This window comes from Sphingobacterium sp. ML3W, assembly GCF_000747525.1.
Classification (GTDB): Bacteria; Bacteroidota; Bacteroidia; order Sphingobacteriales; family Sphingobacteriaceae; genus Sphingobacterium.
The window spans coordinates 3,399,645-3,457,315 of the sequence record NZ_CP009278.1; the positions used below are offsets into that span (position 1 = coordinate 3,399,645).

At 34.8% G+C, this 57,671-nt stretch carries 48 protein-coding genes (2 of these 48 cut by a window edge); 25 read left to right on the top strand and 23 right to left on the bottom strand.

The genetic code is table 11. The annotated features are described in order from the left end of the window. The 3 genes from KO02_RS14625 to KO02_RS14635 all read right to left on the bottom strand — a co-directional run. On the bottom strand, positions 1-2,774 hold the 5' portion of the coding sequence (locus KO02_RS14625; RefSeq protein WP_038699426.1) for an RHS repeat-associated core domain-containing protein. It extends 1,222 nt beyond the left edge of the window; only the first 2,774 of its 3,996 coding nucleotides appear in the window; it begins with the start codon at positions 2,772-2,774; its stop codon lies beyond the left edge, outside the window. 527 nt (positions 2,775-3,301) lie between these two features. Continuing rightward, positions 3,302-3,853, bottom strand: coding sequence for a DUF6705 family protein (locus KO02_RS14630; protein ID WP_038699428.1), 552 nt, complete (start codon positions 3,851-3,853; stop codon positions 3,302-3,304). Positions 3,854-3,866: 13 nt separating this feature from the next. Beyond that, a complete protein-coding gene (locus tag KO02_RS14635; protein WP_038699430.1) occupies positions 3,867-5,240 on the bottom strand; it encodes a hypothetical protein in 1,374 nt (457 codons plus the stop codon). Between the two features lie 505 nt (positions 5,241-5,745). On the opposite strand from KO02_RS14635, the gene KO02_RS14640 reads away from it, so the two are divergent. From KO02_RS14640 to KO02_RS14665, 5 genes are all read left to right on the top strand, one after another. Further along, on the top strand, positions 5,746-6,513 hold the full coding sequence (locus tag KO02_RS14640) for a hypothetical protein (protein WP_038699432.1): 768 nt from the start codon (positions 5,746-5,748) through the stop codon (positions 6,511-6,513). An 8-nt stretch (positions 6,514-6,521) separates the two neighbouring features. Continuing rightward, the gene (locus tag KO02_RS14645) at positions 6,522-7,535 is read left to right on the top strand and encodes a hypothetical protein (RefSeq protein WP_038699434.1); all 1,014 of its coding nucleotides are present in this window, start codon (positions 6,522-6,524) and stop codon (positions 7,533-7,535) included. A gap of 134 nt (positions 7,536-7,669) precedes the next feature. Then, positions 7,670-8,668, top strand: a complete 999-nt coding sequence (locus KO02_RS22875) for a DUF2931 family protein (RefSeq protein WP_051959953.1) — start codon at positions 7,670-7,672, stop codon at positions 8,666-8,668. A 20-nt stretch (positions 8,669-8,688) separates the two neighbouring features. Then, on the top strand, positions 8,689-11,283 hold the full coding sequence (locus KO02_RS23355) for a serine hydrolase (protein WP_081918394.1): 2,595 nt from the start codon (positions 8,689-8,691) through the stop codon (positions 11,281-11,283). A 194-nt stretch (positions 11,284-11,477) separates the two neighbouring features. After that, positions 11,478-12,314, top strand: coding sequence for an RteC domain-containing protein (locus tag KO02_RS14665; protein WP_038699436.1), 837 nt, complete (start codon positions 11,478-11,480; stop codon positions 12,312-12,314). A gap of 12 nt (positions 12,315-12,326) precedes the next feature. On the opposite strand, the gene KO02_RS14670 is transcribed toward KO02_RS14665, so the two are convergent. The 6 genes from KO02_RS14670 to KO02_RS14695 form a co-directional block, all read right to left on the bottom strand. Next, positions 12,327-13,208 carry an ORF6N domain-containing protein gene (locus tag KO02_RS14670; RefSeq protein WP_038699438.1) on the bottom strand — a complete coding sequence of 294 codons (882 nt, stop codon included), beginning with the start codon at positions 13,206-13,208 and terminating at the stop codon, positions 12,327-12,329. Next, positions 13,208-15,292: a type IA DNA topoisomerase gene (locus KO02_RS14675; protein WP_038699441.1), complete on the bottom strand. Its 2,085-nt coding sequence runs from the start codon at positions 15,290-15,292 to the stop codon at positions 13,208-13,210. The genes KO02_RS14670 and KO02_RS14675 overlap by 1 nt, the downstream gene beginning before the upstream one ends. Positions 15,293-15,353: 61 nt before the next feature. Then, a complete protein-coding gene (locus tag KO02_RS14680) occupies positions 15,354-16,823 on the bottom strand; it encodes a DUF3945 domain-containing protein (RefSeq protein ID WP_038699443.1) in 1,470 nt (489 codons plus the stop codon). A gap of 97 nt (positions 16,824-16,920) precedes the next feature. After that, on the bottom strand, positions 16,921-17,217 hold the full coding sequence (locus KO02_RS14685) for a helix-turn-helix domain-containing protein (RefSeq protein WP_038699445.1): 297 nt from the start codon (positions 17,215-17,217) through the stop codon (positions 16,921-16,923). A 26-nt stretch (positions 17,218-17,243) separates the two neighbouring features. Beyond that, entirely contained in the window at positions 17,244-17,597 is a 354-nt protein-coding gene (locus tag KO02_RS14690; RefSeq protein ID WP_038699447.1) for a helix-turn-helix domain-containing protein, read from the bottom strand. A gap of 250 nt (positions 17,598-17,847) precedes the next feature. Continuing rightward, a complete protein-coding gene (locus KO02_RS14695; RefSeq protein WP_038699449.1) occupies positions 17,848-18,693 on the bottom strand; it encodes an RteC domain-containing protein in 846 nt (281 codons plus the stop codon). A 427-nt stretch (positions 18,694-19,120) separates the two neighbouring features. Here KO02_RS14695 and KO02_RS14700 point away from each other — a divergent pair, with 427 nt between their 5' ends. The 6 genes from KO02_RS14700 to rodA all read left to right on the top strand — a co-directional run bounded on the left by KO02_RS14700 (position 19,121) and on the right by rodA (position 26,684). Then, on the top strand, positions 19,121-20,779 hold the full coding sequence (locus KO02_RS14700) for a M1 family metallopeptidase (RefSeq protein WP_038702754.1): 1,659 nt from the start codon (positions 19,121-19,123) through the stop codon (positions 20,777-20,779). Positions 20,780-20,950: 171 nt separating this feature from the next. After that, entirely contained in the window at positions 20,951-21,976 is a 1,026-nt protein-coding gene (locus tag KO02_RS14705) for a rod shape-determining protein (RefSeq protein ID WP_021191193.1), read from the top strand. 89 nt (positions 21,977-22,065) lie between these two features. Next, a complete protein-coding gene (gene mreC, locus KO02_RS14710) occupies positions 22,066-22,905 on the top strand; it encodes a rod shape-determining protein MreC (RefSeq protein ID WP_038699451.1) in 840 nt (279 codons plus the stop codon). Further along, positions 22,898-23,413 carry a hypothetical protein gene (locus KO02_RS14715; RefSeq protein WP_038699453.1) on the top strand — a complete coding sequence of 172 codons (516 nt, stop codon included), beginning with the start codon at positions 22,898-22,900 and terminating at the stop codon, positions 23,411-23,413. The genes mreC and KO02_RS14715 overlap by 8 nt, the downstream gene beginning before the upstream one ends. Before the next feature lie 36 nt (positions 23,414-23,449). Next, a complete protein-coding gene (gene mrdA, locus KO02_RS14720; protein WP_038699455.1) occupies positions 23,450-25,426 on the top strand; it encodes a penicillin-binding protein 2 in 1,977 nt (658 codons plus the stop codon). After that, on the top strand, positions 25,419-26,684 hold the full coding sequence (gene rodA / locus KO02_RS14725) for a rod shape-determining protein RodA (RefSeq protein ID WP_038699457.1): 1,266 nt from the start codon (positions 25,419-25,421) through the stop codon (positions 26,682-26,684). Before mrdA ends, rodA begins: the two co-directional genes overlap by 8 nt. A 193-nt stretch (positions 26,685-26,877) precedes the next feature. On the opposite strand, the gene KO02_RS14730 is transcribed toward rodA, so the two are convergent. Next, positions 26,878-27,495: an IMPACT family protein gene (locus KO02_RS14730; protein ID WP_038699459.1), complete on the bottom strand. Its 618-nt coding sequence runs from the start codon at positions 27,493-27,495 to the stop codon at positions 26,878-26,880. Continuing rightward, positions 27,492-28,355: a transporter gene (locus KO02_RS14735; protein WP_038699461.1), complete on the bottom strand. Its 864-nt coding sequence runs from the start codon at positions 28,353-28,355 to the stop codon at positions 27,492-27,494. The genes KO02_RS14730 and KO02_RS14735 overlap by 4 nt, the downstream gene beginning before the upstream one ends. A gap of 940 nt (positions 28,356-29,295) precedes the next feature. Between KO02_RS14735 and KO02_RS14740 the strand changes: the two genes are divergently transcribed. The 5 genes from KO02_RS14740 to KO02_RS14760 all read left to right on the top strand — a co-directional run bounded on the left by KO02_RS14740 (position 29,296) and on the right by KO02_RS14760 (position 34,536). Continuing rightward, positions 29,296-30,120, top strand: coding sequence for a prephenate dehydratase (locus KO02_RS14740; RefSeq protein ID WP_038699463.1), 825 nt, complete (start codon positions 29,296-29,298; stop codon positions 30,118-30,120). 43 nt (positions 30,121-30,163) lie between these two features. Beyond that, positions 30,164-31,267 (top strand): chorismate mutase, encoded by a 1,104-nt coding sequence (locus KO02_RS14745; protein ID WP_038699465.1) that lies wholly within the window; start codon positions 30,164-30,166, stop codon positions 31,265-31,267. Beyond that, positions 31,267-32,514, top strand: a complete 1,248-nt coding sequence (aroA, locus tag KO02_RS14750; protein WP_038699469.1) for a 3-phosphoshikimate 1-carboxyvinyltransferase — start codon at positions 31,267-31,269, stop codon at positions 32,512-32,514. The genes KO02_RS14745 and aroA overlap by 1 nt, the downstream gene beginning before the upstream one ends. 68 nt (positions 32,515-32,582) lie before the next feature. Continuing rightward, positions 32,583-33,686, top strand: coding sequence for a chorismate synthase (gene aroC, locus KO02_RS14755; protein WP_038699471.1), 1,104 nt, complete (start codon positions 32,583-32,585; stop codon positions 33,684-33,686). Beyond that, positions 33,676-34,536, top strand: a complete 861-nt coding sequence (locus KO02_RS14760; protein ID WP_038699473.1) for an ROK family protein — start codon at positions 33,676-33,678, stop codon at positions 34,534-34,536. The genes aroC and KO02_RS14760 overlap by 11 nt, the downstream gene beginning before the upstream one ends. A 19-nt stretch (positions 34,537-34,555) precedes the next feature. Here the strand turns inward: KO02_RS14760 and KO02_RS14765 are convergent, their stop codons facing one another. Beyond that, positions 34,556-36,970, bottom strand: a complete 2,415-nt coding sequence (locus tag KO02_RS14765; RefSeq protein WP_038699475.1) for a thiamine pyrophosphate-dependent enzyme — start codon at positions 36,968-36,970, stop codon at positions 34,556-34,558. A 211-nt stretch (positions 36,971-37,181) separates the two neighbouring features. Here KO02_RS14765 and KO02_RS14770 point away from each other — a divergent pair, with 211 nt between their 5' ends. From KO02_RS14770 to KO02_RS14785, 4 genes are all read left to right on the top strand, one after another. Continuing rightward, a complete protein-coding gene (locus KO02_RS14770; RefSeq protein ID WP_051959954.1) occupies positions 37,182-38,360 on the top strand; it encodes a DEAD/DEAH box helicase in 1,179 nt (392 codons plus the stop codon). 84 nt (positions 38,361-38,444) lie between these two features. Then, on the top strand, positions 38,445-39,191 hold the full coding sequence (locus KO02_RS14775; RefSeq protein ID WP_038699477.1) for a hypothetical protein: 747 nt from the start codon (positions 38,445-38,447) through the stop codon (positions 39,189-39,191). Positions 39,192-39,193: 2 nt separating this feature from the next. Then, positions 39,194-39,994 (top strand): DUF1080 domain-containing protein, encoded by an 801-nt coding sequence (locus KO02_RS14780; RefSeq protein WP_038699479.1) that lies wholly within the window; start codon positions 39,194-39,196, stop codon positions 39,992-39,994. 11 nt (positions 39,995-40,005) lie between these two features. Further along, positions 40,006-40,458, top strand: coding sequence for an NUDIX domain-containing protein (locus tag KO02_RS14785; protein ID WP_038699481.1), 453 nt, complete (start codon positions 40,006-40,008; stop codon positions 40,456-40,458). A gap of 579 nt (positions 40,459-41,037) precedes the next feature. Here KO02_RS14785 and rlmH read toward each other — a convergent pair. After that, positions 41,038-41,511 carry a 23S rRNA (pseudouridine(1915)-N(3))-methyltransferase RlmH gene (gene rlmH, locus KO02_RS14790; protein WP_038699483.1) on the bottom strand — a complete coding sequence of 158 codons (474 nt, stop codon included), beginning with the start codon at positions 41,509-41,511 and terminating at the stop codon, positions 41,038-41,040. A 122-nt stretch (positions 41,512-41,633) separates the two neighbouring features. Between rlmH and KO02_RS14795 the strand changes: the two genes are divergently transcribed. Continuing rightward, positions 41,634-42,524: a DUF3078 domain-containing protein gene (locus tag KO02_RS14795; protein WP_038699485.1), complete on the top strand. Its 891-nt coding sequence runs from the start codon at positions 41,634-41,636 to the stop codon at positions 42,522-42,524. A 90-nt stretch (positions 42,525-42,614) separates the two neighbouring features. On the opposite strand, the gene KO02_RS14800 is transcribed toward KO02_RS14795, so the two are convergent. From KO02_RS14800 to pheT, 5 genes are all read right to left on the bottom strand, one after another. After that, positions 42,615-43,139, bottom strand: coding sequence for a hypothetical protein (locus KO02_RS14800; protein WP_038699487.1), 525 nt, complete (start codon positions 43,137-43,139; stop codon positions 42,615-42,617). Positions 43,140-43,281: 142 nt separating this feature from the next. Beyond that, positions 43,282-44,835, bottom strand: coding sequence for a ribonuclease Y (gene rny, locus KO02_RS14805; protein ID WP_038699489.1), 1,554 nt, complete (start codon positions 44,833-44,835; stop codon positions 43,282-43,284). Positions 44,836-45,083: 248 nt separating this feature from the next. Then, positions 45,084-45,374 (bottom strand): cell division protein ZapA, encoded by a 291-nt coding sequence (locus KO02_RS14810; RefSeq protein ID WP_021191210.1) that lies wholly within the window; start codon positions 45,372-45,374, stop codon positions 45,084-45,086. A 50-nt stretch (positions 45,375-45,424) separates the two neighbouring features. Beyond that, positions 45,425-45,733, bottom strand: a complete 309-nt coding sequence (locus KO02_RS14815) for a hypothetical protein (RefSeq protein WP_038699491.1) — start codon at positions 45,731-45,733, stop codon at positions 45,425-45,427. A gap of 37 nt (positions 45,734-45,770) precedes the next feature. Further along, the gene (gene pheT, locus KO02_RS14820; protein ID WP_038699493.1) at positions 45,771-48,167 is read right to left on the bottom strand and encodes a phenylalanine--tRNA ligase subunit beta; all 2,397 of its coding nucleotides are present in this window, start codon (positions 48,165-48,167) and stop codon (positions 45,771-45,773) included. 405 nt (positions 48,168-48,572) lie between these two features. Between pheT and purL the strand changes: the two genes are divergently transcribed. Next, positions 48,573-52,247 (top strand): phosphoribosylformylglycinamidine synthase, encoded by a 3,675-nt coding sequence (purL, locus tag KO02_RS14825; protein ID WP_038699495.1) that lies wholly within the window; start codon positions 48,573-48,575, stop codon positions 52,245-52,247. 140 nt (positions 52,248-52,387) lie between these two features. Here the strand turns inward: purL and KO02_RS14830 are convergent, their stop codons facing one another. From KO02_RS14830 to KO02_RS14850, 5 genes are all read right to left on the bottom strand, one after another. Then, positions 52,388-52,834, bottom strand: coding sequence for a DoxX family protein (locus KO02_RS14830; protein ID WP_038699497.1), 447 nt, complete (start codon positions 52,832-52,834; stop codon positions 52,388-52,390). A gap of 347 nt (positions 52,835-53,181) precedes the next feature. After that, positions 53,182-54,324: a glutathionylspermidine synthase family protein gene (locus tag KO02_RS14835; protein ID WP_038699499.1), complete on the bottom strand. Its 1,143-nt coding sequence runs from the start codon at positions 54,322-54,324 to the stop codon at positions 53,182-53,184. Beyond that, positions 54,324-54,695 carry a hypothetical protein gene (locus KO02_RS14840; RefSeq protein ID WP_038699501.1) on the bottom strand — a complete coding sequence of 124 codons (372 nt, stop codon included), beginning with the start codon at positions 54,693-54,695 and terminating at the stop codon, positions 54,324-54,326. Before KO02_RS14840 ends, KO02_RS14835 begins: the two co-directional genes overlap by 1 nt. A gap of 2 nt (positions 54,696-54,697) precedes the next feature. Next, positions 54,698-54,991 carry a hypothetical protein gene (locus tag KO02_RS14845; protein ID WP_038699503.1) on the bottom strand — a complete coding sequence of 98 codons (294 nt, stop codon included), beginning with the start codon at positions 54,989-54,991 and terminating at the stop codon, positions 54,698-54,700. A gap of 136 nt (positions 54,992-55,127) precedes the next feature. Continuing rightward, positions 55,128-55,619 (bottom strand): hypothetical protein, encoded by a 492-nt coding sequence (locus KO02_RS14850; RefSeq protein ID WP_038699505.1) that lies wholly within the window; start codon positions 55,617-55,619, stop codon positions 55,128-55,130. Positions 55,620-55,705: 86 nt separating this feature from the next. Here KO02_RS14850 and KO02_RS14855 point away from each other — a divergent pair, with 86 nt between their 5' ends. The 3 genes from KO02_RS14855 to KO02_RS14865 all read left to right on the top strand — a co-directional run. Beyond that, complete coding sequence (locus tag KO02_RS14855; protein WP_038699507.1) at positions 55,706-56,350, top strand: YiiX/YebB-like N1pC/P60 family cysteine hydrolase; 645 nt, start codon at positions 55,706-55,708, stop codon at positions 56,348-56,350. Between the two features lie 70 nt (positions 56,351-56,420). Further along, positions 56,421-57,128 carry an FkbM family methyltransferase gene (locus KO02_RS14860; RefSeq protein ID WP_051959955.1) on the top strand — a complete coding sequence of 236 codons (708 nt, stop codon included), beginning with the start codon at positions 56,421-56,423 and terminating at the stop codon, positions 57,126-57,128. A gap of 25 nt (positions 57,129-57,153) precedes the next feature. Further along, positions 57,154-57,671 carry the 5' portion of a Crp/Fnr family transcriptional regulator gene (locus KO02_RS14865; protein ID WP_038699509.1) on the top strand. The gene runs 64 nt beyond the window's last position, so 518 of the gene's 582 nt are visible here — the first part of the coding sequence; its start codon is at positions 57,154-57,156; its stop codon lies off the right edge, out of view.

The window sequence follows — 57,671 nt, forward strand, 5'->3', positions numbered from 1 at the left end:
TAACGACGATGGCGCATAATTTGTTTTTCTGATTTTACCTGATGTACAATAGGGTGTCCGCCAGAATCATATTCCCAATTACTTTGTATTCCCCCACTCATAGTGCGACTTAACTCTTGTCCCATCACACTATATTGTCGCTGCATTTCCCATGAATTTTCTAAATCCTTCGTTCCTGCTTGCGTTTGAATCAGATTGCCTAACTTATCATATTCATGTTGGACATTAGCTCCTAAACTACTGGTTACTGCTATGCGTTGTCCATTACGATTAAAAATACTTTGTACACCATGTTCGCCTTGCTGATCCTCAATAATGCGTCCCATCGCATCACGCTGTAATTTCACAGTAATTTGCTCATTGACTGCTTCAATCATGAGACCTCGTTTATCATAACTATAGGCTTCCCAACTTCCATCATAATATTCGGAACGGATAATTTGCCCAATCAGATTATACTCATATTCCGTCCATCGATCTTCTGGTCGTTCAATGCGGACTACTTTACCTGCTCGATCTCTTCGGTACTCTCTTTTTAATCCGTCGAATCCAATTTCTTCTACAACATCTCCATTTCCATTTCTACGGAAACGGTATAATTCTTTATGTTCATTTTGAATGTTTACTAATTCTTCATTTTCATTATACGCAAACTTCACTTTTACTCCATTCTCTTCCCGCATGGTGAGATTGCCCATCGGTGTATATTCAAAGCGCACATCGTGATGATTGTCTCGGGCATGAATAACTTCATCGTAGGCATTATATTGTAATCGTACAGAACTATTATCGGGATGAATTACTTGTATCACTCTACCGAGTGCATCATAACTAAATTTTTGAGTTCCTCCCAATGGATTGGTTGATTTTTCAACTTCACCTCGATCATTATAAGTCCAAGTCGCTATGTCACCTTCTGGTAAATACATCTTAACCAGATTATGCTGCTTATCATATTCTAATCGGGTTCTACGTTTACTCACATCACGAATTTCACGAACTAATCCTTCTTCGTTATATTCAAATGCTGTTATTCCTTTATCGGGTGCTACTGTAGTTCGCAATACACCTGATTCATCATAATTCCATATTCGCCTATTTCCTTCGGGATCATTGGCTATAATTAATCGATCGTTTTCATCATATACATAGGTATATTGTGAACTATCAGGCTGAATAACTGATTTTAAATTGCCTTTATCATCATAGGTATAGCCAGTCAAATTTCCTTCTTCATCGATCTCACGGTACAATTCGAACATATCGGTGTATTCGAAAAATTTAGAATTCCCTAATGCATCTTGAATTTGAGTGCATAAAAAATCTTCATTATAATAGTATATACTTTCATTGCCCAAGGCATCGGTAATCACATTGTATCCTAATTCTGGGTAATAGGCCAAACGTCCTTCTAGAACGCCCCCATCTCCCCAAGTATGAACGCATCGTCCTTGTTTATCATATTTCCAATAGAATGTTTGTCCATTACGGTCTGTTTTGGAATCCATCAAATGATTGTGATAGGTAATTGTTGTTGCTTTTTCTAATGCATCCAAAATCGCAATCAAATCTCCTTCCTCACTATAACGGTATCCTACTAATAGTTCTTTTCCTTTTTTGGTTTGCAAATACACTGCCGTAATACGCTTTTGTTCATCAAGATCAAAAGTCAAAACTCTACCACAGCTGTCTGTTATTCCATGAAGTGCTGTTCCTGCATAATGCAATTGTATGGCCAATCCTGCTACATTACTGATGCTCACTGCTACGCATTTTGCATTCGTAACTGCTTCGTAGCTATACGTTAATAGCGAATTGTGGTTATAAACTGTATAATTATTCCCGATTCTTTTTAAGGTTAATCGTTCCATTCGATGGTAAAACTCTTGTTCTTCTTCTAAAAGAGGAAATCCTGCACTGCGTCCATCTGGAAGCATAACTCCAATAAATCCATCACTATGATGGATGGTTAAATCAAGGCTATAGCTAAAATGATATCCATGTCCTAATTGATGTTCATAGGAAGCATCTGAATTCCAAATACGCTCCCATACTAATGGGATAGGTCCCGGTAATTCAAAATCTATTACTTCAGAAAAGACTATTCCTTGTACTAAATCTACGGGTTCGAAACCATGCTTACATAAAAATTTACTCAATCGATTAGGTCCTTTTGCTGCTTTATTAGCTAACTTATTTAGTTTTTTAAGCATTGAACTGAATACTTTCCCAAGGCCTTTCATTAGAAAACCAAATCCTAATCCTGCTGCCAAATTGATGAGTATCCCCATTAAATCTGGAACATAAGGACCGGCAATATTCACAGGCTTACCCGTTGGAATAGGTAAACTCATACTTGTGGGTGCAAATAAGGATGGAATAGGTTTCCACCATTTTTTTCCAGGGGATAAACTCAATGGAATTCCAATATCATTGCACGTCATTTCCATATAACCTTTTGGACTAATACGACGTCCTTCCATATAAGCATCTTTACTTCCAAAAAAGTTCATTGATTCATGGCCAATTACGGGTATCATTGCAAACGGCCCCGTAAATAATGGAATGTGTATAAAGGTTATGATTCTTCCTCCCGTATCGGTAACACCTCTAGGTACACCATTTACATTGACCGAAGAACCAATAAAAGGAATATAGTCCATCGGGTCGATTACAATCCCAATGTAGGGATGTATCGGATTAAAAGGTGGTAATGTATTGAAATGCAAATCAATACCAATCACAGGGGTAAAATGATTATTTGTTAGCAACATAACCGTGTATTTTTAAGATTCACTTTCTTTTTTCTCCGGTAGGCTTTCTTTCAGCCTATATGCTGATTCTTATTTTTATTCTCATGTAATCCATGATGGTGTACGGTAAAACCGTAACCCATAATACCTAAGCTACTTTTAGCAAAGCTTGTAGCAATGAAAATGATGGTATGTATTTAATTTTGGTTAATAACCAATTTTGATGACCGAGACGATATTTACCTAAAAAACTCAGTCACAGGATATTAAACTTAGTGTTTTTTTAAATAACTTTATGTTATTGGTTGCTAATATTACTAATATTTTTAGTTCGCAGACCAAGTGTTACAGATAACAAGATACATACAGTAATATAATAAAGGCATCCCATTGACCTTACAAAGGTCTTTAATCAACCCATATCCAGTTAACATTTTTAGTATGTATATTTTGGATGTCCCAATTAGAATAGGTTTATAAAAGAAAAAGCCTTTCTTACTCTAAATGAATATTATATATAATAATTATTCAAACGTTTTTTTTTAAAATTACTTCTTTGTTAAAATAATATCTGTTGGGATTGAAAAAGCCCTATCTTTTTTTGGCTTTGATTCACCCGGTAAAACAACGGTTATTCCTCCTGGAATATTATTTAGTGTCATTCTAGCTTGATTATTGCCTAATAATTCTAATTCGATATATATTGTCTTCATTTTAATTACATCGGAAGTTGAAAATTTAATAATATTTTGGGCAATTGTCCTACCACTTTTCCTATAACCATCCAACGTACTATTGGATATTATCTCTCCATTTCCTTTTTCATAATAGTAATCAAGTTGAGGATTATCAAAAAAAACCTCTAATTTAGGAGTAAACGTTTTTTTTTGTTCGATTTTAATAATTAAATTTTCATTTCCATTTTTATATTCCCAAACACCTTCAAAAGGTTTTTCTTTTTCCATCTGTTCTGAAAATCTGTAATAGTCACCCTTTTTTAATTCGGGAATCTCTCCTTTTTTGAGGATTATTACTTTTTCTTGTCCATGTAGTATACTACTGCATAAAAACACTATTACTAAACTTATATATTTTTTCATATCTATTTTTTTATTAATTACAATTATTTACAACTATATTTAATCCTGATGTTGCTTTACTAATAGAATTCCATTGGCTAAAATCGGCATTTGCTTTCATTAATTTAAGCCCTGAGCCTTCTAATACTGTTAGTAAAGCAAATTCACGTGCTTGAATTACATTGAAAGCCAAGGACATATTTTGAAATGCATAATCATAAAGATTTTCCATTTGTTCCATAACTGTATTATTACTAAAACTTGCATTTCCAAAGTTATTAAATGTCGATGCATTATCAATCATCATGACATATGTGGTGCCATGACTGGACACGACTGTTGCGGTAAACGTCGATGTATTCTGGATATTACCGCCTTGATACAATTGATAAATGGCTTTTATATCAGCTATTGAAAATGTAGAAAAACCAGTTTTAGAATCTCCTACTACATGTGTATGCATATATCCACTAATAGGACTTGTTGGTGAAAGTTCTATTTCATGTGTATTAGAATTTCCTTCAATAGCTTCGTAACTAGTAGAAGTTCCATTTGTAGTCATTAAAAATCCTGTTTCATAATTTACGTTTAGGCTTGCTTTTAGTTCGTTCAGTTTTCCTTTGAATTCTGCATCATTTGCCTTCTTCTTCATCTCTTTACAAGGGGTCGTTGCTGCTTCCTCAGGATTATTTCCTGCTCCGCCACTGCTTCCGCCATAATTCCACCATCCAGAATTAGAAGGATTTGAATTAGGCCCTGTTAGTGGTCCATAAGCTAACCATACATCTCTAATGCCACCATTGCCAGCAGGTGAAGTACTTCCGTCTACTTTTACAGGGTCTAGTATGCCACCATCAATAGGATCATCTGGTATAAAGCCAATAACGCCTTTGTTACCTTGCTCTCCTGTATTATAAACTAATTGATGTGTGATAATACCATTTTTCACATTGTATCCACTAGAGAAATTTCCTTCCAGATCAGTAATAAGAATTACTCCTGTAAAGTTTTCATCTGTACTACTCTGGTCACGTCGCATACTAAAAACACGGGCAATAATCTCATTCTCCATTTTAAATAATATTACTCTACTGTAATATTTTGGATAAGCAATTACTGCTGGAATTACCGTTATTTTTTGATCACTATTAATCAATGGTTCATGACTAATTTGGTCTTGGAATAATGTTACAAAAATCGTAGATAATGTATCCTTTGCTTCTTTTGCTTTTTTTTCAGTGTTGAAAAGTTTATTGTGATTAAGGTAAGCTTTGGCCTCTTCTAGGCTTACTGTAGTAATGGTTCTTAAATTAGTATTTTTAATTTCTTCCAGTCCATTTTCATAATGACTACAACTATAAATAAAACATAGGAATAGCAATAGGTAATAGTAAATTTTTCCGCTCATAACACTAGATCTTTATTCATATTATTAGGCAAAATAGGGAAATATTTTAAAATAGGGAAACCTTTTCAATACAAATACACCTTATAATCAATGATTTACGGTTTTACCGTAATTTTTATTGGGCTCAGAAGCTATTTTGGTATATATACTCTTGGGTCTACCAATTAAAAATACTAATTAAGACGACCTTTCTTAATTGAAGAATCGAAATTCGATGTTTTAAGACCAGTGTAAAGCATCTGAAATATAATAGAATTCAAATTGGTAATAATTCTGATTTTAGTAAAAGGATATTGTTTATAGCTGATTGTAAAGAATGGCACCGTACAAGACTGCTTAGAAAAATAATTTTTTAGGATGAGCCTTTTTTTTCTTTACCCAATAGCAACGCTCCTTCACCAAGTAATGGCATTGACAAATTTTCCGCCATCGATCCAATTTAATTGGTCATCTTTATCTCTCATCTAAATTTAAAGATTTGATAAAATCCATAATATTCGGCATCATGTTTTGTGTAGGATTAACGGCTTGCCAACCGAAGCCGCAAAAAACAATCCCTTTACCTATAGAAAATGCGTTAATAAAAATTACGGATTGTGGGGTAACTTATAGTGGAAAACAATTGCCGTTTGGGGAAAATATTGAAGCCTGGGAAAAGGTATTGGGACAAAAAAGCAGTCGCCCGCTATTTGGTATGTTTGATGATTTGGGCGTAGCCGTATCAATAGATGACACATCCGATAAGGAAGCTGCTTTTTATATTTTCTTTACCAATTTAGATAGCCCAGAAGGTAAAGCTGGAGAATTAAGTAGAGCGCATAGTGTCAACATGAAACCTTTTGAAACTATCGAAAAAGAATATAAAGCGGCTAATTTACCGATGACCGAAACACTGAAAGCTCAAATTAAAAAAGATTTAGAAGAAACTTACAACCCCGAACAATATTTTTATCCTTACCATACATTTAAAGGCGTGGTCAATGTACAAGGTGTACCTATATCTGGCGATATGAATTTGCAAAAAATTAATGAATATAGGGAGCAAACCAAAAAGCTGGATATTTTTACTTTTTGGGATCGAAACGTGAATATGATAGATGAAACCTTAACAACGGAAGGCAAAGATGGAGTATATTTTCAAGTAACGGATAAAGAATGTAATGGAAAATTGTACAGAATTGTTTTGTTCTTTACAAACTACAAATTAGAATACATCCGTGTCCAGAATTTGAGTAAAAGTTATATGGAAATGTTGAAAAAATTAGAAGAGTAGACCGAAATATGTACAAATCACTATATAAAGTGGCGTTCAACGTTTTTGTTTTATTAGCTATGGTAAATAGCAGTTGTGGACAAAAAGCAAATGGAATGACCGAAAAGAAAATTTTAGCATTAGAAAAACAGGTAAAACACTACGATAAAGAGCCAGGATATTTCATTATGTTTAACAGCTATTTTTGTAATATAGAGGTTTTTGTAAACGATATTGCCATTTATAAAAATTATGGAGCAGAAGAACTCACCACGTTTTACCCCTTAGATTTAAACGAATATATTTTAAAAAGTGGTGAGCAAAAAGTAACCGTTCGATTACTTCCAGAAGAGGGCAATACGCTGTCCAAGGAAACAAGTATGAAACTTAAGATTGCAAGAATAGCAAATTTAAAAACATACAAAAATTTTGAAAAGGAAAAGAAAGTTCTGGTCGAATATGAAACCCCAATAGTGCCAAAAGAAGGCAAAACAGACGTAGAATATGGTGGATATTTCCAATATGCCGGATTACCTGTTTTTGAAAAAACGTTCACATTTCAGGCCGATGTTCCCTATACCGTACAAGGATGGGAAAACAGCCAAGTTTTAAATGGAAACGACCAAGATTTATCAAAATTAGAAAAAGAAGTAGTGGCATTTTACCAGCAAGTAAAAAATATATATGGAAAGCGAGATCAAGAAAGCTTTAGGATATTAGTGGAGCCCCGTTTGAAAGAAATAGCACAATCACACTATTATAATCAAAAAGATTTTAAGAAGATGATTGACGGTATAAATCAGATGTTTGGAAATGAAAATAAAGTTCATGCTATTGAGGATTATAAACTAAAGTTTTATGCCAATGGACGAATTGCAACATTAGAACCAAAGGATAGTGTAAATGTCAAATTAGATCAAGTACTACGCTTTGAAACAGCAATTTATGATGATTATTTAAAACGAGAAGTAAAAGGAACGGCAGGATTTAGAATGCGATTGCACAAACCCAAAGGCAGTAATGCATTTGAGATTATACGATAGTTGTAAATGCAGCTGTATTAGTTGTTATATATGGACAAAAGACAATATTTATGTACAAAATTAGATTCGTATTATTCATCAGCTTTTTTTGCTCGAATTTTGTTTCATGTCAGGAAAAAAAAGCAAACACCACTATGAGTCAAAATACAACCGGAGCAACTAAAGAATTTAAGTGGCGGGAAACAATCACTTGTCCTTTGGGATATCCTGTTGATGTTTATGAAGGTGGATTAGAGTCAAATAAAGGCTCTACTAGTCTTTATCTAGGTACACATACTGGAACTTATGGCTGGGGGCACATAGGAGGTAGCATGAGTTCGGGTATTAAACCATTACCAAATCGTTTGGATGTTGTATGGCTTTCTTATGCAGAAGATACCTTTTATCATATCGATACAAAGCTTGATTATGATAAAATACTCGCCTTATTTGAGGAAGGTTATCTCGATAGTTTTACACATAAAAAAATGACGTATTCAACTATAGTTGTAGGCTTTGCTCCAGGTGGAGTTGTTGTTGTATGGCTTTTTGGTGCTGGAAAACAAATTGAGGTAAGTCGATATGAAGGAAAAAAAATAGTTATACCAGAGCAAGAAATTGCGAAGCTAGATAGCCACGAGAAGTTATTATTTAACCCAGATTATCGCAAGTCCATTATGTTTAATGAAAAAATTGTGCCTCTAGAAGTGCGAGAAGCTAACAAAAATAAACCCATACCCTTTGGGCTATGGGATACGTATAGAAAAAAATACAATTGGAAACCAAGCTATTCAATTCCTAATGGTGGTGAAGCAATTAATTCCTTTTTCATTATGCTAAATGGCGAGCAGGAGGAATTTATTTATGAGACGTTTAAAAATAGAACATTTAGTCCAAGAGCTGTTCCTAGAATGGTGAATTTAGGATGGCGAGATTCTACTGGACAACGTTATGGAGGATCAGTAATTTTTAATGAGCAAGAAATTCTGAAGGTTTATCAGGAATTATATAAAAATGGTGCTGTTAAAAGTGCTGAATTAGTATTTAAGGTAAATGTCTCAAATACTGCTATAATGGTATTCTTAAACTCCGAAGGACAAGAGGTTATAATCCGTGAAAATAAAATTGAAATATTTAAATCGAGTAAGCAATAAATGCAATTAAAAACATCCTTATGAGTAATAAAGTTACATCCTTAATCATTATAATCTTCTTATCTATTTCAATAGAAGGAGCTGCTTGTACGATGTACAAGATTACTAAAAATGGCAAAACTATTGTTGGAAACAATGAAGATTATATAAGTCCGAATAGTCAATTTTGGTATGAAACTGCAAAGGTAGATAGATTAGGCGTAATGTACATGGGACAGCTCAATAACTTCGCGCAAGGCGCCATTAATGAAAAAGGGTTGATGTTTGATGGTTTTTATGCACCTTATTTAGCGATAAATAATACTGCAGGAAAAGCAAAAGTTACTATAGGAAAAGCGATTAGGCAGGTGATGCAGACAATGAGCAGTGTGGAAGAGGTTAAATCTTATCTGCAGACCATCAATTTATCTTCTCTCACCAACAGCATGCTTGTGTTTGTAGACAAATCTGGTGCTTATCTTATAGTAGAAGGCGATGAAATGATTATTGGCAAGGAGTCAGAAAAGTCGTTTTCCAATTTCTATTATTCTCAAACTAAAGAATTAAGCGAGGTCAAACTCGACTACTTTCAAAACGGACAAAAATTCATTGATGCTTCAAGCGGCAAAGCAACGCTTGACTATTGTGGGGAAGCAATGGGACATTTTTCCCAAAAAAAATCAATATCAGCGACGCAGTATTCGACAATTTATGATTTGAATTCTTTAAAAATAAGGGTGTATTTCTTTCACGATTATACACAGTTTGTAGAAATTGATTTAAAAAAGGAATTAAAAAAAGGCAATACTAAAATCATGATTGCTGATTTATTTCCCAAAGAATCTATTGGATATAAACATTATTTGAAATACAACAATCCGGAAAATCCAACATTGTTTGTTGAAGAGCTGATAGGCAATACAAAATTTTCCGAAAAGGAACTTGAGCAACTGGACTTTTCCGACGATATGAATGTAATCGGCTATGAATGGTTAAAAGACAAAAAAAATCCTAAAGCTGCCATCAAGGTTTTTGAGTATGCGGTTCGTTTACTGCCCAATAATGCAGATTTGTACGATAGTTTGGGAGAAGCTTATTTTGAAATCAAAGATTGGCATAATGCCATTAAAAATTACAGCAGGTCATTAGCAATTGACCCTAAAAACGAAAATGCTGTTGAAATGCTTCGGAAGGTCAAAGAGCAAAAAGGAAATGCTAAAGATGATTCTTTTAAAAACCTTAGTAGTATAATAGATCAATATGCCGAAGATACGTTGAAAAAAGGGAATATCAATTCGCTGGCAATAGCTATTTACAAAGATGGTAAAATCTATCAACAGTATTATGGTGAAACAGACAAAAATTCAGGCAACAAACCTGATGATAGCACACTGTATGAAATTGCTTCTATTTCAAAAACCTTTGCAGGTTCTTTAGCTGCCAAAGCAGTTGTAGAGAAAAAGATAACATTGGATGACGATATTAGAAAATATTTAGCAGGTAATTATCCAAACTTACAATTTGAGAATATTCCCATTACGATTAAAGATCTATTGACCCATACGCTTGGTTTTAAAAACAAGACACCCAAAAAATTAGAAAAAGTCAATAAAAAAACAAACAAAGGTTACTATGAAAACAGACCTTTTAATTATAACATGTCCAATCTGTTGGAAGAGCTTAAAACGGTTGTATTAGATAAGAAACCTGGAACATTTTACAGCTACAATTCTGTAGGTCCAGAATTAGTTGCCTATATTTTAGAACAAGTTTATCATAAATCTTATGGTGATATCTTACAAGATTTCCTGACAGAAGTAAAAATGGAGAACACCTATTTGCAAGATTACGAAAAACATAAAAAACAGCTAGCCAATAGTTATGGTGAATACAAAAAATTGGCGCCATTAGACAAAAACCCTCTATTGGGAGGGGCTTATGGAATGATCAGCAATTTACCTGACCTTACGAAATTCATGCAATTTCAATTGGAAAGTAATAACCCATTCATCAAAGAATCTACACGTCTTTTATTTAAAGAAGAAGTAGATAATGATGATAAGGGATATTTGTGGGATGTTGGATTCGGCAAAAAAGAAGGGTTCTATTATGGCAAAACAGGTACTTCAAATGGGGTGCAAAGCGGTGTTTTGATTTGCCCGGATTCTCATTATGGATTGATATTAATTATGAATAATAACTCTGATGCAGCACAAAAAGATTGGACAAGTCTGTACAATAAAATTGAAACCGATTTAATTAATTACCCAAAGATCAATTTGGTTTCATTATTACAAAAAGAGTTTATGACTGATTTTGTAAAAGCAGCTGAGAATTATAAAAAATTAAAAAAAGATACGTCTAATTATACAGCAGGAAGTTTACAATTAAATAATTTTGGATATGAATTACTCTCTGGTCATCAAATACAAAAGGCAATAGAAATATTTGAACTTGCAATTTCAGAAGATTCAAAAAATGCAAACTTATATGACAGTCTTGGAGAGGTCTATTTTAGTGATAAGAATTACAAAAAGGCACTTGTTAATTATAAAAAATCACTCGAGTTAAACCCCGAAAATAGCAATGCAAAAAAATACATTGCTGAACTTAACAATTTAAAATCAAGTCGTTAAATATTTTTACTAAAATTCTTTTATTAACCCCAAAGATATAGCTTACTATATCTAGTTCGAAAGTGACTAGTTCTGTAAGCAATCCTATATTTAATCCAATAAAATACTAAGTAATTTTCCGCATAAAGGAAACTTCTAAAAATGAGTAATAAACAGTAGTAAGTGCAATCTATTATAATATTCATGCTAACTGAATGGACAATTTTTATAAGAAACAGCTTAATGCTTTGAAAACTGAAATCAAAGAGCTTGAGATTGAATCCGATTCCTCCATACAACAGGTAGAAGCTATTATATGTCTTATTGTTACGTGTTTGTCAGACATAAAAGATTATGTCTTAAAAAGAGGTTTTAAGAGTATAAATGAAGAAATTCATTTTTTTAAATATCAAAAACCTAGTATTGTTTCAAAGCTCATCTACTATAATGCCATTTACAAAATTGGGACAAGAAAGCCTTATGGCGGAACAAAACTTATAAAGAAGTACCTTAATAGTGAATTAAGAAAGCTCAAAAGATACTTTGATAATAACCTTGAGTTTTATAAATACTATCGAACAAATAGTATTTATCTTGATGAAAAATATTTTGTTCGTGGTAAATATGACATTAAATTAAATCTCGACACCTACTATTTTGAATCAGATCATAATTTTTCAACTTCTTACGATTATAAAGTTGCCAAAATAATAGCTAATGATCTAATACAGGTTTATTTAGAAGATCAACTTTATTTAAACAAGCAGCATCCAGTATCCAAACAACTACCCAACATGAATATTAGCTGGACTGGGAGCAAGACTGCGTTGATAGAGCTGATATACTCCTTGCATTATCAGGGTGTATTTGACAATGGAAATACAGATATTAAACTTATTGCCAAAACGTTTGAAAGATTTTTTAATATTGATTTGGGTGACTTTTATCATACATTTATGGAACTTAAATCCAGAAAAATTAACAGAACAAAATTCCTTGACAGCCTGCGTGATGCACTGATAAAGAAAATGGATGAGCAAGATAAAGAATAACCAATGCTACCATTATTGTTTATTTAAGATTTGCAGCATTCGACTCACCTCAATATCCATTCTCGAAAAGGCGAACCATTTTTTGCCCAGGTCTTTGAGTGAAGCCCCGATGTGATAGAGTTCTGAATTATCAATTATCAAAAAACGGTCGTGGGCATCCGAAAATTGCTCAACTTCAATAGGCAGATATTGGCTATTGTACCGTTGCAAGTCCAACCGTAGCTGATTGCTGATGCTTTTAGTATAGATTGTTGCTGTTACATTCGTGTTCCGTTTACCCAACAGGGTCAGCACAGTATCATCCACATAATTATCCAAAAGGATAATGGAGCTTTTGGCACTTCGTGTAATATCCGACACGAAGGCGTAAGCATCGAAAACCTGCCCGTTGTAGAAGATGCCTTTTTCGCTGTGGATCTTGTCGCTTTCCAAAGCCTTAAAAATCTCTTCAAATTTTTGGTTGGCTTCTAATTGCTTTAGTTCAATTTTATCCAAACGATGAAACAGTGAAGCATTGCTAATAAGCATTCTACGCATTTCCACAAAGGCTTCCATAATTTCAACACTGACTTTAACGGCAATATCTGAACGGAGTATTGCAGAAGCCATTGCGACCCCTTGTTCGGTAAAAACGTAGGGCAAATAACGTCTTCCGCCATAGCTTAAACTTGAGGTTCCAATTTGGAACCTCAAGTTTTCAACTTCCTCTTCAGTCAGTTGAAAGCAAAAAGAAGCAGGAAACCTTTCAATATTTCTTTTTACGGCTTTGTTAAGGTTCTTTGTTTCCACCTGGTATAAGGAAGCAAGGTCGTTATCCAGCATTACCTGCTTGTCACGTATAGCATAAATCAGGTTTCTGATTTCTTTGGGAGAGATAAGAGGTTTATTTTCCATTACTTTTTATAATTCTTGTTTTTCTCAAATTCAAAGGAACTTTCAGCTTTATCATTTAATACGATGTAGGCATCGAACTTCTTTCCGGCTTTGCTTTTCATCCCTTTAATCAGAGTTGTTTTGCCTTTATTAACGAGGTTTTCAATATTAGCGATGCTGATTTGTACGCCACACACATTGCGGAACTGTACCCAGTTACAAACTTCATAGAGACACTTAACAATCTTATCCCCAATAATGAGTTGCTGGCTTTTACATTTCGGGCAAGTAAGTTTGGGTAAGTTGTCTTTGGGAATGGAAGTTTGCAACAATTCGTCGGTAATAGATGATGCATAGGTTTCCATCTCTTTTTGAAATGCTCTCGCATCAGCTTCGTTATTTTCGATTTTCTGCAAAGCTAATTCCCATTCGGCAGTCATAGCCACATCTGCAATTTTTCTATACTTAACCAAATCATATACCTGCAATCCTTTTTCAGTTGGTATCAGCGATTTCTTTTCCCGTTGGATATAATTGCGGGTAAAAAGCGTTTCGATTATGGATGCTCTTGTTGCAGGGGTGCCAATCCCAATATTGTGAAGGGCTTTTCGTTCTTCCTCATTCCTCATTTCTTTTCCTGCATTTTCCATTGCAGATAGTAGACCTGCTTCGGTGTAAAGCATTGGTGGTTTGGTTTGCTTTTTCAAAATGGAAGCTTCCTTGATTTTGATTTCATTGCCCTTTTTCAATTCCGGCAGATCCTGTACAGGTTCGGTGTCTTCATCTGTAAAATTTCCTTTGATTGAACGCCAACCGGATTCAATGATCTTACTGCCTTTTACCGTAAAATCATAATGAAATACCTGTAAAGTCACATCAGTCAGCTCTTTAATACAAGCTTGTGAAAGGGCTTCGAGTAACCGAAAAGCAATCATATCATACACTGCATTTTCTTTAGCATTAAGTGCCGATGGAATTTTATCCGTAACCAACAAACCGTGGTGGTCAGTAACACGCAAATCGTTCACGATGCGTTTATTGAAACGTCCCCATTTCATTTTTGATACGGCTTGCTTACAGGTTTCTTTGTCCTGTAAAGCCCTTACAAGTGTGGGGATTTCTGCCCATACATCTTCAGGGATATATCTGCTTCCGGTACGTGGATAAGTGATGAATTTCTTTTCGTACAAACTTTGGGCAATGTTGAGCGTTTCTTCGGCAGAAAGGTTGAGTTTTTTGTTTGCTTCCTTTTGTAGTCCAGTAAGGTCAAACAACAAAGGCGGTTGCTCTGTAACACTTTTAGTTTCTACCAATGTAATCGTTGCCGTATCGCTTCGCTGAATGGCTTTCAATGTATCATTAGCAAGTTTTACTTCTTCCCATTTAGTTTTAGAAAGGCTTTTAAAATCTATCAATTCTTTGTTGTGCAATAACTGTATCTGCCAGTATTGCTGCACCGAGAATTTTTTGTTTTCGAGATAACGCTTACATATCAAAGCAAGTGTAGGTGTTTGTACTCTTCCAAGCGAGTAAACTCCGTTTCCTGCAGCTATGCTCAGTGCCTGCGTGGCATTGATGCCAACCAACCAATCGGCACGGCTTCTGACTTGTGCCGCCTGATATAATCCGTCAAATGCTGCCCCGTCTTTCAGATTGTCAAAGCCTTTTTTGATGGCTTTTTCGGTAAGCGAACTTATCCAAAGCCGTTCAAAAGGTTTGTCACATTTGAGGTATTCATAAATATACCTGAAGATAAGTTCACCCTCACGACCAGCATCGGTAGCGACAATAATGTTGTCGCATTTATCAAATAGTTCTCTGATTACTTTCAGTTGTTTCAATGCTCTTGTATCGGTTGCATAGCTTTTTTCTTTTTTGACTTTGCGGACAGTCAGTAAAAATGGGTACGGAAGTATCGGCAAAGATCCTTTGTCAAAACCTGAAATTCCGTAATCTTCAGGCATTCCCAATCCTATGAGGTGTCCGAATGCCCACGTAACAAAATAGCCGTTACCTGTCAGGTAGCCATCCTTTTTATCGGACGCTCCCACAAGTAAGGCTATTTCCCTTGCTACGCTTGGTTTTTCTGCAATAATTGTTTTCATGTGAATATTTTAATTGTTTTTCATTGGTCACATGGAATGCCTAAAGGCATTTCATAGTTCACTACCTTTTTACACCTTTGGACTTAGCAGGAGCTTTGGACTTTTCCTGTTGTTCCTGCTGCTGTTTGTTTTTCGGTCTTTGTTGTCCAGACTTCAAAGGTTCGTTCATGTTTTTGGTCGCTTCATTGGTTTTCCCCTCCGAATTGACGGCAGTCTGCGTTTTATGGACTTCGGTAGGTTTTGCCTGGGCTTTGAGCTTGTCGGGATTTTGGAAGGAGAAATCTGTTTTGCCCGATTCTTGGTTGAGTGTGATATAACCCTGATATTTTTGTCCTTTTTTATCTATCAGACCATCTACATAAACGGTTTGTCCGGCTTTGAACTTATTGTACTGCTCATCATCAAGTTTTTTACCTCTGAATGTTTTTGGAGTTTCCTGCGACTGACTTTGGCTTTGCTGAATGTTTTGTTTGCTGTCTTGCGATTGTTGTTTAGAATTACTTCTGTCAAACAAAAACTCTACATAGCGTTTATCCGCATTGAACTGTACGGTTGCCAAGAACTCCGTTCCTTTTTTAGAAATCATCCCCTCCAATTGAAGCGGTTTACCATCCATTAAAGTTTGCTTTTGGGTATCGTCCAACTTTACCCCCTTAATTTCATCGGGAATTTTTATGAAATCCGTCCGTAATGCAATTACATCATTTGTTAGCCTGTCTATACTGATAATGGACGGCATCAATTCTCCTGTTTTGGTATTTTTCAAATCAACCACACGTCCCATATTACCCGTTTCGAGTAGGTTCTTTTTGTCTTCGTCCGTAAATTTGTGTCCGAAAAATTCAAAATGTAGGTTAGGTTCTTTTCTGATACCATGTATTGCTGCTACAACCTTTCCGTCTTCAGTAGGCTGTAAAGAGAGACGGGCATCTGTACGGACAATGGCACCACCTAGATTGACACTTATCGGCACGAGTTGATTGGTTTTATAACCTTTTAATAAAGGTTCTAACAGATTCATTTTTTCAAGACGTTCTTTGCCCAATCCGAGATTGTTCATAGTGTCCCAATCAATTTGTTCCGGTTTATAGCGGTTTTCGCTTGTTTCCGATATTGTCTGTGTTGTTTCCATATTATTTTGATTTTCTTGTTTCTGTTCTTGTGGCTGCTCAGGTTTAACCTCGTGTTCCTTCATTATTTTTTCTCCATCAGGAGTTGGATTGTTTACCTGCTTCTGCATATCATTTGCTACATCAACGGCAACAGGTGCGGGCACTTTAAAAAAGGTGAAGTTGGTCGGGTTATTCAGCTGACTGAAAAAATTGGAGAAGAAATTGGAAAAAAAATCACCGCTTTTATCCACACGCATAAATTGATTTTCGTTCTTCTTGGTGGGATCAACGGTTTCCATTTTCCCGTTTTCATCAATGCTCTTTACTGCCTGAATTTTCATTTTTTCTTTATCCAGTACAAGCAGAATATCAGATAATTGCTCAGTAATTTCAGTTTTATTTAAAGTTTCTTCACTCATAATCTTAAAAATTTAAAATTCAACTTCAAAAGTAAAATAACACCTCACTGCATTGCGCTAATTGGCACTGGAAGGAAGTGTTTGTCGCTCAAAGGCATCATGGTTTTGTGGATGGTGGATTAAAACTCTCTCTAATGAACTGATGGACATCAGAAAGTTTGTAATACAGCTTACCGCTTATAGTATAATAGGGCAGCTTACCAATAGAGCGGTATCGTTGAAGGGAACGGTTACTGATTTTTAGCATTTGAAGTAGATCCTGATTATCTAGCAATTCTTCCCCGTCTATACTGTTACGTTTCTTTTGCAGATTATCAATATGGTCGCCCAACATATCAAAGCGCCCCATCAGACGTTCCATCCACGCCAAAAATTCTATTCTATCAATATTCATAAGGATATATTTTTAAATGGTTGTACCTATTTTTTGTCTGTCTTTAGCTTTCTGCCTTTTTCGATATAGCTTTTGCCTTTCGCCATAAGTTCTTGCACAAACTCATCAGTACTCTGTACGGCATTAGCATTGAGCATATTTTTAATTGCCCCAACGGTGTAGAAATATTGACCATACATTTTTGAATAGGCGATCTCGCCTTTGCTACGCATACGCCAAAGGGTTTTCTCGCTGATTTGCAGGTACTGGCATACTTCATGGTTATTTAGCCACAGGTCATCATAGCTTTTATCTTCCTGTCTTTTCAAGTAGTCGGCAATTGCATTGATACGGTTGTTGAGTTGTACCCAGGCTTCTTCTTCTATAGTTATGATTTTCATTGCATAGCTTTTTAAAATTTACTATGCAAAACTCCGAAAGGTGGCAATATCTTTCTGCCAAGCCTTACCCATTGGTTTGACGTTTTTTTGATATTTTTTACAATTAGGGAAAACCTTTGTTTAAAAGGATTTTGGAGTATTTGAGATATTTTACAATGAAGTTTTGAGAGTATTTGCCAATTGGCAAATATGGGCAAGTCCAAAGCAGTACACGAAATGTACTGCTTTGGACTTGCTGTTTAACCTTTAGCTAAAGGTTTTTATCCATATATTCTTCGAGGGATATTTTGAGCTGATCTAAAAATGCAGTCCGGGAACCTGCCCGTGTTTTCATTCGGTGGAAAGAGTGATGTATATCGTTTAAGGGAGTTCGGAATAGCACCTGAAAAATCAACGCTAATTTTCGGATGCCTATTTTTCTGTCTGCAATGGAATTTGAAGCATACAGAGCATATACAAGTTCAATAAGTGCGTTTTGAGAATTTGTCCAAGAAATATCCTTGTTTCCATTCCCGTTTATCAGAACCATATCACGGTCTTCGTCAGGGCTGATTTTCGTTAGCAAATAAGTATAGAGTAATTCGTTGGCTATGATGTGGGCTATTTTATTATCATAATAGGTTGAAAAGGTGAGGTCAGTTTCAAATACGTCACTATTCAATCCTTCGTGATAATTGATTTGCCCAAGTCTAAAATAAGTATAATCACGATCTGTACGGCCAGAGCGATAATATCGATAAAAATTTTCATTACAAATACTGTCTCTGTATTTTATTTTTAGACATTTTAGTTCGTTCTCGTAATAACTTTGGTGAATTTTACCACTATTAACTGGGCATGTTGTTTCAATCCGAAATATTTTATTGTAATAAATGAGTTTCCCTAAAATTTGTGGTTTGATATTTTTAAAAAAATCAATCTCTTGTTGTTCATCTGAAAATTTATTTTTTAAGGTTTCGACTTTTATGGTACATAACATTTCGTTTAAAAACAAAGTCATTTGATATGCCTCTTTCGCAGTACTCATCATCTGGGAAGATAGTTTATCTTCCTGATGATGAATTTTCGAAAAAATTTTACTCAACAGGATCTGCATAGTTTAATCATTTAGAAATTACCACTATTTGTTTCGGAACTGTATCGAATGTTGGTATGTCAAAATTTGGAAATTATTTCGAGACCAATCTCACAGGTTCACCCAACTGTGGGGATTTTTTTTGACGACTTTTCATATAGAGTGGAAAAAAATGGATAAAGCACCAATGTACTTTATCCATTTTTTATTACATTTGCCTCAATGATTTACAAGGCAATCATATGAAAGCGAATGCAGTAAGCACCATTACCAAATCGTTACCGATTGGTTTTTTAACTCCTGTAAACTACTCTTTATAAGCTACTTTGGGCTTTATTAATCTTTTTCAACAAAAAAAAGAAATAGGATTTTAAAGGAAAACCATTGCTAATTTTTAAATAGCAATGAAAATCTCTTATATTTAGCATTTATATCAAAGTATAAAGTGTTGAGAAATTTATCCTATTTATTCGTATTTCTTTTTTTACTCCCTTTTATTACAAAGGCACAATTATTATCCAACAAAGAAGAGTTTTCCCGTAAAGATTCATTACGAGGTCAATTGACCCCATTAAGGACGTGTTATGATGTCACTTATTATCATCTTGACATAGATGTTGATATCAAAAAAAGAAGTATTTCTGGGAATAACCTTATCAAATTTAAGACCTTAGCGGATTTCAATCGTATTCAGATTGATCTATTTGACAATATGGCTATCGATAAGATTCTTTATAAAGGAAAAAAACTTAAATATACCCGTGAATTCAATGCTGTATTTATAGACTTCCCTTCACAAATCAAGGCAAAGAGTATAGATTCGATAAATGTCTATTTCTCTGGGGTTCCACATCAAGCGAATCGCGCGCCTTGGGATGGAGGATTTGACTGGAAAAAAGACAGTAATGACAAACCCTGGATAGCGAGTGCAAATCAAGGTGTTGGAGCTAGTTTGTGGTGGCCTAATAAAGATCATCAATCTGATGAACCCGATAGTGTCCTCATCTCGGTAACTGTCCCCAAAGATCTCATAAATGTTTCAAATGGTCGATTAAGAAGTGTTGAAACCATTGGCAAGAAAAAGTCCAAATTCAATTGGTTTGTCTCAAATCCCATAAACAATTACAACATTGCAATCAACATCGGAGACTATGTCCATTTTCAAGATAGTTTTAGCGGTGAAAAAGGTAAGCTAGATATTGATTACTACGTACTACGGGAAAATAAAAATCGGGCAAAACCACATTTCGAGGCGAATGTTAAACCGATGCTCAGCGCTTTTGAATATTGGTTTGGCCCCTACCCTTTTTATGAAGACAGTTTCAAACTTGTAGAAACGTCTCACTTGGGTATGGAGCATCAAAGTGGTATAGCATATGGCAATCGTTTTTTAAATGGCTATCTGGGCAGAGATGGGTCAGGTACAGGTTGGGGGCTCAAGTGGGATTTTATTATCATCCACGAAGCGGGACACGAATGGTTTGGCAATAACATCACTGCATCAGATATTGCTGACATGTGGATACACGAAAGCTTTACTAACTATTCGGAATCACTATATATTGACTACTATTTTGGTAAAAAAGCGGGTCAGGAATACCTCCACGGAAACCGTCGAAGCATACAAAACAAAACACCTTTACAGGGACAGTATCATGTGAACAATGAAGGATCCGGAGATATGTACAACAAAGGTGGTGTACTGCACAATATGATCCGGACAATCATAGCTGACGACCATAAATGGCGCAACATTCTTCGTGGATTAAATTCAAAATTTTATCATCAACAAGTTAATTACGATGATATAGTCAATTACATCAATCAAGAATCTGGTTTTAATTTCAGTTCAATATTTGAGCAATATGTAAAAACCACAGCCATTCCAGTTCTCATAATCACGGATCAAGATGATGGAAAAATCAAAGCAAAATGGAAAAATACAGTTGATAATTTCGAAATGCCTATCTACATTGGAACAGCTGATAATAATTTAAAAGCAATTAATATCACGAATGACGATCAAACATTAAATATACCCAATCTATCAAAAGAAAATATAAAGATTGACACTTTTAATTACTACATTGACGTTCAGAAAAATTAATTTCGGAGTTAAAACATAAGAAAATGCTTAATTAAACGTTTACTTGTTATCAACTTAAAGCTCCACAAAAGAGTTCTAAATTATCAATAAAAAAAATCAAGACTTACACACAAAAACTAATAATTTTTAGTAGGTTTGCATATTCATAAAAAGTAGCTTAAAATACAGCAAATGGGTTTATTTAACTGGTTTACACAAGAAGTTGCCATCGATTTAGGTACCGCAAATACCTTAATCATCTATAATGACAAAGTAGTAGTTGATGAACCTTCAATTGTAGCTTTTGATCGTACGACTAACAAAGTAATTGCAATCGGACGTCAGGCAATGCAAATGGAGGGTAAGACACACGATAATATAAAAACAGTACGTCCCCTTCGGGATGGTGTTATTGCTGATTTCACTGCCGCTGAACATTTGATTCGTGGTATGGTGAAATTAGTTAACAATGGTAAAAGTTGGTTCTTTCCTTCTTTAAGAATGGTTGTTTGTATTCCTTCAGGAATTACTGAAGTAGAAAAGCGTGCCGTACGTGATTCTGCAGAAATTGCAGGTGCAAAAGAGGTTTATTTGATTCATGAGCCAATGGCAGCAGCTGTAGGTATCGGAATCGATGTTGAAGAACCAATGGGTAATATGATTATTGATATTGGTGGGGGAACTACAGAAATTGCAGTAATAGCGCTTTCTGGGATTGTTTGTGATCAATCAATCCGTGTCGCTGGTGATAATTTCGATTCGGATATTGTTCAATACATTCGTAGACAGCATAATATCATGATTGGTGAGCGTACTGCGGAAAAGATTAAAATTGAAGTTGGAGCTGCTCTACCTGAGTTGCAGGATCCACCTGAAGATTTCGCTGTTCAGGGTCGTGATCTTATGACCGGTATTCCTAAGCAGATCACTGTATCGTATACCGAAATTGCACATTGTTTGGATAAATCTATTTCGAAAATTGAGGAAGCAATTTTGAAGGCATTGGAAATCACTCCTCCAGAATTATCTGCAGATATCTATCAAACGGGAATATACTTGACTGGTGGAGGTGCTTTATTGAGAGGTTTAGATCGCAGAATTCAGGCTAAAACAAAATTACCGGTACATATCGCTGAAGATCCTCTTCGCGCAGTTGTACGTGGTACGGGAATAGCATTGAAGAATATCGGAAGATTTAAATTCTTAATGCAATCATAATTGCCACGTCATAAGATTACACATGCGATATAGTTGATTTTTCACTATATCGCTTCTTTATTAAATAGCAAAGCAATAATAATTAAAAAATGAAATCCCTCTGGTTATTCCTTAGACGTTACAACGCTTTCTTTTGGTTTATCCTATTTTTTGGATTTTCGATGTTCCTGGTTGTCACCAATAACACCTTTCAACGCGCTAGTGCACTGAACTCATCAAATAGTTTCATAGGTAATATCTATGAAAAGATAAATTCTTGGAAAAGTTATCTTTCACTAACGGAAACCAATGATGGATTGGTTAAAGAAAATGCTAATTTAAGAGCTAAATTAGAGAACTACCTGACTACAGATAGTGTTAAGATGCTACAACCTGCTATTGATAGTAGCGATTTTGGACGTTATGAATTTATCACCGCAAGTGTCATCAACAACAGTATCCACCGTAAAAGCAATTACTTAACTTTAAGTAAGGGATCTTTGGACGGTATAGAAAAAGGGATGGGAGTACTCGCTCCTAATGGTGTAGTAGGTATTGTTCTTAATGTAACACCACATTTTTCTACAGTTCAATCGCTCCTTCATCCAGACACTAAAATTTCTGTTACTTTAGACCATAGTGATGTCTTTGGTTCATTAGTATGGGGAAACAATGTAGATTATAGATTTGCAATGGTTAAAGAAATCCCAAACCATGTTAAAGTTAAAACTGCAGAAAAAGTCTTTACATCAGATTATTCCGGGCATTTTCCTAAAGGTATTCTAGTGGGAGCTGTCGTAGAAACGGGGATCTCTTCTGGCGATTCTTTTCTGGACTTAAGAATTTTATTAAGCACCAATTTTTCAAATCTGGATCATGTATATGTCGTTAAAGATCGATTAGCAAAAGAATTAAAACAATTAGAAGAAACGAATCAGGACAATGGCTAGAATATTATTATTTAATATCATTCGATTTATAGTACTTATAAGTATGCAGGTATTTTTATTTAAAAATATTGGCTATTATAATCTAGCGACTCCATTTCCTTATATTCTAATAATCTTCCTCCTTCCTACTGGAATGCCAAACTTTGTTTTGTTTTCCATTGCTTTATTAACAGGCTTGGCTGTCGATACTTTTTATGATACATTAGGTGTAAATGCAGCTGCATGCATCGCATTAGCTGCGTATCGTGTATTTTTCTTAAAGATTACGATAGAAAACGATATGGATAGTTTCATTACACCCATATTAGGTGAGATGAATTTTAAATGGTTTTTATCGTACACCTTTTTTGGAACTCTAATCCATCATTTCGTACTGATTTTGTTGGAAACATTCAGTTTCAAACACTTCCAATATACACTAGCAACTATTGGTTTAAGTTGTATCTTTACAATGGCTATTTTACTCATATTCAGTTTTCTTTTTTACAAGAAGAAGAGTAGGATCTAATCGTACCGAAAGGTAAAAAATAGGACATAAAAATCTATGAATAGTTTTTTTGCACGTAAATTCGTTATCCAGGGCATTATTATTAGTATTGCAATATTAATAATAGCTAGGCTATTCTACCTTCAAATTATCGATGATTCTTATATACATTCTGCAAACAGTAATGTGATGCGGAAAGTTATCGTATATCCTGCTCGTGGTGTCATATTAGACCGAGAAGGTCAGGTTTTAGTCCAAAATGAGCCTGTATATGACTTAATGGTTACACCTAGAGAAGCGAAGGATATAGACACGGCATTGTTATGTCAATTAATTAATATTGATAAGGAAGGCTTTATAAAGCGTATGAATAAAGCAAAGGCACATTCACCTTATCGTGCTTCTGCGTTCGAAAAACAGTTATCCTCTCGCACCTATGCGCATTTACAAGAATATTTATATCGCTTTAGGGGATTCTATGTACAAAATAGAACTGTCCGCAGTTATCCGGATAGTATAGCGGCCCAGTTTCTAGGATACGTTAATGAGGTAAATGAGAAAGATATTGAAAGATCAAATAGTTTTTATCGCCCTGGAGATTATATAGGTCGAACAGGTGTTGAACGTTCTTACGAAGATTTATTGCGCGGAAAAAGAGGTGTTAAAAATCTAATGGTCGATGCATTAAATAGACCGAAAGGTGTATTTATGGAAGGCCGATATGATACTTTAGCGGTTGCTGGTGAAGGATTGGTATCGTCTTTAGATAGAGAATTACAAATCTTAGGTGAAAAACTGATGAAGAATAAGATGGGTTCTATTGTGGCAATTGAACCTTCTACCGGAGAAATTCTTGCATACGTGAGTAGCCCTAGTTACAATCCCAATGATATGGTTGGGCGCGAAACAGGTAATAATTTAATGAAATTATTAAAAAACAAAAGTAATCCACTTTTTAATCGACCTATTCAGGCATCTTACCCGCCAGGTTCCGTCTTCAAGGTTGTGGCAGCCCTTACTGCTCAGCAAGCTGGTGTTATTGATGAAAACACCAACTTCTTTTGTGCGCATGGCTATCGTTATGGAGGAGGTAGAGCTGTCATGGGATGCACGCATTACCATGGTCCTACTTCGCTAATACAATCAATTCAAGTCTCTTGCAACACCTACTATGGTTACACGTTTGCAAAAATGATTGATTCACGTGGTCTTTCCGGTCCTAAAGCTTATGATTTATGGTACGAAGCAATTTCAAAATTCGGTATTGGTCATCCACTGGGTATTGATCTACCTGGTGAAAAAGGAGGCTTATTGTACAAATCAGATTATTTCACCAAAAGGTACGGAAATGATAAGTGGCGTTCATCATTTAATATTTCATTGTCCATTGGTCAGGGAGAAATGGGGGTTACTCCCCTTCAAATGGCGAACATAATGGCTATTGTTGCAAATAGAGGGTTTTACTATCGACCGCATTTAATAAAGGGAATTGGAGATAAAAAGATAGTCAAGGAAGAGTTTACAGAAAAAATATCTGCCGGCGTAGATGCTAAATATTATACACCTATTATAGAAGGCTTAAGTAGAGCAGTCAATATGGGAGGAGGAACCGCTTTTGCAAATAGAATAGCAGATATCGAAATGTGTGGTAAAACGGGTACAGCGCAAAATCCACATGGTGAAGATCATGCTGTATTTTTTGCTTTTGCACCTAGAGATAATCCTAAAATTGCTATTGCTGTATTTGTTGAAAACGCAGGGTATGGAGGTGTTTGGGCTGGTCCAATTGCGAGTATGATGGTGGAAAAATACATTAAAGACACCATTACTATGCCCAAGCATATCCAAGATCGTATATACAATGCCAACTTCATGCCTGTTCAAAAAGTTGAAGTCAAAAAGACAGAAGTAAAAAAGGCAACAGATTCAACTAAAAGTAAGCAGGATACTACGAAAAATATAACCCGCATAACAGCAGCAATTCCACAAGAGTATAGTTTTTATCATAACGTTGTAAAGAGAGTTCATGAATAACCAAAAAAATAGTTTTTTCGGAAAAATAGATTGGTTAACCATTTCTTTGTGGCTTGCGCTATGTATAATTGGCTTGTTCAATATTCATGCGGCTGTATATGACCCAGAAAATCCAGGTCTATTTAATATGGCAACCAAATATGGGAAACAGTCTATGTATATTGCTTCGGCTTTAATACTAGGCATAACTATATTAATTATTGATGCAAAATTTTTCAGTTCAGCATCGCCTATCATTTACGCTTTTGTTATTCTATTATTAATTGCAGTACTAGTCATTGGTAAAAACGTAGGAGGTAATCAAGCATGGATTGATTTGGGTTTTTTTAGACTTCAGCCTTCCGAATTTGGAAAACTTGCTACCTGTCTACTTTTGGCAAATTATCTTAGCTCACAAAGCAATAAAAACCCGAATCTACACACACTTGCAATCGGTTCTGGTATTGTTCTATTTCCTGTATTTTTAGTTATGCTCCAGCCAGATACTGGTTCTGCATTAGCTTTCTTTTCCTTAATATTTGTCTTTTACAGAGAGGGTTATGTTAATAATAATTTCCTGCTTTTTGGTGGATTATGTATCGTCCTATTCGTAGCGGCTTTATTAGTTAATGCATGGATACTAATTGGTATACTTGCCATTATTGCTGCATTTTTCATGTGGACTTTTAGAAAGAAGAGAAAACATCTGATTAATTTAGGAATTCTTTTTGCTGTTTCTTCTGTTTTCATACTATGTGTGGATCTTGTCTATAACCATGTTTTACAATCCCACCAAAGAAACCGTATTGACATCATCCTAGGAAAAATGGATGATCCTAGAGGCCAAGGTTATAATTTAAATCAATCCAAAATTGCTATTGGATCTGGTCAATTTTGGGGTAAAGGATATCTTCAGGGCACACAGACTAAATATAACTTTGTTCCAGAACAAAGTACCGATTTTATATTTTGTACTGTAGGAGAAGAATGGGGATTTGTAGGTTCTATCTTTCTGATTGGTATATACTTAACACTGCTACTGCGTATTATTCATATCGCAGAACGCCAACGCTCTGCCTTTGCCAGGATTTATGCCTATGGTGTAGCTTCTATCCTATTCTTCCATTTTTTCATTAATATAGGAATGACCATTGGAATTGTACCAGTTATTGGTATACCACTACCATTCATTAGTTATGGTGGATCTTCTTTATGGAGTTTTACCATATTATTATTTATTATGTTAAAGTTTGATTCCAATAGAAAAGGAATTGTGTAAAAGCAATTCCTTTTCTATTGGAATCAAATAGCTCTAAAATTAATCCAATAACGCTATCAACCAAAACCATTGGTCATATTGACAATACATGATCAAAGTACGCAACAATCATAATTTCTGCAATATTTAATGGAAGCAAAGTCAAATAGAAAGTAATGAAGTCTTATTCCATATATTTATCTTGTATACCTCGTCATATCGTTCTTAAATAACAAAGTGTACAATTATCTATTTTATCAAAACGAGCGATTACAGAATTGACCTGCATTTTTCGAACTTCCACTTCCATATAACACCTATTGTCGAAAACTTGTTTACTGACGGTAATATTTTCTTCTTTTACCACACGCATGACGTCATTCATTGCTAAATAGTCAAATTCAATCTTATAAATATCATTAACTGTTTTCTCGACAATATTTAGCCCTGCTAAAACTTCTTGGGTTGCTGTTTTATAAGCATTTATCAGTCCCGGTACACCTAATAGTGTTCCGCCAAAATAACGGACTACCACAACAATAATATTTGTTACATCTTGTGACAACAACACATTCAATATAGGCCTTCCAGCGGTACCAGATGGTTCCCCATCGTCATTCAGTCGATAAACAGTTCGATCTGGACTCATACGGTAGGCCCAACAGTGATGACGCGCTTTTGGATGTAATACTTTTAATTCCCCGATGATTTCTTTTAATTGATCTTCATCCTTAAATGGGTAAGCATAAGCTATAAATTTACTTCCTTTATCGCGAAATATTCCTTCTCCACTATCTTCAATGGTACGATATGTATCTTCAAATAAACTCACAAATATGTAATGATTAAAACTGAGACAATAGAAAGTGCTAAACCTATTTTATTAATAAAACTTAGCCTTTCTTTAAATAATAGAACGCCAACAATCGCTCCAACAGAGATAACACCAATATTCATTCCTGTAAATACTATGGAGGGGTTATCGGGAAGAGCACGATGTGCTTTCATATAAAATAAGATATTTCCAAAATTAAAAAGTCCAAGTACAACTCCATAAAATAAAGATTTAAAAGAAAATACTTGCTTTTCAAAAACTAAAAAATAAATCAGGAATAAAAATGCCACTACCGTCGATAATAGAAAAACGATAAACATTGAAGTCATATAAGGTATAGCCTGATGAAGTGCGATTTGTTTGAAAAGAATATCAATAATACCCATTCCAATAAACACAATAATGGGGTAGATTATACTTCCAATTCTATTTATTTGTGTCTTATTGTCTTTTTGCCATCCAATAGAACATATTATAGCAAATAGACCTACAAGAATACCAATGCCCTTATTCCAAGTGATTACCTCAGAAAAAAGTATAAAAGACGCTAACAGAGGGATAAATAAAGATAACCGCTGTGCAATTTCAGTTTTAACCAAACCTATATGTTGTAGGGTTAAGGCAATAAAGACAAAAAGAGTTGGAAGCAAGGTTGCCAACGGAAAATACAATCCCCAGGGCATATTCGAAAATGTTATACCTTCCAATTTTGGTCCTAAAACGAAATAGGTTAGCATAGCTGCAACCGGGTAATTCCAAACAATAATTTGTTTTGTACTCAACTGCTGGAGTTTTGCAAACTTTAATAAGATGGCAACAGTAACGCTACACAAAACACTTAAAAGGACAAAAATCATAAACTTCAATAATTCTTAAGACCAATTTCATTTGTTCTGGTCACTTATTCCAATTTTACGAAATATTCTGCATATTTCACATTAGTGGTAGTAGTATAGGATGTTGAATGATATTTTTTTTAAACGATTTCAGATAAATAAAGCTATACATATAAATTATTCCAAATATGATTTTAACAGTTACCTCAAAAACATCGTAATTCCCCTAACGATGTTCCAAGATATATATCAGATTTTCAACTAGTCTTAATTACTTATAGATTACTAATCAACATGTTATACTTTTTTATAACCTAATATTCTTCTCTAATTTTAAAATGATGTTTATACAGTATTTCATCTGTACAAAGCTGTATTTCATCTCTCTACAAATAGGTGTAACATGTAAAAACAGGAGAAAATATCTGATTAAATGCTTAAATATTAAGGTATAAATTGTAATAAAAAAATGAAATATTACAGTATTTATAATGAAAAAAATATAAATTTTTTACCATTTATTACTGTAAAAAATCACTAAAATATCTAATAATATATCAGTATTTAATAGACTGATAATCGATTAAATATATGCTTAATTAGCATAAAACATGATTTAAACATTAAAAAGAACATATAAAGGCCTAAATAAAATCGAAATAACGAACGATTATATCGATTAAAAATTAGAATAAATATCATTAAAAAAGCTATAATAAATACACAAAAAACAACATGAAAAAATAATTTATATTTATATTGTTTTTATCAAAAACATGCGTATATTTGGAATATCAAAACGGATAAATAATGACAAAGATGAATACATATTTTTTTATTTACTTTTATTTTAAAAAATAAGAGCGGGAACAAATTTGTAAAAATCACACGATATTAAAAAGCAAAAGTTCCGGTCATCAATCGGAACTTTTGCTTTTTATCAGAACATATAAAACAGACAATGAGTTTAAAAATTGCAATACAAGGAGCAAAAGCCTCCTTTCACGAGGAAGCATCATTTAAGTATTTTGGTGAAGACATCGAAACAGTAGAATGCGATACTTTTAAGAAAACATGCGAATTATTAAAGCAGAAGAAAGTCGATTATGTCGTAATGGCTATAGAAAACTCAATTGCAGGAAGCATATTACCGAACTACAATCTTTTAAGAGACTATAAATTTAACATTGTAGGCGAAATTGCTTTAAGTATCCATCAAAATTTACTTGCGTTGCCTGGTGTTAAACTTGAAGATATAAAATTCATTGAGTCCCATCAAATGGCTATTCGTCAGTGTGAAGAGTTTTTACAGGAATTACCTAATGTTAAAATATCTGAAAGCTCTGATACTGCAGCATCCGCATCAAAAGTAGCAAGTCAAAAATTAACAGACACAGCCGCTATTGCAGGTACACTAGCGGCAAAAACATATGGACTAAATATCTTAGAAGCAAAGATTGAAACAAATAAAAAGAATAGTACACGTTTCTTGATATTATCCAATGATGTGGAAGAACAAAAGAACACGAATAAAGCATCCCTGTCATTTCAAACGGGCAATTCAGTCGGTTCTTTAGCATCTATATTGCAATGTTTTGCGGAACAAAATGTCAATTTAAGCAAGATTCAATCTATTCCAGTCATCGGAAAAAGAAATGAATATGATTTTTTTGTTGACGTAGAATGGAAAAAGCAATCAGACTATGATGCGGCTATTCGTAAAGTGCTAAAACATAGCATCAACTTCAACATTATGGGTGAATATGTGAAAAACGACCGCATTTAAGTAGTAATAAATCAAAGTTTAAAATAAAAACTCAAAATAAAACATGAAAAATACATTGGATATCGTCCCTTTAAAATCTTGGTTAGATACAGGAGACAAACCTTTAATTATTGCAGGACCTTGTAGTGCTGAAACAGAAGATCAAGTACTTTCTACAGCACATTTATTAGCAAATACGGGTAAGGTAAATGTTTTACGTGCTGGTATATGGAAGCCTCGTACTCGTCCAGGAGAATTTGAAGGTATTGGTTCTATTGGCTTAGAATGGTTAAAAAGAGCAAAAGCTGAAACGGGTTTATTAATTGCAACAGAAGTTGCAACTGCGAAACATGTTGAAGAAGCATTAGCTGCTGGAGTAGATATATTATGGATAGGTGCTCGTTCAACTGCAAACCCATTCACAGTACAAGAAATAGCTGATGCATTAGTTGGAGTAGATATCCCCGTTTTTGTTAAAAATCCGGTAAACCCCGATTTATCATTATGGTTCGGTGCATTAGAACGCATAAATCGTGCTGGGATCAAAAAGTTAGGTGCTATACATAGAGGTTTCTCTTCTTACGAGAAATCGGCTTTCCGTAACGAGCCTATGTGGGACCTTGCTATCCAATTGAAGTCTTTATGCCCAGAGTTACCGATCATCAATGACCCAAGTCATATCTGTGGTAATCGTGAATTGTTACCATACATTTCTCAAAAAGCAATGGACATGGACTTGCAAGGTTTAATTATTGAATCACATATTGACCCTTCAGTAGCTTGGACAGATGCAAAACAACAGGTTACTCCTGCTGCACTATCTGATCTAATCGACAACCTGAACTTGCGTAAAGCAGATTCAGACAACCCTGCATTTGAAGATAAATTAGCTGAATTACGTAGCAATATTGATAAATTAGATGATTTAATTATTCAAAAAATTGGTGAACGTATGAAAATTGCTGAGAAAATTGGCGAATATAAACGTGATAACAATGTGACAATCTTGCAGATGAACCGTTGGGATGAAATCATTCAAAAACGTACTCAACTTGCTGAAGCTCTAACTTTGAGTAATGATTTTGCTGTGAAATTTTTAGAATTAATTCACAATGAATCTATTCGTAAGCAAAATACGATCATGAATCAACCTACGGCGGAGGCATAATGAATCAACAGGTGATTACACTTACTCACCCATCAAAAATCATAAATGGTACGGTTCAGCTTACTGGTTCAAAATCAGAAAGCAACCGTGCCCTTATTATTCAAGCGCTGGGAAAAGAGAAAGTACAAATAAAAAATCTTTCGCAAGCTTTTGATACGGTTACCCTAAAAGAAGCCCTTCAATTGGCCGCAAATCCACAATCGGAAATAAATAAAATCGATATTGGACCAGCAGGAACGGCGATGCGCTTTTTAACAGCCTATCTAAACTTAATTAAAGGTAACTTCATCCTAACAGGATCTGAACGTATGCAACAAAGACCTATCGGTATTTTAGTTGATGCTTTAAAGACCATTGGTGCCGATATTCATTATGAATCAAAATCGGGCTTTCCTCCTCTTAAAATCGAGGGCGGTATGATACAGGGAAAAGATAAGATATCCATTAAAGGAAACATCAGTAGTCAATATATTTCTGCATTATTGCTTATCGCGGCGACGTTGAAAAAGGGTTTAACCCTTGAGATTGAAGGAGAATTAACTTCAAGACCATATGTTACAATGACTTTGAATATGTTGAGGGAAGTTGGCGTTCAATATGAATGGGTCAACAATACGATTCATATCTCTCATCAAGAAATACAAGAAGCGACGATTTATGTGGAACCTGACTGGAGTGCGGCATCTTATTGGTATGCTATTGTAGCACTTTCAAACTCGGGTTCTATCGTACTCCCAGGATTAAGAAAAAACAGTCTACAGGGTGATATTGCCATTGTAGAAATCATGAGCCATTTTGGTGTTGCATCCTCTTTCGAAGAAGATGGTTTACATTTGACTAAAATAAGTGAACCTTCTGGCAAAACATTTTTCGATATGAAAGAATGTCCAGATTTAGCCCAAACGATAGTCGTTGTAGCAGCAGCTTTAAGACGAGATATATCCTTAACAGGGCTAGAAACTTTAAAAATTAAAGAAACTGATCGAATTGCAGCATTAAAAACTGAGATTGGCAAATTTGGCGCAAAATTGGTGGAGGATGGAACAACTTATCATATCAAGACAGATGAAGTTTTCGAACCGACCACTATTTCTTTTGCCACGTATGAAGATCATAGGATGGCAATGGCATTTGCTCCTCTTGCGTTGGTTTTCAAAAATATTAACATTGAAGAGCCGCATGTTGTCGAAAAGTCTTATCCAGATTTTTGGAAACATTTAGCTGATCAAAACTTTATTATTACTTAGTAATAAACACCGCAATAATACTCCTATTATTGCGGTTTTACCTATATTTATAGAAATTATATTAAATCATGGCAGGAAATTCATTTGGCGATTTATTTAGAATTAGCACTTTTGGGGAATCTCACGGAAAAGCGATTGGTGTTATTTTAGATGGTTGTCCTCCAAATATAGCTATTGATGAGGATTTTATCCAATCAGAATTGGACAAACGCAAGCCTGGTCAATCAAAAATAACCACACAACGGAAAGAAAGTGATACTGCTCAAATTCTTTCTGGTGTGTTTGAAGGTAAATCAACGGGCACACCTATTGCGATACTGATTCCTAACGAAGATCAACGCTCTAAAGACTATTCACATATAAAAGATATCTTTAGACCTTCCCATGCAGATTACACATACCATATGAAGTATGGTCATCGTGATTATCGCGGTGGTGGTCGCTCTTCAGCACGAGAAACGGCTGCGCGGGTAGCGGCAGGAGCTATAGCTAAATTATTTTTAAAACAAAATGGCATAGAGATTTTTGCACACGTTTCTGGTGTTGGTAAACTTGAATCACCAAATCTGGATACCAAAGACTTATCTGCATTATTAGATTTACGAGAATCTAATATAGCAAGGTGTGCTGACCCCGCAACAGCTAATGAAATGGTTGCTTTCATTGATTCTGTTCGCAAATCTGGAGACACGGTTGGCGGACGCATTTCCACAATAATTAGAAATGTACCTATTGGTTTAGGTGAACCAGTCTTCGATAAACTTCATGCAGATTTGGCTAAAGCGATGATGAGCATCAATGCTGTACATGGTTTTGAATATGGTTCTGGTTTTGCAGGATCCGAATTATTAGGCTCAGAACACAATGACCTTTTTATATCGGAGGATAATGATATTCACCGTACAAAAACTCATACTAATTTCTCAGGAGGAATACAAGGAGGAATTTCAAATGGAATGGACATCACCTTTAAAACAGCTTTTAAGCCTGTTGCTACCATTATGAGAGATCAACAAACTATTGACGCTAATGGCAACGAAGCAATAGTCCAAGGAAAAGGTAGGCATGATCCTTGTGTCGTTTCACGCGCCGTTATTATTGTTGAGGCAATGGCTGCATTAGTAATTGCTGATCATTTATTAAAACAATCTAGTTACAAAAATGTCAGATAAAAGTGAATTCATTTTAGGTGTAGATATTGGTGGTACACATATTAGTGCTGCATTAGTTAATAAATCGACTTGGAAAATTGTTTCTAATAACGTGGTGAGAAACCACGTTTTTTCGCAAGAAAGTGCTAAATCGATTTTTCTATCTTGGGCAGACACAATCAATAACTGTATAAAAGCTACAGCTCTTCCTATAAATTATATCGGCATTGCAATGCCTGGTCCCTTCGATTATGAAAATGGTATTTCACTCATTTCAGGTCAAAGCAAATATGATGCATTATATCAGATGAACGTGAAAACCCCATTGGCAGTTCTAATCGGTATTCCCGAAAAAAATATTCATTTCATTAACGATGCGGCAGCTTTTCTACAAGGTGAAGTCTTTGCTCAAAAACTAAATACACATGAAAGGGTATTAGGAATAACATTGGGGACAGGATTAGGTTCTGCAGTCTGGAACAAAGGAGATAAGTCGTTTGATGCTAATCTATGGGATACCCCGTATGAAAATTCGATCTTTGAAGAATACCTTGTAACGAGATGGTTTATAAGGCGCTTTAAGGAGCTCACTGAGCTAGAAGTTTCAGGACTTAAGCAAATCATCAATGAACACACAAATAATCCAGCATTTAGCATTATTTGTAAAGAATACGCATCGCACCTTGTTGATTTCTTGCGTTTTTTTAGTGAAAAATATAATTGTACGAATTTTATAATAGGAGGAAATATTGCGAAAGCACTACCAATACTCTTAAAAGACAAACAAGATCAGCTAAACTCCTTTACAATAAAAACAGCAACTTTAGGTGAAGAAGCTGCTATTATTGGTGCGGCAGCACAGTTCTCTTAGATTAAATATCCCTCACTGACTAAAATAGTGGGGGATATTTATCTGGATTACTTTCATTCATCATTTCAAATACAACTTCTACTATATCATCACTGGAAGGCTTCGTGAAATAATCGCCATCTGATCCATATGGAGGTCTATGTGCTTTTGCACTTAAAGTACGGGGTTGACTGTCCAATAGATAATAACCATTCTGTTCTTCTAGGATCTGTTGCAATATAAATGCTGAGGCTCCCCCTGGTACATCCTCATCTACAACCAATAATTTGTTTGTCTTTTTTAATGATTCTGCACTCAAATGTGCCTTATCAAAAGGTTGTAAGGTTTGAGCATCAATAATCTCTATATTTACACCTAATCTATCCAATTCCATGGCAGCTTCTTCCACTACACGCAAAGTAGAACCATATGAAACGACCGTAATATCAGTACCAGTTCTGACACACTCTGCATATCCTATTGGAATTGTAAAATCTCCTATATTATCTGGCAAGCGTTCCTTTAGTCGATAACCGTTTAAACATTCAATAACAAGAGCTGGCTCATCCGATCTAAATAATGTATTATACATACCCGCAGCTTGAGTCATATTGCGTGGTACACAAACATGTAAACCTCTCAATGTTCCTAAAATCATAGACATAGGAGATCCTGAATGCCAGATTCCTTCTAGACGATGGCCTCGTGTGCGAATGATTACAGGAGCTTTCTGCCCTCCAAAAGTCCGATAACTCAAACTCGCTAAATCATCACTAGCAACAGTAATACCATAGAGTAGATAATCTAAATACTGGATTTCAGCAATAGGTTTGAGGCCTCTAATTGCCAAACCAATTCCCTTCCCAATAATAGAATTTTCTCTAATTCCAGTATCAAATACACGCAACTCTCCAAATTTTTCTTGCAAACCTGCAAAACCTTGATTAACGTCCCCGATTTTACCTACATCTTCTCCGAATGCCAATAATCGCTCATCTCTATGAAAATTCTCTTCAAAACAAAGGTTAAGTATCTCTCTTCCATCAATAATTTTAGCATCTGAAGAATATCGTGGTTCAATTACTTCTACATGATCCGGACCATTTAACCCTGATGTAAATAACTTCGAATTATATCTTTCAGAATTTACGCCTTGCTGTTGTTTATACCATGCTAAAAGAGCTGATTTACCCGCAATTTCTTTTCCTTTCAATTCGCGAATAACTTTACGTACAGTACTATATACTTCCTTTAATGAAGGTTCTGTTAAGGACTGTAATTGTTTCAAAGGTAACTCGACTAGTTCATCATCAATCTGACTCAATAAATCTATTGCTTGAGAGGCATCAATCGCTAATGCTTTGTTATAATCAGTCCAAGCACGTCTCTGTTCCTTTTTCACAAAGTCCTTTGCTTCCTCATTAATTGCATTTATTTGCTCGGTCGTAGCAATAGCAGAATCAATAAGCCACTTCTCCATCTTTACAATGCAATCGTGCTCTAATTCCCACTCCAATCGTTCTTTCGATTTATACCGTTCGTGAGAGCCCGAAGAAGAGTGCCCCTGAGGCTGTGTCAATTCAATCACGTGTACAATACAAGGAGTATGATTTTCTCTTGCATACTTTGCTGCACGTTCATAGGTTTGACAAAGACCTGGATAGTCCCAGCCCTTTACTTTAAATATTTCAAAACCGTTGCTACCTTCTTCTTTCTGAAATCCTTTTAGAATTTCAGAAACATCACCCTTTGTCGTTTGCACCTCATTAGGAACTGAAATGCCATAACCATCATCCCAGATAGAAATAACAACTGGAATTTGTTTTACACCAGCAGCATTAACTACCTCAAAAAATACCCCCTCAGAGGTGGAAGCATTACCAACTGAACAAAAAACCACCTCATTACCTTCATCCGAAAAGTACTTTAGATAAGATAAATTTGGATTTTCTCTATATAATTTAGATGCCAAACCGAGACCCAAAATACGAGCCATTTGTCCACCTGTTGTTGAAATATCAGAAAAAGTATTTTTTTGCTTAGTTTGGTCTATCCAATTTCCATCTTTATCTATTACGCGAACTGAAAAATGACAATTCATTTGACGACCAGCAGATGAGGGATCATGCTCAACATCTGGATGAGCATACAATTGAGAGAAAAAATGATAAACAGTACTTAGACCACTTGCAAAAGCTAATGTCTGATCTCTGTAATATCCAGAACGCCAATCACCCTTTTGAAAAACTTTAGATACAGCAATTTGTGCCAATTCTTTCCCATCTCCAAAAATCCCAAATTTTGCTTTCCCTGTCAAGACTTCCTTACGTCCCAATAGACTAACATACCTGCTCTCTACTGCAACCTTATAATCTTCAACAATAATTTTTCTAAAGTCATCAAAACTTAATTTCGAACTTAAATCACTGCCTTGGTCTAATGTGGTTTCCAACATATTATATTTCAGTTTCCAACAAATTTAATAAAAATAATATTCTAAAATAATCATTATTAGCATTAATAAAAAATTGTAGATATCTATTTAAACAATATAAATATTTGTTTGAGGGAATTAGCATCTACAATTCCCTTATAGCTACTCTACTAAAGAGTCTTACCAATTTAATCGCTAATCCTTATCTTTGATAAAATAAATAAATAAAAAATTGAAACTTCAAGAACTTCCCATCCACCCCAGCCTTTTAGCTAATTTGGAGCAATCAGGATTAAAAAATCTAACTCCAATTCAAGAGTATGCCATTCCGAGTATTCTAAATAAAAATGACCTGATAGGCATCTCTCCAACAGGAACAGGGAAAACTGAAGCATTTGCTATTCCAATTTTACACCACTATTTAACACAGGAATACTCTCTTAATGAACAAACACTTATCCTGAACCCTACCCGTGAATTAGCAATTCAAACACAAAAGCGTATAGATGCGTTAACACAAGGTGGCCCAATAAAAACGATTTCAATTTGTGGTGGTCAGGCTTATGCCAAACAAATAGAGGGCCTAGCTGAATATCCAGCAATTATTATTGCTACACCTGGGCGCCTAATTGATTTGTTTGAACAAAGTAAAATATCATTTGATTTAATAAAAATACTAGTTGTCGATGAGTTTGACCAACTCCTACAATTAGGTTTCATAAAGGAGATAAATCAAATTCTAAATCTGTTACCAAAAAATAGACAGACTCTATTTTTCTCAGCAACATTCCCTAATGACATCTTACGCATTGCAAATAAAGTGCTTAAAAACCCAATTAAGATTGAAATAGAGAAGGATGAAAAAAATGACGTAATAAAAGAAAAGGTATTTTATGTTGACAAAGCCAATAAGAAGAAACTTATAAAACATTTAATAGCATCAAGTACAGATGAGCAAATACTCATTTTCAGCAGAACAAAGCATGCTGTTGATCGCATCGTTCAAGACTTAAGAAGAGAAGACATCGTCGTTGAAGCTTTGTATGGAGATAAATCACAAAAAACCAGGATGCAAATACTTGGTGCTTTTCAAGAAAAAAAAATTCAAATCCTTGTTGCTACAGACGTAATTGCTCGTGGAATTGATATTGATAGCCTTCCTGTCATTATCAATTATGAAGTTCCAGATAGCGGTGAACTTTATCTCCATAGAATTGGAAGGACGGGACGCAATATGATTACGGGTAAAGCCTATACTTTTTGCGATGCTGAGGATAATAATAAATGGATTCAACTGCAGTTATCTTTAAATAAACAAATAAAAATTGAGGACGAACATCCATATGTATTAGGCTGGAAGCAAATGATCTCAACCAGTGAATTGAAAAAATTGACGAGAGGAAAAAAATAAGATTTAAAATTGTTCCTCTTCATTGTATCCCTTTCTTAATAAAATGTTTATTTTTACCATTCATTACAATGATTGAAATATAATATGAGTACAATACATTTATTTAACGACGATGAAAATTCTAGCGAAAACTTACTCGGAGACCTTTCTAAAACCATCATTATCAACTCCTTACTAGAAACTCCATTTAAGGAGCGTGATGAAAATTGGGTAGCAGAATTCCTAGGTAACATTGGTGAATCAACTTTTCAATTAGCCGAATCAGAATTGATTATTGGTCCCGATGGTTACCCTTATTTTCAATTGGAAAATGCTCCTAAAGACCAAAATTTTCAAGCATTTGTAATCAAGTATAAATTGAAAACCTTTCTCTTGAAAAAAGGTATGGGCCTAGCTATCAACACACATCAAGAACAGCCAGACTGGATATTCACGTATGGTGACATTGTAAACTACTTTTTAAATAATGAATTTTATTCTGACGAATCTATTTTTTCTAAAAAAACAGAGGAGACACACATCGATAAGGATGAAAAAATATTAATAGGACAACCCTCCGAAACCATTCTTCCACAAGACTTGCGCCATAATTTAAGAGAATACTTGGTAAACATGGGAGTGAAAGAGCCTAAAATAATGTTAATTGCGAGAAACTATGAGGACCAAAGTTTAGTAAGTCAGGATTTGGTTTTCAATATCACACCTACCATGTTTCAATCAGAACAGGATTTCAAACAGATTATGTCATCTATATCATGGTTTCTGCCGAGGCATTACTCATACATGGGTATCGATGAACAAACAATTGAAAATGGTTTTATGCCCTTATAATAATGAAATTAAAAAATATATTACCGATTGGCCTATTATTAATAGTAGGCTCCTGTTCAACGAGTCGACAATCAGAAAAATTAAACAAGGATGAATGGATCAGCTTATTTAATGGCAAAAATCTAGATAATTGGACCGTAAAAATTCATCATCATGAAGTAGGCGTAAACTTTGCCAATACCTTCCGAGTTCATGACAGGGTCATACAGGTTAACTATGATGGCTATGAAGACTTTAATGATCAGTTTGGACACCTTTACTACGACACTCCTTATTCGGACTATCACCTTCAAATGGAGTATCGTTTCTACGGTGATTTACAAAAAGGAGCTCCATCATATACATTAAGAAATAGTGGTGTGATGTTTCATTCACAGGATCCAAGAACGATGCCCAAAGAACAAGATTGGCCTATATCAGTTGAGATGCAATTTTTAGGTGGCTTAAGTGACGGAAAACCAAGACCTACAGGCAACATGTGCTCACCAGGCACAGAAATCGTTTATAAAGGAAAACAATTAGAATCGCACTGTATAGAATCCACTTCAAAAACCTACGACGGAGACCAATGGGTAAAGGCAGAACTGATTGTCCATGGCGATTCATTGATAACGCACATTATAAATGGAGACACAGTACTTCAATATAGCCAACCTACTATCGGCGGTGGAGTGGTAAATAAATATGATCCAAGAATCAAAATTGATGGAAAAAAATTAAAACAAGGTTTTATAGCCTTACAAAGTGAAGGCCAGCCTGTAGAGTTTAAAAATATTTATCTGAAAGATTTATCAAAAAAATAAAACAATAGCACATGTTTCCTTTTAATGTCAGAGTATACGGAATTTTGATTAATGATAATGACGAAGTACTCATTAGTGATGAGAAAACTGAAAATGTATCGTTCACAAAGTTTCCTGGAGGAGGTTTAGAATATGGAGAAGGATTAATTGATGCCTTGAAAAGAGAATATCAAGAAGAATGTAACTTTGATATTGAAATCATATCACATATTTATACTACCGATTTTTATGAAAAATCGAGTTTCAATGAAAGTCAAATTATTTCAATCTATTATTTGATAAAAAATAGCAGCCCTATTGAGATACGCACAACAACAGAAGCATTTGATTTTGAGGGTCAAGAATATGAGGATGGCAAAGCACAGTCATTTAGATGGGTAAAAATAGAATATTTAGAACAAAAAAATCTTACTTTTAAGACAGATCAAGCTGCTTGGGATATATTTTATAAGGATAGAAAATAAATTTGTATTTATAAAATAGTATTATTAAATTTACTTAAACCAAGAAGAGAAACAACTTTTATTAAAAAGACCTAATAATTTTAATTATTTAATATTGTTCGATATGTGAAAACATATACTATTGGTTTACTCGAATTTGTAAATTCCTAGTTCTATAGGTTTTTTAATAGTTAGTGTGATTTTATAAGCGATACTCCCGGTATCGCTTATTTTATTTAAAACCATGTTTATCTACCTAAGCATCCTCTTTCTCTAGTACCAATACATAGCTAAGCCTTGATAGCTTTTTTTCAAATATAAAATCATTTGCTATCTTCAAGCATTTGTAAATTAATTTGAATACATTTCTAATGTCGAACTTTAAAGGCTCTAAAGTGGAATTAGAACCTTTAAAAAAGTACTACTCAAATAAATTCTAGGTAAAATAGGCCAATAACAGCACAATAATAATACAAACTACAATAATAATTTTAGTGATTTTCGAATTATTATCATCGCTTTTGAAGTGATAATCTCTTTTACTTGGTAACATATTAACTCCTTTCTTTATTAGATGTCTAAAATACTCAAATTCCACAATTATTCATGATGATAAGGTTCACCCTTCAAAATTGAAAAAGCGCGATAAATCTGCTCAACAAAAAATAACCTAATCATTTGATGCGAAAAAGTCATTTTAGATAATGATATTTTTTGGTTTGCCCGCTCATAAATCTCATCATCAAAACCATAGGGGCCACCTATAATAAATATGAGATGCTGCGTACTCTGAATCATATGCTTTTCCAAATAAGATGAAAAATCAATAGAGCGATATTCTTTACCAAATTCATCCAACAATACAACCGTATCCTGTGGATTAATCAATTTCTGTAAGAGTTGAGCTTCTTTTTTCTTTTGCTGATCTTGTGTCAAACTTTTAATATTCTTTACATCAGGAATAACGACCAAATTAAAGGTGATATAGAACTTTAGTCGTTTCAAATATTTATTAATTCCTTCAATCAAATAATTATCATCAGTTTTCCCAATACACAACAATGTTATTTTCATACTTTTTTACTTTCTACAAAAATGCTTTAATTTTTGTATATTTTGTAATTATAAGGTGACAATTAATAAACAAAATTCCATTTCCTTTTGTTTTAAATTATAGTTTTACAAAATTTAGAAATATGAAGAAAACGAAACTAATTTTACTAGCCCTATCAGCATTATGTATAGGCAAGGGTCAGGCGCAAGAAATCCAAATTGATACAGCAAAAAACTGGACGATACATGGAGAAAACACTTTTTTAATAAATCAAAGCTCATTTTCCAATTGGGCCGCTGGAGGTGTAAATTCTTTTGCAGGTAATATCGTTTTAAATTACGATTTCAATTATAAAAAAGAAAAATGGTCGTGGGATAATAAAGTAATAGCTGCTTACGGTCAAACTTTTCAAAAAGATGTTGATTGGCGAAAAAATGATGACCGTGTATCCTTAAGTAGTTTACTAGGTCATGAAGCAAAAGAGAACTGGCTTTATACCTTTTTTCTCAATTTTAACACACAATTTGCAAAAGGTTATAATTACACTACGAATAATAAAGAACTCATATCAGAAGCATTTGCACCTGCTTACTTAAGTTTTGGTCCTGGTTTCGCATATAAAAAATCTGACAATTTAAAATTCAACTTATCACCAGCTGCAGCACGTTTCGTATTCGTTAAAAATGATAGTTTAGCAACTACCTATGGTTTAGATCAGGGTAAAAACTCGCGCTTTGAATTTGGTGCTTCTTTCGATGCATATTACAAGAAACAAATCATGGAAAATGTCACGTTCGAAAATATTTTAAAACTTTATTCCAACTACTTAGATAAGCCGAAGAATATTGACATTGACTATACAGCTACGCTAGCTATGAAAGTTAACAAATGGATTTCCGTTAATGCTGGAGTTCAATTAATATATGATGATAATACTAAACTTCCAAAAATAGAAAATGGCGTACAAATAGGCTCCAAATCAGATCTACAGGTAAAGCAAATACTTGGTGCGGGAATAACTTACAAGTTTTAAAAATTAGCATAAATAAGAAAAGCCTTGTTGAAAATAATCAATCAAGGCTTTTCTCTTCAAGAACAATTAAATCTTAATCGTGGTAATAACTTAATATTTTAGCTTGAACTTTTTAAAAGCGAAATGCCAAAGCCAAATAGGCCCTATCGAAAGAAATAAACAAAACTGTTTAAAAGAGATTGTACTCTTCTCCTTTGATTTTCCATACCATAATACAAGTAAAGAAATAACCGCAATGATACTTGAAACAAGAAGTACAGCTGGACCTCCATCACGTTCTATATATTCGAATTGAACAATAAAATAGCTCATGACACCAATGCACAATAGGACACCATAGGATAAAGTCGGTGAAAGTTTCAAATAGCTATATATAAGAATAGCAATAAAAAAAGATCCCCAGTTTAAAAACGTATGCCATCCTAATTTAACCAAAAAATCAAATTGTGGAAAAGGAATCATCCAGATGATTCCCATTAAGCCAAAAAAGAACAATGGTAAGAAAACAATTTGCAAAATCCTATTCGTAGGATCTTGAAAATTATTATTTAAATCATCAAAATATTGATCAACAGGTCTTTTCACCTCTTGTACTGGAACTTGTTTTTTTTTCATCTAATCGTAACTGTTTTCTGCTTTGCTAAATTATATTTACAAAAATACTAAAAATAAAAATTGAATAGATATTCTACTCGTCATTTAAAACAAAAGCCTCAACAATGTTGAGGCTTTCATAATTATACCGTTCAAATACTTCTTATTTTGCGTATGCAACAGAACGAATTTCACGAATAACAGTCACTTTAATCTGACCTGGATAAGTCATCTCCGTTTGAATCCTATTTGAGATATCAGCTGCTAAAATTTCAGCTTGAGCATCTGATACCCTTTCGCTTTCAACAATAACACGTAATTCACGACCAGCTTGAATAGCAAAAGTTTTTTCGACGCCAGGATAAGATAATGCTAAATCTTCTAATTCTTTCAATCGTTTAATATAACTTTCAACGACCTCACGACGAGCTCCAGGACGAGCTCCTGATATAGCATCACAAGCTTGTACAATTGGAGAAATCATCGCTGTCATTTCGATTTCATCGTGATGAGCGCCAATAGCATTACAGACATCTGGATGTTCCTTATATTTCTCTGCGAGTTGCATACCTAAAATAGCATGTGGTAACTCGGGGTTATCATCCGGTACTTTCCCAATATCATGTAATAAACCAGCACGTTTTGCATGCTTCACATTTAAGCCTAATTCAGCTGCCATCGTTGCTGCGAAATTAGCCACCTCTCGCGAGTGTTGCAGTAAATTCTGACCATAAGAAGAACGGTAACGCATACGTCCTACCATACGGATCAACTCAGGGTGCAAGCCATGAATGCCTAGATCAATAGCGGTACGTTCACCGATTTCAACAATTTCATCTTCAATTTGTGTACGAGTCTTGGCTACCACCTCTTCGATACGTGCAGGGTGAATACGGCCATCTGTTACCAAACGGTGCAGCGCTAAACGTGCAATTTCACGGCGAACAGGGTCGAAACCTGAAAGAATAATAGCTTCAGGTGTATCATCAACGATAATCTCCACACCAGTAGCCGCCTCTAAGGCACGAATATTACGGCCTTCACGACCAATTATACGTCCTTTAATTTCATCGTTTTCGATATTAAAGATAGAAACTGTATTTTCGATTGCAGATTCTGTAGCAGTACGTTGAATCGTTTGGATAACTACTTTTTTAGCTTCCTTTGTAGCTGTTAACTTAGCCTCGTCGACGATATCTTTTATTTGAATAATAGCCTGTGATCTTGCTTCTTCTCTTAAAGAATCTACCAATTGGTTCTTAGCCTCTTCTGCAGTTACGCCAGCGATACCTTCCAATTGTTTGATTTGTTGTACTTTTAGCAATTCGACCTCTTCGGATTTTTTTTCATTTATTTCAACAAGTTTGTCGAGTTGCTTGCGCGTTATGTCTAAATCTACTTTCTCACGATTTAAATTTTCAAGTTTTTGATTTACAGATTGCTCTTTCTGACGTAAAGTATTCTCCTTTTGGCTGATTGTATTGTTACGTTGACTAACTTCCTTTTCATGCTCTGATTTCAGCTGTAGAAACTTCTCTTTTGCTTCCAAAAGTTTTTTCTTCTTTAAATGTTCTGCCTCTTGATCTGCTTCTTTTATAATGCTTTTCACCTTTTCTTGAGCTTCTTCTGTTTGTTTACTAAACAAAAGAGCTAAAAGATAACGGCCAATTGCAATACCAACGATCAGAGAAAGTATGATATAAATTGCGATGTCCATGTATTATTAATTGTTTATATGTATTTTATTTATTTATAATTTTCAAAAAAAAACCGCAATTAAATAACGGGTATCTAATATTATTAAACTTCTAATATCTATAATTAGGCTATGATCATGATCCAGATGGCTTACGCAAAATGACCTACATCTTTTTCGCCTGTAATATTGAAGCGTTAAGTTTAAAATAGTGACAACCCGAATTCAACTGCGGCAAATTCGTTGTAGTAAAGCGCTATAAAGAACGATTATTTTGTAAAGAAATTAGATAATAACTGATCCAGTTCATGAACTGATTGCTCCAAACCCTGATCTTGTGTCTGTACCTGTCGTTCAGCTTTCAACATCCCTGTTGCATACTGTAGGACACACATCGACAATAAATCCTGTTTATCACGAACAGTATAACTATCCTGTAATTCTTTCACTTTTTCATTAATCAATTTCGCTGCATGGCGGATTATTTCCTCCTCAGCCGTATCTACACGAAGTGGATACACTCTATCAGCGATATTTATTTTGATGGAAATTTCTCCCATTGTTATTTGAGCTTTACGTCGTATTAGTAAGTTATCTCTACCCTATCCACTTACTTCAACAAACTAATACATTTGTCTATTTCTCGCACAAAGTCGTTAATTTTTTGCTTTGTGTCAAGTACTTTTTCATTTATTGCATCTTTATCAGCTTCTGAACTATCTAGAGAACGGGCAACAGCCATAGCTTTCATTTGCTCTTCCATCTGCTTGTTCTTACTATTGCTTGTATTAAAAGCAACTTGAAGTGATTGAACTTCTAATTTAAGTAAATCATTTTCTTCTTGCAAGACTTCGCACATTTGAATTAAATTTTTCGTTTTCTCAACGATAATATTCATTTGAGAAGATAATGCTACCATATACTAAATTTATACAATTAAATGTTATTATTCATAATTAACCACGCACCTCTGCGCTTACTTCTTTCTCAAAGTTAAGAATTAATTTTTGAACTATTGCGTCAATTTGTTTGTCCATTAAAGTTTTTTCTTCATCTTCGAGAATAAAGCTCAAAGCATACGATTTTTTACCCTCTGGAATCTTGTCTCCTTTGTAAACATCAAATACGTTCACCGCTTTCAACAGCTTACGTTCAGTTTTATGTGCTATCGTTTCCAATTGTTTGAAAGTAACATTTTCATCAATCAATAACGAAAGATCTCGTTTAACTGAAGGAAATTTAGATACTTCTTTAAATTTAATGACATTCTTACGAATTATTTTCAATATTTGATCCCAGTCAAAATCAGCAAAAAACACCTGCCCCTCTACATCCGCTTTCGAGAGTGAAGCGTTAGATACCGCACCAAAAGTAACTAAAGCTTTTGCACCTCTCATATAACAGAGTCCATATGCATAATGATCTGTAGGTGCATCTTGCAACTGAAGATTTCCGATATTCAACCGTTTTAAGATAAGGTCAACGACAGCTTTAATATTGTAGAAACTGACAAGTTGCTTACTATTATTCCATTGTTCGATTTCCATCTTACCACTGATAGTAATAGCTAAGTGTTGTTTTTCTTGATAACCCTCTCCATCTATTGCATACGTCTTACCAAATTCAAAGACCTTCAAATCTGAATTTCTTCTCTTTTGATTATAAGAAATTGCAGTTAAGGCTGAAAACAACATGTTTTGACGCATTGTATCCAAATCAGAACTTAATGGGTTGCATAAACGAACGGCCGTAGTCTCATCATCAACATAATCTAGCTTAGTCAAAGAATTTGAAAGTATTTCTCTAAAACCATTTGCAATCAAAAGATCAGCCAATTGATTCAAAACAACCTCTTTATCAGGTTTTTCAGAAGTATTTAATGATGACTTAATTTGTCTTTTTAATTCAACATTATTATAGCCATAAATGCGCAATACTTCTTCTATAACATCAACTTCTCTGGTTACATCAACACGATATGCAGGAACCAAAACATCTAAACTTTCTTCAGACTCTTGATCAATACCGATACCTAGGGCAACAATAATAGATTTGATTTCTTCATTTGGAATGTCTTGTCCTATCAACTTCCGTACATTATTGTAATTTACATTAAATGCGAAAGGTTTAATTTCAGCCGGGTAAATATCAATAATGTTAGAACTGATTTGTCCTCCTGCAATATCTTGAATCAAAATAGCTGCTTTTTTCAGTGCATTAACAGTAATATTTGGATCTGTACCCCTTTCATATCTGAAAGAAGAATCTGTTTTCAGATGATGACGTTTTGCTGTTTTGCGAACAGTAACCGCGTTAAAGTATGCAGATTCTAAAAATATATTTGTAGTTGATTCCGAAACTCCAGAATTAGCCCCTCCGAAAACACCAGCTATGCACATAGGCTTTTCAGCATCGGCAATTATTAAATCTTCACTAGAAAGTTTGCGCTCAACGCCATCTAATGTGATGAAAATTTCATCTTGCTTCGCCTGTCTTACAATCACTTCGTTCCCTGCAATCTTATCCTGATCGAAAGCATGCAAAGGTTGCCCCAAATCATGTAAAATAAAGTTGGTTACATCAACAATGTTATTAATGGGACGTATACCTATTACATTGAGACGTTCCTTCAACCAATCTGGGGATTCCGCAACTTTTACTCCAGAAATATTGATGCCAGAATAACGCGGGCTACCCAATGGATTCTCAACAGTAACTTTCGTATTAACGCCGTTGCCCTCTTGGAACGATGAAAGATCAATAGGCTTCATTTCTTTTCTGAAATAAGCTGCAATGTCACGAGCGACACCTATATGTGATGCTGCATCAGCACGATTTGGAGTCAATCCAATTTCAAAGCGATAATCATCTTCTACCCCATAGAAATCTTTAACAAGTGTTCCGACAGTTGCGTCCAATGGCAGTTCTACGATACCTGCATGAGAAGTACCTAAGCCGACTTCATCTTCACCACAAAGCATTCCTTCAGAAACTTCACCGCGAATCTTTGATTTATTGATTTTAAAAGGTTCTCCGCTTACTGGATGAACAGTAGAACCAACAGTTGCAACAATAACTTTCTGTCCTACTGCAACATTTGGGGCTCCACAGACAATATGCAATAAGTCTGCTTGACCAATGTCTACTGTAGTCACTTTCAATTTATCTGCATTCGGGTGTTGATTACAAGATTTTACTTCTCCTATAACCAAGCCTTCTAATCCACCTGGAATACTTTGCACCACATCTAAAACCTCTACCTCTAATCCTACGTTAGTTAAAATTAAAGATAACTCTTCTGGTTTTTTATCTATATCAATATGATCGTTAAGCCACTTATATGAAATATTCATTTTAGAATCTGATTTTACGCACAAACTTAGATAAATTTGCTCTGATTCGCAATATAATTGCATTGTTATCAATGCAAATTTGTCGTTTTCTCCTCATCCTTTGATAGTTTTTTTATTGAAGGAATATAAAACGTGGAGTTATATCGTGTGTTCAAAGGAAATATTCTATTATCCTTTAAAATAAAAAAAACATAAAATATAATAGCACTTCTTTATTACCATAAATAATCATACAAAAGAGCGTTGACTTACAAAGAGGTAGTGAGTGAAAACGAAACGAAAAAAAAATAGTGCATCTGTAAAAAGTAATTTTACTAATATTTAGCACTTTTCATTCCTAATAAGTCAAAGGATTAACGTAAATTTGTGTTTTAATTTGAAGAACGTTCAAAACTTACAGTTATAATGATTCATTTCTTTGTGAACCCAAGCGACATCGTTTACGGTGTGCAAACCCTAGAAGATTTATCTATCGATGATATTTCTAAGCTAAACTGGCTATTTGGAAGCGCTAGTAAAATCGAAAAAGAAACCCTAGACGATTATTTTGTTGGTCCACGTGCAGCTATGATTACCCCATGGAGCACTAATGCTGTGGAAATTACCCAAAACATGGGCGTTGAAGGAATTATTCGTATTGAAGAATTTCGAAAAATACAAGCAAATTTTAACGATTTCGACCCAATGATTTCACAGAAATATGAAACATTGACACAAGATATGTATACCATCAATATTGATCCTGAACCTATTTTAGAGATTGACGATATCGATGCTTATAATAAACAAGAAGGTCTCTCTTTAAACCCCGAAGAAGTTCAATATCTTGCCAATCTAGCAACGAAATTGAATCGTAAATTAACGGATTCGGAAGTATTTGCTTTTTCTCAAGCAAATTCAGAACATTGTCGTCACAAAATATTCAACGGTACTTTTATTATTGATGGTGAAGAACAACCAACTTCTTTATTCAAATTAATTAAGAAAACTTCTGAAACGAATCCGAATGATATCGTTTCAGCTTATAAAGATAATGTAGCTTTCGTCAAAGGACCACGTGTCACGCAGTTTGCTCCAAGATCAGCGGATAAGCCTGATTTTTATGCAGAGAAAGAATTTGACTCCGTTCTATCTGTAAAAGCAGAAACTCATAACTTTCCTACTACTGTAGAACCATTTTCTGGTGCTGCAACCGGTTCTGGTGGTGAAATTCGTGACCGTCTGGCAGGTGGACAAGGTTCCCTACCGTTAGCTGGGACAGCTGTCTACATGACGTCATATTCTCGATTAGAGAAAAATCGTCCCTGGGAACAAGCGATGGAGGAGCGCCCTTGGTTGTATCAAACTCCAATGGATATCTTAATCAAAGCTTCCAATGGAGCATCAGATTTCGGTAATAAATTTGGACAGCCCCTAATTACGGGTTCGGTATTAACATTCGAACATGAAGAAGATGCTCGCAAATTAGGTTTCGACAAAGTCATTATGCAAGCTGGTGGTATCGGCTACGGTAAATTAGATCAAGCTAAAAAACATACACCAAAAGTAGGTGATAAAATTGTTATCCTAGGCGGAGAGAATTATCGAATTGGTATGGGCGGAGCAGCAGTCTCTTCAGCTGATACTGGTGCATTTGGCTCTGGAATTGAATTGAATGCCATCCAACGTTCAAATCCAGAAATGCAAAAACGCGCTGCAAATGCAGTTCGTGGTATGGTAGAGTCTGACCATAACCCAATTGTATCTATTCATGATCATGGCGCAGGTGGTCACTTGAACTGTCTTTCGGAACTTGTAGAGGAAACTGGTGGATTAATTGATCTAGATGCCTTACCTGTTGGTGACCCGACTCTTTCGGCAAAAGAAATCATCGGTAACGAGTCTCAAGAAAGAATGGGATTAGTAATTGGAGAAAAAGATATCGATATTTTAAAACGTGTAGCTGATCGTGAACGTTCACCGATGTACACAGTTGGTGATGTAACCAATGACCACCGTTTTACCTTCGAATCAAAAACTACTGGTGAAAAACCAATGGATTATGCTCTAGAAGACTTTTTTGGTTCTTCGCCAAAAACAATTATGAAGGATAATACGATAGTAAGAAATTACGCAGATCTATCGTACAGTACCGAAAATATTCCAACTTACTTGACACAGGTTTTGCAATTGGAAGCAGTTGCTTCCAAAGATTGGTTAACAAACAAAGTAGATCGTTGTGTAGGAGGCCGTGTTGCCAAACAGCAATGTGCTGGCCCATTGCAATTACCATTAAACAACGTGGGTGTAATGGCTTTAGATTATAAAGGTAAGGAAGGTGTTGCGACTACGATTGGTCATTCACCTGTAGCTGCAATTATCGATTCTGCCGCTGCTAGTAGAACTGCTATAGCTGAATCTTTATCAAACTTGGTCTTCGCTCCTATTAAAAATGGTTTAGCTGGTGTTTCACTTTCTGCTAACTGGATGTGGGCTTGTAATAATGAAGGTGAAGATGCCCGTCTTTATAAAGCAGTAAAAGCCTGTTCAGATTTTGCATTAGAATTAGGAATTAACATCCCTACAGGTAAAGACTCCTTATCCATGAAACAAAAATACCCGAATGGAGATAATGTCATTGCTCCTGGCACTTTAATCGTTTCTGCAGCTGGTAACTGTACGGATATCACACAGGTTATTGAACCCGTTTTAAACAAAGATGGAGGTTCAATCTACTATATCAACTTATCAAAAGATGCTTTCAAATTAGGTGGATCTTCATTCGCTCAAATCTTAAATAAAATTGGTAGAGAAGTTCCTACGATTCAAGATGGAGCTTACTTTAAAAAAGCATTTAACGCTATCCAAGATTTAATAAAAGCAGGTCAAATTGAAGCCGGACACGATATTGGTTCTGGTGGTTTAATCACAACCCTTTTAGAATTGACATTTGCTGATGTAAACTTGGCGGCTAACTATGATCTATCAGGATTAGGCGAAACAGATACAGTAAAAACCTTATTCAATGAAAATATCGCAGTTGTATTACAAGCAAAAAATGATGATGCTTTTGAAAAAGCATTAATTGAAGCTGGTATAGATGCTGTGAAAATTGGGCAAGCGATTGCCGGTACTGAAGTTTCATTCAAAAACTATACTGACACGTTCACCTTCAATGTCATGGATACACGTGATTCTTGGTACAAAACGTCTTTCTTATTAGATTCAAAACAATCGAAGAATGGAATGGCCCAAGAGCGCTATAACAACTACAAAAATCAACCTTTGAGTTTTGTATTCCCTAAACATTTCACAGGTATAAAACCAATAATAGATACTTCAAAACCAAGGCCAAAGGCGGCTATCATCCGTGAAAAAGGTTCTAATTCTGAACGCGAAATGGCTAATGCTATGTATTTAGCCGGATTTGATGTAAAAGATGTTCACATGACAGATTTAATCTCAGGTCGTGAGACATTGGAAGATATCCAATTCATTGGAGCTGTAGGGGGATTCTCGAACTCGGACGTTTTAGGTTCTGCTAAAGGTTGGGCTGGTGCATTTTTGTACAACGAAAAAGCAAAAACAGCACTAGAAAATTTCTTCAAACGTCCGGATACTATGTCAGTAGGTATTTGTAATGGTTGCCAACTGTTTATGGAGCTCGAATTAATCAACCCTGAGCACGAAGTTCATGGTAAGTTGCTACACAATACTTCACAAAAACATGAATCCAATTTCATTGCTGTCACAGTACAAGAAAACAACTCAATCATGTTGTCAACTCTGGCGGGTGCGACATTAGGTGCTTGGATTTCAAATGGCGAAGGTAGATTCAATTTACCACAACAAGAATCACAATATCATATTGTTGCGAAGTACGCTTATGATCAATATCCAGCAAACCCGAATGGTTCAGATTATAATACTGCGATGCTTTGTGACAAAACAGGTCGACATTTAGTGACAATGCCACATATTGAGCGTTCTACGTTCCAATGGAACTGGGCTAACTATCCAAAGGGACACCAAGACCAGGTAACTCCATGGTTAGAAGCATTTGTCAATGCACGAAACTGGATTGAAACAAATAAAAAGTAAATTGCTTATAGTAAATAAAAAACCTCCTGCACTTCAATGTACGGGAGGTTTTTTTTAAATTGTTTGAGTCCATTTGCAAAAAACACGGATAATAATGCCACCTGTTTAATTGGACAAAGTTATTATTGTTCTGAAAATCCCTATATCTTTCTAATATAGCCAGGTTTGTCCATCAAATTATCTAATGAGTACTTACCTGATCCCATAACTAGAAAAAGTACTAATAAGAATAGCACGACTATCGATAACCACAATTCTCCATTAAGATAACTAAACCCATTTGTTATATTAACAAAAAATACTGCTCCAAATAAAATAGGTAACAAAACGATTGAAGCTAACCGTGTTTGAAATCCACAGATAATAAATAGCCCGCCAACGATTTGAGCAAAAACAATATAGTGAACGCCCCCCCAAATGTAAAAGGTATAGTTCACTTCTTGTACCAAAGCACTAACACTATTTAAATCTGACACAAAACTTAATCCTTTTATCAGAATAAGAAACCCTACAACTATCCTAAGGTAGTCTATCCATTGTGGATGATGCACATTTCCCCAGTTTTCAATTTTATGAATTAGGTTCATAACAACTCTCCTTTCTTAATGATTTATATACAATTCAAACAAACCGGTTTTAAATTTGTTTTGTTATTTTGCAAATTGAATAATAATTAAATCCCTATTCAGTTACAAATAACAGCATACGAACCCCTTTCATAATAAATAAAGCAACAGATTATCAATGAACAACTCATCAAAAAATATGATAAACGTAGAAAGGTAAAAGAAAATCGAATAGATGCCAATCGTATAATCCCTCTATTAAACAGCTAAGGTCGCATGAATAATGTATATACTATAGGAAAAAAATAATCCATATTCTATCAGTCTTATAAAACTTGATGAGCTTGAGAAGCACACGTAGGGTATTATTAGTTTTTAATGATATGCGGAACAAATCGACTTTTATCTGTTGTAATGGGCATTGTTGATTCTCTAAAACTAATACCACAGGGTTCTTGACCAATAATCCAACTACCTATGATTGAAAAGCCTGTTTCCTCTTTGTGCAGAGTAGCTAATTCCTGATAAATATAGCCTTCACGGCCATACTCACCTGCCGTGGCGTATATCAACTCTTTATCGTAGTACATTTCAATATTAGCTCCCTCTCTCGAAAGAATCGGTTTTTTAATGTAATTTCTAAGCTGTTTGTGCTCATCAAAATATGCTGGCAATAGATTCGGATGATGTGGGAATAATTGCCACAGAATTGGTAAAATCGCTTTATTAGATAGCAACATTTTCCATGAAGGCTCTATCCATTGCGCCTCATTAACATCATTGACAATATTTTTCCCAAATTCCTCATGAACCATCCATTCCCATGGATATAACTTAAAAATAGACTGAATTGATTTGCCCTCTAAATCAACAAATTCCCGTCCTTCCCATCCGATATCATCAATATAAATCAGCTGCGTTTGAATACCTGCCTGCATAGCAGTGTCTCTAAGATACTCAACATTTGTTAAGTCTTCCAGTGTTTCCTTCGCACATGAAAAGTACAATATATCACCTTTCAAATGAGGTTTAATATCTTTCCAACACGCAATTAATTGCTCATGCACACTATTAAATTGATCTATCGATTCAGAAAAATAATGATTCTTCCAATACCACTGTACAATACCACATTCAAATAGTGATGTTGGTGTATCAGCATTAAATTCTAACAACTTTAATTTTCTTTTCTCAGAGTCATAAGCGAAATCAAAACGACCATAAATAGAAGGCGTTTCATTTTCCCAGGATTGCTCTATATGATGCACCATATAGGCTGGAATATGAAATAAATCATAGCGCTTATTTGTTATAACATATTCAACTGCTTTTAGGCACATATCCCACACTTCTGTAGTTGCATGGTGTAACATATCTGCCTCCTTACTCGTGATTTCGAAATAGTAATCATCAATCCAATAGGGTTCATCTTGATCTGTATGGAAGCCATATCCGATAGATTCCAATCGAGATTTCCAATTAGGATCGATAGTCAAATGTTTTATTTTCATTATGCTCCGACAGAAGAAGATTGAGATGAAGCAGCAGTATTGCCAAATCCATTACGTTTAGCTTGATAAGCTGCAGATTTCTGCGCGTTAGTACCCGAAACAGAGTTTGGGTTCAAATTGCTATTAGCATACCCCATACCACCACCAAGATGTCTAAAAGCCATAAACCATAAAAGTGATGTACCCATTCCCCCACCCGTACGATGTTGTTCTCGATAATCATTTGTCACTTCTGTATATGGAGCTGTAGAATCTGCTCGCATGTAAACACGCTGTTGATGTGTCTCAGGCCCTGATTGTGGGCGCCCACAAGAAGCCAATACGGATGTAATCAATACTAATTTAATTGTTGAAGATGTTTTTTTTCTCATTATTATTGCACAGTTACATAAATAGGAATCTCACTCAAAGTTTGAGTTGAATCGGCCACTGTCCAAGTATTAACACTTTTAGCAGTAACAATCGTATCACTCTTATCTGCGATTTTCTCACCATTAAACCAGATATGCTGTCTTGTAATATGCAAAACGGAATCTCCCTTACTCTCCGTTACCAAAACAACCTCTCGAGCCGATTTTTTATCCAAAGTCTCCAATGGTTTTTCTTTCTTAACATCAGCACAACTGATGAAAATCAAAATTGGCAATACGAATAAAATATATTTCATTTCAATTTTTTTTAATACAAATAACTAAATCATACCTTTACGCAGCATGTCAAACCAACAGTGCTAGCGATTAGGCTCATCAACAATATATCGTTTAGGTATGGAATGTTAGGATAACTTCAAATTGATAAATTTACTAGCATTCTTTATCATAAGTACGATTCCAATGTTTATTACTATCCAAAGGTGTTGGTGTCACGCGGTATTCTAAATTAATACCGTTCAAACGCCTCTTCTTGATGCGTTTGTTCACTTCATTAATATAGGCTATCTGCGTTATTCTGAAAGTTCCAAAGCTTGTTCCTTTAATATTTTCTTGGTCAATAAAATCCTCTACCAATTCAAAATTAAAAAAACAACCTAAATAATCTTTCCAAAATAAAATAGGATTGTCCACCTTATCTAAGTAACTATCTTCTGGATAACACAATTCGCCATCCTCCACTTCAAAATGATCAGCAAGTACTTTATTAGTATTAGCAACAAATTCCTTCGCAATTTCCTCGTCTTCTATCGGAAGAAAAGAAATCACATCTTCTTCTTCCAAGCTATCAAACATCAAATGATTATTGAAGCAATGAATCAATTCGGGTAATAATTCTACCACATCATTGTACATCTTTCCCATAATACAAATATACAAACAATCCAGCATTTCAAGACTTAATTTAACTATTGAATGTTATTCTGCCAAATAGCCTGTACATTTATGCCATGAAATCATTGGACATAATTTTAAGTGGTATTTTTCTATTTCTCACACAACTAACAATTGGACAACAGACTCATTCCACGAATCTCATTAACGGCGACCTTATCTTTGTTGGAGCCGAACAAAAGAACCTTTCTGGCGCCATCAATCGTGTCACTCAAAGAGATACGAACAGCTCTTTCGACCATATTGGAATAATAGAAATCAATAAAGACTCTATTTTTGTTTTACATGCTAGCTCCAAAAGCGGCACAATACGGGAGAAAATTCAAGACTTCTTTAAAACTCAAAAAAACGGCCGCAACGATTTAGTTATTTTCCGGTTAAAACAACCTTACGACAAAAGTATCCCTATCGCAATTACAGCAGCAAAACAGATGTTGGGAAAACCCTATAATTGGAGCTATATCTTGAATGAAAACAGCTATTATTGTTCCGACTTTATAGAAAGAGCTTTTCGTTCCTATCACATATTCCAACTAGAACCTATGACTTTTATTAATCCAACTACAGGAAAAACAGATGACTTTTGGATTAATTTTTATCACAAACAAGGATTAGAAGTGCCTGAAGGCAAATCGGGATGTAACCCCAATGGTCTAGCTGCATCAGATAAATTGGTAAAAATAGGTAACCTCATGTTGTAAAATCGATTTCAATTCCATTTAAAATTAATTTTTATCGTAACTTACAGGCACCATTAAACATAACAATTATATGAGTCCGAGTCTGATAAACGCATTGAAAAAGCAATATAAAGTCCTTTCAGGAAAAGTATCATCTTTTAAAATCGAGCATAAATGTAGCCATAAATGGTACGGCAATTCTTACGGCGGCTTCTATGTTAATCCAGACCTATTGCATCCCGGCGCTATCGTTTACTCCTTTGGCATCGGTCAGGACACTTCCTTTGACGATGCGATTATAGACAATCACGATTGTCAAGTCTATGGTTACGACCCTACTCCTAAATCAATTGAATGGATTGATAAACAAACAGATATGTCACCCAATTTCCATTTTCATCCTGTTGGATTAGATAAGGAAACTGGCACAACCTTTTTCAACCTACCGAAAAACAAAGATTATGTATCAGGATCAATTATCAATCATCAACATGTTGATGAAAATAACATGATAGAAGTTAAAATGAAATCATTTATAGATATTGCGACTGAAAACAACCATAACCACATCGATATTTTAAAAATGGATATTGAAGGAGCGGAATATAGTGTAATCGATAGCATTTTAAATTCTCCAATTGAAATCAAGCAAATTTTACTGGAAATACACGAACGATTTTTTGATAATGGGAAGGAAAAAACAAAATATTTATTAAATTCTTTAAAACAGCACGGCTATCAAATTTTCGGAATTTCTGATACTTTAGAAGAGATATCTTTTATCAAAATCAGTGATTAGCGAATATTTCACATTTAAATATTACATGGAAATTTTTAAAGCATATATAAAAAAGAGAATAGCGGTTACATCAGAGCAAATTGAACAGATTATCTCCAGTTATACCCCTACCCAAGTTAAGAAAAAAAGCTTCATTCTTCGCGCCGGAGAAATATGCAATTTTGAAGGCTTTGTCATGAAGGGCTGCTTTAAGATATTTTACCTAACTCCTAATGGTGAAGAGCATATTTTGTATTTTGCGATAGAAGAGTGGTGGATTTCAGATATCGCTAGCTTTAACGACCAAGAACCAGCACAATTATATATTCAAGCATTAGAAGACTCTGAAATATTGATTATCTCTAGAGAGCAAAAAGAACGACTTTTCACTAATTGCACACAAGTTGAACGATTATTCCGAATTATGGCACAGCGAGCTCAGGTTGCCTCACAACATCGTATCATTGCAGCACTTGGCTTTACTGCTCAGGAGCGCTATTTAGATTTTATTCAACGCTATCCAAAGATTTATCCCCGAATATCCAATTTACAACTTGCATCTTA

Bases quoted from the DNA above. Each gene is read 5' to 3' on its own strand.
- KO02_RS14630 (WP_038699428.1), bottom strand. From the start codon at position 3,853: ATGAAAAAATATATAAGTTTAGTAATAGTGTTTTTATGCAGTAGTATA.
- KO02_RS14635 (WP_038699430.1), bottom strand. From the start codon at position 5,240: ATGAGCGGAAAAATTTACTATTACCTATTGCTATTCCTATGTTTTATT.
- KO02_RS14640 (WP_038699432.1), top strand. From the start codon at position 5,746: ATGTTTTGTGTAGGATTAACGGCTTGCCAACCGAAGCCGCAAAAAACA.
- KO02_RS14645 (WP_038699434.1), top strand. From the start codon at position 6,522: ATGTACAAATCACTATATAAAGTGGCGTTCAACGTTTTTGTTTTATTA.
- KO02_RS22875 (WP_051959953.1), top strand. From the start codon at position 7,670: ATGAGTCAAAATACAACCGGAGCAACTAAAGAATTTAAGTGGCGGGAA.
- KO02_RS23355 (WP_081918394.1), top strand. From the start codon at position 8,689: ATGAGTAATAAAGTTACATCCTTAATCATTATAATCTTCTTATCTATT.
- KO02_RS14665 (WP_038699436.1), top strand. From the start codon at position 11,478: ATGGACAATTTTTATAAGAAACAGCTTAATGCTTTGAAAACTGAAATC.
- KO02_RS14670 (WP_038699438.1), bottom strand. From the start codon at position 13,208: ATGGAAAATAAACCTCTTATCTCTCCCAAAGAAATCAGAAACCTGATT.
- KO02_RS14675 (WP_038699441.1), bottom strand. From the start codon at position 15,292: ATGAAAACAATTATTGCAGAAAAACCAAGCGTAGCAAGGGAAATAGCC.
- KO02_RS14680 (WP_038699443.1), bottom strand. From the start codon at position 16,823: ATGAGTGAAGAAACTTTAAATAAAACTGAAATTACTGAGCAATTATCT.
- KO02_RS14685 (WP_038699445.1), bottom strand. From the start codon at position 17,217: ATGAATATTGATAGAATAGAATTTTTGGCGTGGATGGAACGTCTGATG.
- KO02_RS14690 (WP_038699447.1), bottom strand. From the start codon at position 17,597: ATGAAAATCATAACTATAGAAGAAGAAGCCTGGGTACAACTCAACAAC.
- KO02_RS14695 (WP_038699449.1), bottom strand. From the start codon at position 18,693: ATGCAGATCCTGTTGAGTAAAATTTTTTCGAAAATTCATCATCAGGAA.
- KO02_RS14705 (WP_021191193.1), top strand. From the start codon at position 20,951: ATGGGTTTATTTAACTGGTTTACACAAGAAGTTGCCATCGATTTAGGT.
- mreC (WP_038699451.1), top strand. From the start codon at position 22,066: ATGAAATCCCTCTGGTTATTCCTTAGACGTTACAACGCTTTCTTTTGG.
- KO02_RS14715 (WP_038699453.1), top strand. From the start codon at position 22,898: ATGGCTAGAATATTATTATTTAATATCATTCGATTTATAGTACTTATA.
- mrdA (WP_038699455.1), top strand. From the start codon at position 23,450: ATGAATAGTTTTTTTGCACGTAAATTCGTTATCCAGGGCATTATTATT.
- rodA (WP_038699457.1), top strand. From the start codon at position 25,419: ATGAATAACCAAAAAAATAGTTTTTTCGGAAAAATAGATTGGTTAACC.
- KO02_RS14735 (WP_038699461.1), bottom strand. From the start codon at position 28,355: ATGATTTTTGTCCTTTTAAGTGTTTTGTGTAGCGTTACTGTTGCCATC.
- KO02_RS14740 (WP_038699463.1), top strand. From the start codon at position 29,296: ATGAGTTTAAAAATTGCAATACAAGGAGCAAAAGCCTCCTTTCACGAG.
- KO02_RS14745 (WP_038699465.1), top strand. From the start codon at position 30,164: ATGAAAAATACATTGGATATCGTCCCTTTAAAATCTTGGTTAGATACA.
- aroA (WP_038699469.1), top strand. From the start codon at position 31,267: ATGAATCAACAGGTGATTACACTTACTCACCCATCAAAAATCATAAAT.
- aroC (WP_038699471.1), top strand. From the start codon at position 32,583: ATGGCAGGAAATTCATTTGGCGATTTATTTAGAATTAGCACTTTTGGG.
- KO02_RS14760 (WP_038699473.1), top strand. From the start codon at position 33,676: ATGTCAGATAAAAGTGAATTCATTTTAGGTGTAGATATTGGTGGTACA.
- KO02_RS14765 (WP_038699475.1), bottom strand. From the start codon at position 36,970: ATGTTGGAAACCACATTAGACCAAGGCAGTGATTTAAGTTCGAAATTA.
- KO02_RS14775 (WP_038699477.1), top strand. From the start codon at position 38,445: ATGAGTACAATACATTTATTTAACGACGATGAAAATTCTAGCGAAAAC.
- KO02_RS14780 (WP_038699479.1), top strand. From the start codon at position 39,194: ATGAAATTAAAAAATATATTACCGATTGGCCTATTATTAATAGTAGGC.
- KO02_RS14785 (WP_038699481.1), top strand. From the start codon at position 40,006: ATGTTTCCTTTTAATGTCAGAGTATACGGAATTTTGATTAATGATAAT.
- rlmH (WP_038699483.1), bottom strand. From the start codon at position 41,511: ATGAAAATAACATTGTTGTGTATTGGGAAAACTGATGATAATTATTTG.
- KO02_RS14795 (WP_038699485.1), top strand. From the start codon at position 41,634: ATGAAGAAAACGAAACTAATTTTACTAGCCCTATCAGCATTATGTATA.
- KO02_RS14800 (WP_038699487.1), bottom strand. From the start codon at position 43,139: ATGAAAAAAAAACAAGTTCCAGTACAAGAGGTGAAAAGACCTGTTGAT.
- rny (WP_038699489.1), bottom strand. From the start codon at position 44,835: ATGGACATCGCAATTTATATCATACTTTCTCTGATCGTTGGTATTGCA.
- KO02_RS14810 (WP_021191210.1), bottom strand. From the start codon at position 45,374: ATGGGAGAAATTTCCATCAAAATAAATATCGCTGATAGAGTGTATCCA.
- KO02_RS14815 (WP_038699491.1), bottom strand. From the start codon at position 45,733: ATGGTAGCATTATCTTCTCAAATGAATATTATCGTTGAGAAAACGAAA.
- pheT (WP_038699493.1), bottom strand. From the start codon at position 48,167: ATGAATATTTCATATAAGTGGCTTAACGATCATATTGATATAGATAAA.
- purL (WP_038699495.1), top strand. From the start codon at position 48,573: ATGATTCATTTCTTTGTGAACCCAAGCGACATCGTTTACGGTGTGCAA.
- KO02_RS14830 (WP_038699497.1), bottom strand. From the start codon at position 52,834: ATGAACCTAATTCATAAAATTGAAAACTGGGGAAATGTGCATCATCCA.
- KO02_RS14835 (WP_038699499.1), bottom strand. From the start codon at position 54,324: ATGAAAATAAAACATTTGACTATCGATCCTAATTGGAAATCTCGATTG.
- KO02_RS14840 (WP_038699501.1), bottom strand. From the start codon at position 54,695: ATGAGAAAAAAAACATCTTCAACAATTAAATTAGTATTGATTACATCC.
- KO02_RS14845 (WP_038699503.1), bottom strand. From the start codon at position 54,991: ATGAAATATATTTTATTCGTATTGCCAATTTTGATTTTCATCAGTTGT.
- KO02_RS14850 (WP_038699505.1), bottom strand. From the start codon at position 55,619: ATGGGAAAGATGTACAATGATGTGGTAGAATTATTACCCGAATTGATT.
- KO02_RS14855 (WP_038699507.1), top strand. From the start codon at position 55,706: ATGAAATCATTGGACATAATTTTAAGTGGTATTTTTCTATTTCTCACA.
- KO02_RS14860 (WP_051959955.1), top strand. From the start codon at position 56,421: ATGAGTCCGAGTCTGATAAACGCATTGAAAAAGCAATATAAAGTCCTT.